General features: G+C 63.7%; 53 protein-coding genes and 1 pseudogene (1 of these 54 cut by a window edge). 35 read left to right on the forward strand and 19 right to left on the reverse strand.

Going from position 1 to position 56,431, the window contains the following annotated elements; translation table 11 throughout:
- Positions 1–116, reverse strand: a pseudogene (locus tag EOA19_RS35835) (IS5/IS1182 family transposase); the annotation flags it as partial.
- Positions 117–251: 135 nt separating this feature from the next.
- Here EOA19_RS35835 and EOA19_RS09440 point away from each other — a divergent pair.
- Both EOA19_RS09440 and EOA19_RS09445 read left to right on the forward strand, forming a co-directional pair.
- Positions 252–1,502, forward strand: a complete 1,251-nt coding sequence (locus EOA19_RS09440; protein ID WP_128303397.1) for an aconitase X — start codon at positions 252–254, stop codon at positions 1,500–1,502.
- Positions 1,499–1,957 (forward strand): DUF126 domain-containing protein, encoded by a 459-nt coding sequence (locus tag EOA19_RS09445; RefSeq protein WP_128303398.1) that lies wholly within the window; start codon positions 1,499–1,501, stop codon positions 1,955–1,957. Before EOA19_RS09440 ends, EOA19_RS09445 begins: the two co-directional genes overlap by 4 nt.
- On the opposite strand, the gene EOA19_RS09450 is transcribed toward EOA19_RS09445, so the two are convergent.
- Together EOA19_RS09450 and EOA19_RS09455 are read right to left on the reverse strand one after the other, a co-directional pair.
- Positions 1,918–3,003 (reverse strand): siderophore-interacting protein, encoded by a 1,086-nt coding sequence (locus EOA19_RS09450; RefSeq protein ID WP_128303399.1) that lies wholly within the window; start codon positions 3,001–3,003, stop codon positions 1,918–1,920. The two genes, EOA19_RS09445 and EOA19_RS09450, sit on opposite strands and share 40 nt — an antisense overlap.
- A 2-nt stretch (positions 3,004–3,005) precedes the next feature.
- A complete protein-coding gene (locus tag EOA19_RS09455) occupies positions 3,006–5,132 on the reverse strand; it encodes a TonB-dependent hemoglobin/transferrin/lactoferrin family receptor (protein ID WP_128303400.1) in 2,127 nt (708 codons plus the stop codon).
- A gap of 186 nt (positions 5,133–5,318) precedes the next feature.
- On the opposite strand from EOA19_RS09455, the gene EOA19_RS09460 reads away from it, so the two are divergent.
- The 7 genes from EOA19_RS09460 to EOA19_RS09490 all read left to right on the forward strand — a co-directional run bounded on the left by EOA19_RS09460 (position 5,319) and on the right by EOA19_RS09490 (position 11,951).
- Complete coding sequence (locus EOA19_RS09460) at positions 5,319–6,263, forward strand: ABC transporter substrate-binding protein (protein ID WP_128303401.1); 945 nt, start codon at positions 5,319–5,321, stop codon at positions 6,261–6,263.
- 278 nt (positions 6,264–6,541) lie between these two features.
- Positions 6,542–7,138 (forward strand): thioredoxin family protein, encoded by a 597-nt coding sequence (locus EOA19_RS09465; protein WP_023814046.1) that lies wholly within the window; start codon positions 6,542–6,544, stop codon positions 7,136–7,138.
- A 30-nt stretch (positions 7,139–7,168) separates the two neighbouring features.
- Complete coding sequence (locus EOA19_RS09470) at positions 7,169–8,794, forward strand: FAD-binding protein (protein WP_128303402.1); 1,626 nt, start codon at positions 7,169–7,171, stop codon at positions 8,792–8,794.
- Positions 8,791–9,117, forward strand: coding sequence for a ferredoxin family protein (locus tag EOA19_RS09475; protein ID WP_023814043.1), 327 nt, complete (start codon positions 8,791–8,793; stop codon positions 9,115–9,117). The genes EOA19_RS09470 and EOA19_RS09475 overlap by 4 nt, the downstream gene beginning before the upstream one ends.
- 32 nt (positions 9,118–9,149) lie before the next feature.
- The gene (locus EOA19_RS09480; RefSeq protein WP_128303534.1) at positions 9,150–9,986 is read left to right on the forward strand and encodes an ABC transporter ATP-binding protein; all 837 of its coding nucleotides are present in this window, start codon (positions 9,150–9,152) and stop codon (positions 9,984–9,986) included.
- A gap of 12 nt (positions 9,987–9,998) precedes the next feature.
- Positions 9,999–10,895: an ABC transporter permease gene (locus EOA19_RS09485; RefSeq protein ID WP_128303403.1), complete on the forward strand. Its 897-nt coding sequence runs from the start codon at positions 9,999–10,001 to the stop codon at positions 10,893–10,895.
- A 36-nt stretch (positions 10,896–10,931) separates the two neighbouring features.
- Complete coding sequence (locus EOA19_RS09490; protein WP_128303404.1) at positions 10,932–11,951, forward strand: aliphatic sulfonate ABC transporter substrate-binding protein; 1,020 nt, start codon at positions 10,932–10,934, stop codon at positions 11,949–11,951.
- Between the two features lie 49 nt (positions 11,952–12,000).
- Here the strand turns inward: EOA19_RS09490 and EOA19_RS09495 are convergent, their stop codons facing one another.
- Positions 12,001–13,029: a LacI family DNA-binding transcriptional regulator gene (locus EOA19_RS09495; RefSeq protein ID WP_128303405.1), complete on the reverse strand. Its 1,029-nt coding sequence runs from the start codon at positions 13,027–13,029 to the stop codon at positions 12,001–12,003.
- Between the two features lie 336 nt (positions 13,030–13,365).
- Here EOA19_RS09495 and EOA19_RS09500 point away from each other — a divergent pair, with 336 nt between their 5' ends.
- The 15 genes from EOA19_RS09500 to purU all read left to right on the forward strand — a co-directional run bounded on the left by EOA19_RS09500 (position 13,366) and on the right by purU (position 28,342).
- A complete protein-coding gene (locus EOA19_RS09500) occupies positions 13,366–14,979 on the forward strand; it encodes an extracellular solute-binding protein (protein ID WP_128303406.1) in 1,614 nt (537 codons plus the stop codon).
- Positions 14,980–15,060: 81 nt separating this feature from the next.
- Positions 15,061–15,921, forward strand: coding sequence for a carbohydrate ABC transporter permease (locus EOA19_RS09505; RefSeq protein WP_128303407.1), 861 nt, complete (start codon positions 15,061–15,063; stop codon positions 15,919–15,921).
- Positions 15,918–16,877 carry a sugar ABC transporter permease gene (locus EOA19_RS09510; protein WP_128303408.1) on the forward strand — a complete coding sequence of 320 codons (960 nt, stop codon included), beginning with the start codon at positions 15,918–15,920 and terminating at the stop codon, positions 16,875–16,877. Before EOA19_RS09505 ends, EOA19_RS09510 begins: the two co-directional genes overlap by 4 nt.
- Positions 16,874–17,965 (forward strand): ABC transporter ATP-binding protein, encoded by a 1,092-nt coding sequence (locus tag EOA19_RS09515; protein WP_128303409.1) that lies wholly within the window; start codon positions 16,874–16,876, stop codon positions 17,963–17,965. Before EOA19_RS09510 ends, EOA19_RS09515 begins: the two co-directional genes overlap by 4 nt.
- Position 17,966: 1 nt before the next feature.
- Positions 17,967–19,028: an ABC transporter ATP-binding protein gene (locus EOA19_RS09520; RefSeq protein WP_128303410.1), complete on the forward strand. Its 1,062-nt coding sequence runs from the start codon at positions 17,967–17,969 to the stop codon at positions 19,026–19,028.
- A gap of 35 nt (positions 19,029–19,063) precedes the next feature.
- Positions 19,064–20,149: a Gfo/Idh/MocA family oxidoreductase gene (locus EOA19_RS09525; RefSeq protein ID WP_127382087.1), complete on the forward strand. Its 1,086-nt coding sequence runs from the start codon at positions 19,064–19,066 to the stop codon at positions 20,147–20,149.
- Positions 20,150–20,204: 55 nt separating this feature from the next.
- Positions 20,205–21,119: a sugar phosphate isomerase/epimerase gene (locus tag EOA19_RS09530; RefSeq protein ID WP_128303411.1), complete on the forward strand. Its 915-nt coding sequence runs from the start codon at positions 20,205–20,207 to the stop codon at positions 21,117–21,119.
- Between the two features lie 67 nt (positions 21,120–21,186).
- Positions 21,187–22,131, forward strand: coding sequence for a substrate-binding domain-containing protein (locus EOA19_RS09535; RefSeq protein ID WP_128303412.1), 945 nt, complete (start codon positions 21,187–21,189; stop codon positions 22,129–22,131).
- Positions 22,132–22,213: 82 nt separating this feature from the next.
- Entirely contained in the window at positions 22,214–23,194 is a 981-nt protein-coding gene (locus EOA19_RS09540; protein ID WP_245486118.1) for an ABC transporter permease, read from the forward strand.
- Positions 23,191–23,973 (forward strand): ATP-binding cassette domain-containing protein, encoded by a 783-nt coding sequence (locus EOA19_RS09545; protein ID WP_164892899.1) that lies wholly within the window; start codon positions 23,191–23,193, stop codon positions 23,971–23,973. Before EOA19_RS09540 ends, EOA19_RS09545 begins: the two co-directional genes overlap by 4 nt.
- A 16-nt stretch (positions 23,974–23,989) precedes the next feature.
- Positions 23,990–25,171, forward strand: coding sequence for an aldose 1-epimerase family protein (locus EOA19_RS09550; protein WP_128303414.1), 1,182 nt, complete (start codon positions 23,990–23,992; stop codon positions 25,169–25,171).
- A gap of 49 nt (positions 25,172–25,220) precedes the next feature.
- Entirely contained in the window at positions 25,221–26,303 is a 1,083-nt protein-coding gene (locus tag EOA19_RS09555) for a fatty acid desaturase family protein (RefSeq protein ID WP_164892896.1), read from the forward strand.
- Positions 26,304–26,314: 11 nt separating this feature from the next.
- The gene (locus EOA19_RS09560) at positions 26,315–26,629 is read left to right on the forward strand and encodes a MocE family 2Fe-2S type ferredoxin (protein WP_013530832.1); all 315 of its coding nucleotides are present in this window, start codon (positions 26,315–26,317) and stop codon (positions 26,627–26,629) included.
- 34 nt (positions 26,630–26,663) lie between these two features.
- Positions 26,664–27,464: a 3-methyl-2-oxobutanoate hydroxymethyltransferase gene (locus EOA19_RS09565; RefSeq protein ID WP_031213845.1), complete on the forward strand. Its 801-nt coding sequence runs from the start codon at positions 26,664–26,666 to the stop codon at positions 27,462–27,464.
- Positions 27,461–28,342 (forward strand): formyltetrahydrofolate deformylase, encoded by an 882-nt coding sequence (gene purU, locus EOA19_RS09570; protein ID WP_128303416.1) that lies wholly within the window; start codon positions 27,461–27,463, stop codon positions 28,340–28,342. Before EOA19_RS09565 ends, purU begins: the two co-directional genes overlap by 4 nt.
- Before the next feature lie 11 nt (positions 28,343–28,353).
- On the opposite strand, the gene hutH is transcribed toward purU, so the two are convergent.
- Both hutH and EOA19_RS09580 read right to left on the reverse strand, forming a co-directional pair.
- A complete protein-coding gene (hutH, locus tag EOA19_RS09575) occupies positions 28,354–29,841 on the reverse strand; it encodes a histidine ammonia-lyase (protein ID WP_128303417.1) in 1,488 nt (495 codons plus the stop codon).
- A complete protein-coding gene (locus EOA19_RS09580) occupies positions 29,838–30,839 on the reverse strand; it encodes an ornithine cyclodeaminase family protein (protein ID WP_023814023.1) in 1,002 nt (333 codons plus the stop codon). Before EOA19_RS09580 ends, hutH begins: the two co-directional genes overlap by 4 nt.
- A gap of 137 nt (positions 30,840–30,976) precedes the next feature.
- Here EOA19_RS09580 and EOA19_RS09585 point away from each other — a divergent pair, with 137 nt between their 5' ends.
- The 7 genes from EOA19_RS09585 to EOA19_RS09615 all read left to right on the forward strand — a co-directional run bounded on the left by EOA19_RS09585 (position 30,977) and on the right by EOA19_RS09615 (position 40,290).
- Entirely contained in the window at positions 30,977–32,410 is a 1,434-nt protein-coding gene (locus EOA19_RS09585) for a DHA2 family efflux MFS transporter permease subunit (RefSeq protein ID WP_128303418.1), read from the forward strand.
- A 270-nt stretch (positions 32,411–32,680) separates the two neighbouring features.
- On the forward strand, positions 32,681–33,667 hold the full coding sequence (locus tag EOA19_RS09590) for an ABC transporter permease (protein WP_128303419.1): 987 nt from the start codon (positions 32,681–32,683) through the stop codon (positions 33,665–33,667).
- A gap of 65 nt (positions 33,668–33,732) precedes the next feature.
- Complete coding sequence (locus EOA19_RS09595) at positions 33,733–34,758, forward strand: sugar ABC transporter substrate-binding protein (RefSeq protein ID WP_128303420.1); 1,026 nt, start codon at positions 33,733–33,735, stop codon at positions 34,756–34,758.
- 77 nt (positions 34,759–34,835) lie between these two features.
- The gene (locus tag EOA19_RS09600) at positions 34,836–36,959 is read left to right on the forward strand and encodes an SMP-30/gluconolactonase/LRE family protein (RefSeq protein ID WP_023814019.1); all 2,124 of its coding nucleotides are present in this window, start codon (positions 34,836–34,838) and stop codon (positions 36,957–36,959) included.
- On the forward strand, positions 36,956–38,002 hold the full coding sequence (locus EOA19_RS09605) for a hypothetical protein (protein WP_023814018.1): 1,047 nt from the start codon (positions 36,956–36,958) through the stop codon (positions 38,000–38,002). The genes EOA19_RS09600 and EOA19_RS09605 overlap by 4 nt, the downstream gene beginning before the upstream one ends.
- The gene (locus EOA19_RS09610; protein WP_128303421.1) at positions 38,002–39,498 is read left to right on the forward strand and encodes a sugar ABC transporter ATP-binding protein; all 1,497 of its coding nucleotides are present in this window, start codon (positions 38,002–38,004) and stop codon (positions 39,496–39,498) included. The genes EOA19_RS09605 and EOA19_RS09610 overlap by 1 nt, the downstream gene beginning before the upstream one ends.
- A 384-nt stretch (positions 39,499–39,882) precedes the next feature.
- Positions 39,883–40,290 carry a carboxymuconolactone decarboxylase family protein gene (locus EOA19_RS09615; protein ID WP_128303422.1) on the forward strand — a complete coding sequence of 136 codons (408 nt, stop codon included), beginning with the start codon at positions 39,883–39,885 and terminating at the stop codon, positions 40,288–40,290.
- A gap of 4 nt (positions 40,291–40,294) precedes the next feature.
- On the opposite strand, the gene EOA19_RS09620 is transcribed toward EOA19_RS09615, so the two are convergent.
- The 12 genes from EOA19_RS09620 to EOA19_RS09680 all read right to left on the reverse strand — a co-directional run bounded on the left by EOA19_RS09620 (position 40,295) and on the right by EOA19_RS09680 (position 51,338).
- On the reverse strand, positions 40,295–41,182 hold the full coding sequence (locus EOA19_RS09620; RefSeq protein WP_164892900.1) for an amidohydrolase: 888 nt from the start codon (positions 41,180–41,182) through the stop codon (positions 40,295–40,297).
- Positions 41,182–42,318 (reverse strand): VWA domain-containing protein, encoded by a 1,137-nt coding sequence (locus EOA19_RS09625; RefSeq protein ID WP_128303424.1) that lies wholly within the window; start codon positions 42,316–42,318, stop codon positions 41,182–41,184. Before EOA19_RS09625 ends, EOA19_RS09620 begins: the two co-directional genes overlap by 1 nt.
- A gap of 220 nt (positions 42,319–42,538) precedes the next feature.
- Entirely contained in the window at positions 42,539–43,420 is an 882-nt protein-coding gene (locus tag EOA19_RS09635) for a MoxR family ATPase (RefSeq protein ID WP_127295448.1), read from the reverse strand.
- A gap of 8 nt (positions 43,421–43,428) precedes the next feature.
- Entirely contained in the window at positions 43,429–44,433 is a 1,005-nt protein-coding gene (locus EOA19_RS36380) for a molybdopterin cofactor-binding domain-containing protein (RefSeq protein WP_127295450.1), read from the reverse strand.
- Between the two features lies 1 nt (position 44,434).
- A complete protein-coding gene (locus EOA19_RS36385) occupies positions 44,435–45,802 on the reverse strand; it encodes a xanthine dehydrogenase family protein molybdopterin-binding subunit (protein ID WP_128303425.1) in 1,368 nt (455 codons plus the stop codon).
- Positions 45,803–45,815: 13 nt separating this feature from the next.
- A complete protein-coding gene (locus EOA19_RS09650) occupies positions 45,816–46,298 on the reverse strand; it encodes a (2Fe-2S)-binding protein (protein WP_023813250.1) in 483 nt (160 codons plus the stop codon).
- Between the two features lie 58 nt (positions 46,299–46,356).
- A complete protein-coding gene (locus EOA19_RS09655; RefSeq protein WP_023813249.1) occupies positions 46,357–47,151 on the reverse strand; it encodes an FAD binding domain-containing protein in 795 nt (264 codons plus the stop codon).
- A gap of 13 nt (positions 47,152–47,164) precedes the next feature.
- Complete coding sequence (locus EOA19_RS09660; protein WP_128303426.1) at positions 47,165–47,608, reverse strand: SRPBCC family protein; 444 nt, start codon at positions 47,606–47,608, stop codon at positions 47,165–47,167.
- 112 nt (positions 47,609–47,720) lie between these two features.
- A complete protein-coding gene (locus tag EOA19_RS09665) occupies positions 47,721–48,548 on the reverse strand; it encodes an AraC family transcriptional regulator (protein ID WP_127266791.1) in 828 nt (275 codons plus the stop codon).
- Positions 48,549–48,723: 175 nt separating this feature from the next.
- Positions 48,724–49,491, reverse strand: coding sequence for an SDR family oxidoreductase (locus tag EOA19_RS09670; RefSeq protein ID WP_023813246.1), 768 nt, complete (start codon positions 49,489–49,491; stop codon positions 48,724–48,726).
- A 66-nt stretch (positions 49,492–49,557) separates the two neighbouring features.
- The gene (locus EOA19_RS09675) at positions 49,558–50,556 is read right to left on the reverse strand and encodes an ABC transporter permease (RefSeq protein WP_023813245.1); all 999 of its coding nucleotides are present in this window, start codon (positions 50,554–50,556) and stop codon (positions 49,558–49,560) included.
- Positions 50,557–50,597: 41 nt separating this feature from the next.
- Positions 50,598–51,338 (reverse strand): ATP-binding cassette domain-containing protein, encoded by a 741-nt coding sequence (locus EOA19_RS09680; protein WP_013530854.1) that lies wholly within the window; start codon positions 51,336–51,338, stop codon positions 50,598–50,600.
- A 466-nt stretch (positions 51,339–51,804) separates the two neighbouring features.
- On the opposite strand from EOA19_RS09680, the gene EOA19_RS09685 reads away from it, so the two are divergent.
- Positions 51,805–52,794, forward strand: a complete 990-nt coding sequence (locus EOA19_RS09685) for a sugar-binding protein (RefSeq protein ID WP_023813244.1) — start codon at positions 51,805–51,807, stop codon at positions 52,792–52,794.
- A 198-nt stretch (positions 52,795–52,992) separates the two neighbouring features.
- Entirely contained in the window at positions 52,993–53,775 is a 783-nt protein-coding gene (locus tag EOA19_RS09690) for a FadR/GntR family transcriptional regulator (RefSeq protein WP_023813243.1), read from the forward strand.
- Between the two features lie 24 nt (positions 53,776–53,799).
- Here EOA19_RS09690 and EOA19_RS09695 read toward each other — a convergent pair whose 3' ends face one another.
- The gene (locus tag EOA19_RS09695; RefSeq protein ID WP_128303427.1) at positions 53,800–54,738 is read right to left on the reverse strand and encodes an NAD(P)-dependent oxidoreductase; all 939 of its coding nucleotides are present in this window, start codon (positions 54,736–54,738) and stop codon (positions 53,800–53,802) included.
- Positions 54,739–54,857: 119 nt separating this feature from the next.
- Here EOA19_RS09695 and EOA19_RS09700 point away from each other — a divergent pair, with 119 nt between their 5' ends.
- Positions 54,858–55,754, forward strand: coding sequence for an NAD(P)-dependent oxidoreductase (locus EOA19_RS09700; RefSeq protein WP_128303428.1), 897 nt, complete (start codon positions 54,858–54,860; stop codon positions 55,752–55,754).
- 101 nt (positions 55,755–55,855) lie between these two features.
- Positions 55,856–56,431, forward strand: the 5' portion of a protein-coding gene (locus EOA19_RS09705) for a FadR/GntR family transcriptional regulator (RefSeq protein ID WP_023813240.1). The gene runs 201 nt beyond the window's last position; the window shows 576 of its 777 coding nt (coding positions 1–576); the start codon lies at positions 55,856–55,858; its stop codon lies beyond the right edge, outside the window.

The following is a 56,431-nucleotide window of genomic DNA, read 5'->3' on the forward strand; positions in this document are numbered from 1 at the left end:
TCGAAGCGATACCACTTCACCAGCAACGACAACCGGTCCAGGCGACCGCTCCGACCAAGACCCTGCGGCAGCAGAGCCTCCACAAAACTGAACTGACCGCTCGGCTTCGTCGTCATCGCAAGATCCCTGGTTCAAAAACAGGGAATCACATCCACACAATTTTGCAACAGGCCCCTTGCGGGGGAGATGCCCGGCAGGGCAGAGGGGGGTGCTGTCCCGCCACAAGATCAAGTAAGGTCCGGAGCACACCCATGACGTTGGAATTGACCGCGCGCGACCGATCCATGCTCGACGGCGAGCAGGGCCCGTCCGCCGCCGCTGCCATGAAAATCCTCGTCGCATTTTCCAATGCGGTTGGGGCGCGCGGTCTGCTCGACATCACTGGCGCCCATATCGATGGCTGTCTCTACCACGGCAAGGCAGGGCTCGATTTCGTCGAGCGGCTGGTCGAAGGCGGTGGCCGGGTCCAGGTGCCGACGACATTGAATGTCGGCTCATTCGACCTCATCCATCCCGGCATGGTGAAGATGCCGGCAGCGGAAGAGGTGCCGGCGCGGCGGCTGATGAAGGCGCATCTGGAGCTCGGCTGCCAGGCGACCTTCACTTGCGCACCTTACCAGACGCGGTTCAGGCCGGAGTTCGGCGAGCAGATCGCCTGGGGCGAATCCAACGCCATCGTCTTTGCCAATTCGGTGATCGGCGCGCGCACCAACCGCTATGGCGATTTCATCGATCTGTGCTGCGCCATGACCGGCCGCGCGCCGGCCTGGGGTCTGCATCTGAGCGAGAACCGGCGCGGCCGGATCCTATTTGAGCTGGATGTTCCGGACGGCGAGCCGAGCGACAGCCTTTTCGTCGGCGTCGGGCTATTCATCGGGCAAGCGAGCGGCGACCGCGTTCCGGTGATTGCCGGTCTGCCGCAGCCGCGCGATGAGGACCAGCTAAAGGCGCTGGGCGCGGCGGCTGCAACGACGGGTGCTGTGGCGCTGTTCCATGCGGTCGGCATCACGCCGGAAGCGATGACGCTCGATGAGGCGTTCCAGGGTCATGCGCCTGACGAAACGATCCGCATCACCCGCGCCGATATCGACCATGCGCTGGCCAGGCTATCGAGCGTACGGGATGGCGCGCCGGTGGCGGCCGTGTCGCTCGGCACGCCGCATTTTTCGTATGAGGAGTGGATGCGACTGTTGCCGTTGCTGCGCGAGGCAGCACCCGGAAGGCGCATCCCGATCTACGTCAACACGGGCCGTGCGACCTTGGCGCGACTGCAGGAGGAGGGCGCGCTGGCGGGGATGGAGGCGTTTGGTCTGGTCCCGGTCGCCGACACCTGCACCTATGTCACATCGATCCTGGAACGCCTCGACGGCGTCGTGATGACCAATTCCGGCAAATGGGCGCATTATGCACCGGGCAATATCGGCGTGTCCGTCGCCTTTGCCGAGATGGAGGATTGCATCCGCTCCGCTGCCGTCGGGCATGTCGTGCGGAGCGCCTCATGACGCGACCGGTGGCACGAACCGGCACCTTCCAGTTGGCCGGCGAAGCCAAGGGCCAGGCGCTGGTGTTCTCGCAACCCCTCAGCTTCTGGGGCGGTATCGATGCCGAGACCGGCGACATAACAGACCATTCGCATCCCGGCCTCGGCCAAAATGTCGCCGGCAGGATTTTGGTCATGCCGAGCGGGCGCGGCTCATCGTCTTCATCCTCGGTGCTGGCCGAGGCGATCCGCAGAGGCACGGCGCCGGCCGGTCTTCTTCTGGAGCGGCCGGACCCGATCCTGGCGGTGGGCGCCATCGTTGCCGAGTTTCTTTATGACATCCGCATGCCGCTGGTGGTGTGCGATATTTCGAACCTTGTCTCCGGTGATCAAATTGATATCCGCATCGGCAAAGACGGCGGGCCGATCATCAGAGTTCACCCCGCCATCAATCCGGCAGAGCCACGCCGCCAATAGGCAGCCGCCAGCGTCTGATCGCGACCAAGTCCCAGCGTGTCGCGCCAATATTCGCGCACGATCTTGGCGGCAGCGGCTTCCGCCGCGAACCAGCCGAAGGCCGAACCGTCCTGCGGCCACGCCACCGAGCGGACAGCCTCGGCCAGCCGTCTGTCCTCGCCCGCCGCCACGCCATCCCGTGTCAGCCAATGCACTTCGATGCGGGTGGGGTTGGCGATCTTCTGCCGTTCACCGTCATTGGCGATCTCGACGAAGGCAACGCCTTTTGTCTCGGCCGGCAGCGTCTCCAGCAGCCGCGCCAGCGCCGGCAGGCCGGTTTCATCGGCACCCAAGACATACCATTCTGCCTGCCGCACCGGACGGCCGACCGGTCCCATGATGCCGACCTTCATGCCGGGCGCTGCCTGCATGGCCCAGGTGGAGCCGACGCTCTCGCCGGTATGAATCAGGAAGTCGACATCGATGATGCCCTTTTCCACGTCGAGCGCGCGGATGGTGTAGACGCGCGCCACCGGGCGCCGGTCATCGGCGGGCCAGACCGGCAAGCCATTGCCGCCGAGCACCGGCCACAGCGGATCGGGCACCTCCCTGGTCGGAAACAGCATGCGGATATGCATGCCGCCGAATTTGGCGAAACGGCTGAGATCCTCGCCGGCCAGCCGGATGCGGCGCATATGCGGGGTGAGGTCGCGAATATCCGTCACCACCATCTCGCGGAACTGAGCGAGGCTGGTTTCGCCTGAGAGATCGCCGGTCCAGACGATCTCGGGATTTTCCTCCTTGGCGTAGACCTGTACGGCCGTGGCCAGCAGGTCCTTGATACGGGCCAGCCCGTCGCGGTCGGCGGCATTGGCCCGCATCACCAGCCGTTCCATGTCGAAAGAGGCGCCACCGAAGGCAAAGCGGAAATCGATGCGCTGTCCCTGATGCGAAGCATCGGCCTCGAAGCTCTGCAGTCTGTCGCTGATGCTGTCCATGTAATCGGGCAGATGTCGCAGGTTGAGCTGTGCCTCACAGGCCAGTTCACGCACCGATGCTTGGCTCATTGTCAGCCTCCGATCCTGCCGGTGAGCGCCACCTTGAAGGTGCGGCCCTTGCCCTGTTCGGTTGCCGCCGAGGTCGACCATGCGCTTTGCGGGTCGGTGTAGGCGGTGTTGAAGATGTTATCGACGCCGAAGTCGAGCTTGAGGTTGTCATTGACGCGCCAGTTGGCGAAGACGTTGACCAGATCGAAACCGTCATCGACGACCGGCACGGCGTTGGGATTGGTGCGGCTGGTGCGGGTGATCTTGCCGACGCTGAGATATTGCGCGCCGACGGTGAGCTGGTCCTCCAGCATGCGGAAGCCGATGGTGGCCGAGAAGCGGTCGAGCGGCGTGTTGTTCAGCGCCTGGCCGGAATAGACGCCGCTGACGACCTTGGCGTCGATCAACGCGCCGGCAAGGTTCACAAAACCCCAGTTGTAGTCATAAACCATCTCGGCCTCGATGCCCTTCAGCCGGGCGTCGCCGATGTTGATCGCGGTGCGCGGCAGGACGGTCAGGTCGACGTCGATGTAATCCTCGACGGCAGTGTGGAAGACGTTGAGCTTGGCGCGCAACCGGTCGCCCGCTGTCAGAACATCGTCATACTTGACGTTGATGCCGGCCTCCCAGTTCTTCGCCGTCTCGGGCTGCAGCAGAAGATTGGGCCGGTATGTATCGCCGCCGCCATGCGCGCCGCCGCCGCGGAAGACATCCTGCAGGCCCGGCGCCCGATAGCCTTCGGAATAGGTGCCATAGAGCTGGAAGCCATCGAATGGCGTGACGCCGACGGTGAGGCGCGGCGACCAACGATCGCCGGAGATCGAGGCTTCCTGCGGCGACGGGATGCGCGTTTCGCCATCGAGCTGGTAGCCGTCATACCGCATCGCAGTGATGACCTGCAGCCAGTCCTCGTAATCGCCCTGCCACTGCAGGAAGCCGCCATAGCCCTGCTGTTCGCCAGCGCCGAAATGCGCCGCTTCCGAGGAGGCCTCGAGATAGTAGTAATCGAGTCCGTAGGTCAGCGTATGTGCTAGTCCCCAGGCGTCGAAACGTGAGGAGTTCTTCACGTTGAAGCCGGATGTGGCGACATCGTAAAAACGGAAATTGCTGATCCCTGAGGCAGGCGCGACCTGCGTCTGCTCGGTGCGGGTGCGGTTGTGGTAGGCATTGGCGCTGAAGTCGATCAGCTCGTTGTCGTCTGGCTTCCAGGTGTAGGCGGCGGTGTAGGTCTGGTTGGTGGTGTTGGTGTCGTAGCGGCTCAGCGTCGGCGAGGTCGAGCCGCTGGATCCGGTGATCTGGTCGTTGTAGCGCTGCAGGATGGCGCCGAGCTTCAGCTCATGGTCATCGGCCGGCCGCAGCGTCGTCTTCAGATAGCCGCTGGTCACCCGCTCGCCGGTCCATGGCACGGTCTCGCCATTGCCGTCGGTGTAGCTGTCGCGGTCGCGGTAGATGAGGTTGCCGATGATGTCGGCATCGTCGCTGAAGCGGTAGGCACCGGTGGTGCTGGTGGTGAAGCCGTCGCCATTGTCCTCGTAGCCGAGCTTCTCGCTCAGCGCCCAGCGCTCGTCCTTCTTGAGGAAATCGCCGGCGTCCTTGGTCTCGAAGGAGACGACGCCGCCGATGCCGCCTGACCCATAGGCATTCGACACCGGGCCACGAATGACGGTGGCTTCCTTGATCAGGTCCGGTTCGACATAGAACGAGCCAGAGCCATGACCGACGCGCCAATAGTCCTGACGGGCGCCGTCGAGCGTCACGACGACGCGGCCATATTGCTCCAGGCCGCGAATGTTGATGGCGGTTGCGGGATCGTCGCCATTCATCGAGGCAGCGACGCCGGGCGTGGTGCGGAAGATGTCGGCCGCTGTGTCGGGCTGAATGCGGTCGAGTTCGTCCTGATCGACGGCGCTGATGGCGGCCATCGATTCGATCACCGCCGTTTTGATCATCGTCGCCGAGATGGTGATCACGTCGAGCATCGTCGCCGGCTGATTCTGCGCGGCACTGGCCGGCGCCAGGCGGCCGGCCTTGGCGGCGGCCTTTTTCTCCTGGTCCTGTTCCTGCGCGCTGGCAAGAGGCACGGCGCAGAGGCCGAGCACGAAGGCGAGCGCGGTGCTCGCCATCAAGGTCGTGTTTGTTGTCGTTGTCATCGTCATGCAGCCCCCAAGCAAAAGCAAAACTGCTGGCGGTGGCTGAAGGGCCTTGGCTGGCATGATCGAGAATCCCTCGACCAGGCGGGCCGGGGCAGGGGTCACATATTAAAACATGATGACACAAGTCAACTTTAAATTTATAGCCGACCATCATCGAGAAGCATCTGGCACGGGAACAGCGGCATGGTCGGCAGTTTAGGCGAAGGCAAGACGACCCACTGGTCGCAACCTGGCAGGATCGCGGCGGTGCTGCTTCTGGCGCTGTCGGTGCTGGCGCCTTCCTGTGGTTTCCAGGCGCTGGCCGCCGAGGGCGTTGTCGACGCGCTGGGGCGAACCGTCGTGCCGGGCGCGGCGACCCGAATCGTGACGCTCGGCTCCGACGTCACCGAGATCGTCCACGCGCTGGGCGCCGGCGAGCGGATCATCTCCGTCGATCGCGGCAGCAAATATCCGCCTGAAGTCGCGCAAAAACCCAATGTCGGCTACCGCCGCCAGCTTTCGGTCGAGGGGCTGGCCAGCCTGCGTCCCGACCTGATCCTGGCGGCCGAGGACAGCGGACCGCCGGAGGCGGTCGAGGTGCTGAAGTCGCTGGCGATCCCGATCGTCTTCGTCCCGCAGGACAACAGCCCGCAAGGCATCGAGCGCAAGATCACCCTGATCGCCGCCAGCCTTGGGCTCGAGGACAAGGGCAAGGTGGTTTCCGCCGAGGTGCTCACCGCCTTTCAGACGGCAGCCGATCTGGCGTCGCAAATCCCGCCGGAGCGGCGCAAGAAGGTGGTGTTCTTCCATGGCCTCGTGAAGCTGAGCGCTGCCGGCGCCGGCACCTCTGCCGACGCCATCATCCGCTATGCCGGCGGCCTCAACCCGATGGAAATCGTGCAGGGCTACAGGGCGGCATCGGAGGAAAAGCTGATCGAGATGGCGCCTGACGTCATCCTGATGATGAGCGACGGCAAGAGCGGGCCGACGCCCGAGCAGGTGTTCGGCAACCGCGCGCTGGCGGCAACGCCGGCGGCGGCCAACAAGGCGCTGGTCGTGCTTGACGGCGCCTACATGATCGGCTTCGGGCCGCGCACATCAGATGCGATCCGCGATCTGGCGAAGGCGCTTTATCCGGAAGGGGAATGACGCCGTAAAATCGCAAGGCGGTTCGGCTGGGCAGTACCAATTCGTCGGCGAACCAGTTGAGCTTGATAAATCCTGTCCGTCCGGATTTCTCCGGATCGGCTTCCGCCCGAACAAACTTGGCGGCTCGGCCTGAAACATTGGCACGATATTCTAAGCCGCGCGGTTGACCGCGAATGCGCTATCCAGCCTATAATTATACTAAATTCATAGCCTAACTGCGGACGTTCAGGGCGCTCGCACCTTGGCCTGTGAAAATGGTTGCACAAGGGAGCGCATCGATGCCGAAGACAGAGTCCAATCCGATCGACCTCGGCACCAGGGCGGCCGATTTCCTGTTGCCCGACGCGCAAGGCGTGCTGCACCGCCTCGCCGATTTCGACGCCAAGCCGGCCCTGCTCGTCGCCTTCATTTCCAACCGTTGCCCGTTCGTCGTGCTGATCCGCGAGCAGCTTGCCGCTTTCGCCAGGGATTATGCGGGCAAGGGGCTGCAAGTGGTGGCGATCAACGCCAACGACCACGAAGCGCATCCGGAAGAAACGCTTGCCCGTATCGGCGAAGAGGCCGAAAAATTTGGCTATTCCTTCCCCTATCTCAAGGATGCGTCGCAGCAGACGGCGAAAGCCTATGGCGCGGCCTGCACGCCCGACTTCTTCCTGTTTGATACCGACCGGCGGCTCGCCTATCACGGCCAGTTCGACGAGGCGCGGCCGGGCAACGGCAAGCCGGTGACGGGTGCCGATCTGCGAGCGGCGGTCGACACGGTGTTGGAGGGCGGCAGGCCCATTGCCAGCCAAGTGCCGTCGATCGGCTGCAACATCAAATGGAGTGCCGGCAACGAGCCGGTCTGGTCTTCCAGCGCGGCGCGCGCGGCCTAGCGCCGGCCTCGACGCATTCGCCAGGTGTCCATGCACAAGCCGCAAAAATCCGCTTCCGACAGCTTGCTGCTCCAGGCAGACGTGCTGGTGCTGGGCGGCGGCCCGTCGGCCGCCTGGGCGGCAGTCTCTGCGGCCGAGGGCGGCGCCAAGGTGGTGCTGGCCGACAAGGGCTATCTCGGCACCAGCGGCGCCACCGCGCCGTCCAACACCGGCACCTGGTGCGTGCCGCCGGGTGACAACAGGCACGCCGTGGTCGAACGACGCTGGCAGCGCACCGGCGAACTCGCCGACCCGCGCTGGATGCTGCGCTGCGTCGACACCGCCTACCGCAACCTGCTCAGGCTGTCCGAATGGGGCTATCCCTTTCCGAGCGAGGATGACGGACGGCTCTACATCGCCAATCTGCGCGGCCCGGACTACATGCGCTTCATGCGCCGCCGGGTGCTTTTGGCCGGCGTCACCGTGCTCGACCATCATCCGGCGCTCGAACTTCTGTCCGACGGCGATGCCATTGTCGGCGCCGCCGGTGTTGCGAGACAGATCGGCCAGGACTGGCGCGTCGACGCCAACGCCGTGGTGCTGGCGACCGGCGGCTGCGCCTTTCGCGAACGCATTCTCGGCGCCACCGGGCTGACTGGCGACGGCTATCTGATGGCGGCCGAAGCCGGCGCCAGCCTGTCGGGCATGGAGTTCACCGGCAAATACACGCTGGCGCCCTATGGCTCATCGCTGAACAAGGGCCTGCCGTTCCGCTGGGCCTCGTTCCATCGCGAAGATGGCTCGCCGATCGTCGGACCGACCGGCGAGCCGTTGCTTAACGGCATCGGCGACCGCGAGGAGGAAGTGGCGCGCGCGCTGATCGACGGCCCGGTCTATGCGCGGCTCGATCAGGCCGAGCCGGCGCTGCAAGGCTGGCTGCGCCAGGGCCAGCCGAATTGCTTCGTGCCCTACGACCGCGCCGGCATCGATCCGTTCAGCGAGCTGTTCCGCATCACCTTGCGCGCCGAAGGCACGGTGCGCGGCACCGGCGGCATCGACATCGTCTCCGACGATTGCGCCACCGGCGTGCCCGGCCTCTACGTCGCCGGCGATGCCGCCAGCCGCGAGATCATGACCGGGGCCGTGTCGGGCGGCGGCGCCGTCAATTCGTCCTGGGCGCTGGCCAGCGGCTGGTGGGCCGGCAAGGGCGCCTCGACCCATGCCAAGCGCCGCACCGGCAAGGCGTTCCGCAGTGCGGTGCAGTCGCTCGGCCAAGCCGGGTTGCGTCCGGCATCGTCGGCGAGTGCCGACATCTCGGCGAGCGAAGTTATCGAGGCGGTGCGTAGCGAAGTGACGCCGCTCGGCAAGAATTTCTTCCGCACTGGCGAGGGCCTGGAGAAAAGCGGCGAGCGGCTGGAGAGTGTCTGGCGCGACGTGCGCGACCATCTGCAAGGCGAGGGGCTGGATCGGGTCCGCACGCGCGAGGCGGCATCGATCGCCGCTGCCGGGCGCTGGTCCGTGGCCGCAGCGCTGCACCGCACCGAGAGCCGCGGCATGCATCGCCGCACCGACCTACCGGGCAAGAGCCCGGCCTTCGCGCACCGGCTGGTCATCACCGGTGTGGATGAGTTCCGCATCGCAGGTGCGCCTGAGCGGCTGGCGGAGCTGGCGTCATGATCGAGATCGTCTCGGCCACGCGCTGCGTCGAATGCGACATCTGCGTCAAGGTGTGCCCGGCCAACGTCTTCGACGCGACCGACAATGGCGTGCCGGTGATCGCTCGCCAGGAGGACTGCCAGACCTGCTTTCTCTGCGAGATCTATTGCCCGACCGACGCGCTTTATGTGGCTGAGTTCGCCGAAGGGCCGACCGGCATCACGGAAGCTCAGGCCGACGCCCGACGGCTGTTCGGCTCCTATGCCCGCGCGCTTGGCTGGAAGCGCGGCAAGGCGGGCGGCTCGGAATTCGACCCGACGCACCGCATCCGCGTGGCGCAGTGAACCGATCGGAGACAGATATGGACCGCCCGAACATGGACCGGATCGTCGTCAGCGACATCAGCAAGACGTTCCAGCTCAAGCCGGGGCAGTTCGTCACCGTGGATGGCGAGGCGACCGACCGCGTCACCGTGCTCGACGGCGTTGATCTCTCGATCCGCAAAGGCGAGTTCATCACGCTGGTTGGCCCGAGCGGCTCGGGCAAGTCGGTGCTGCTCGACATTATCGGCGGGCTGACGCAGGCGACCGGTGGCGACGTCCAGCTCGACGGCAGGCGCATCACCAGGCCAGATCCCAAGACCGGCTATGTCTTCCAGCAATATGCGCTGTTTCCCTGGCGTACGGCGCTCGCCAACATCGAATATGCGCTGGAGGTGCGCGGCGTGGCCAAGGGCGAGCGCACGGCGACGGCCCGCCATCTGTTGGCACTGTTCGGCCTTGCTGGTTTCGAGGACCGTTTTCCCAACCAGCTGTCCGGCGGCATGCAGCAGCGTGTGGCAATCGCGCGTGCGCTGGCCAGCAACCCGGAAGTGCTGCTGATGGATGAGCCGTTCGCGGCGCTCGACCAGCAGACGCGTGAACTGCTGCAAGGCGAGCTGCTGCGGATCTGGGGCAAGATCAACACGACTGTCATTTTCGTCACCCACTCGATCGACGAGGCGATCTTCCTCGCCGATCGCGTGGTGGTGATGACGGCGCGGCCGGGCGCGGTGAAGGAGATCATCGATATCGACCTGCCACGGCCGCGCGACGGCGACATCCGCGCCAGCGCCGAATTCAACGCCTATCGCGCCCGCGTCTGGGACGTGCTGCGCGACGAGGTCAACAAGGCGCAGAAGGACTGGACCCTGTCGCCAGCCTTCAGTCACTGAGGAGCTGGACCAATGGCCTATCTGACCGAGAAGTTTGGCTCCGCTGGAGCGCTCCACCTGTTTGCCGGCGCTGGCGAAACTGTCGCCGCCGCCAGGATCCCCGCGATCAAGGCCAGCGCCAAGAACCGGAGCAAGAAAGCGAGCCACGGCACGTTCCTCTATGGCTTGCCGCTGCTCGGCCTGTTCTTCCTGCTGTGGGAGATCGCGCCGCGGCTCGGCTGGCTGAACCGGATCTTCTTTCCGCCGCTGAGCGAGGTGCTGGTCGCCTGGTGGGCGCTGCTCGCCTCGGGCGTGCTGATCGAGCATATCGGCATCAGCCTGCAGCGCGCGGCGATCGGCTTTGCGCTAGGCGTCGTGGTGGCGATCCCGCTCGGTCTGCTGATGGGGCGCTATTCGCTGTTCGAGAAGGTCAGTGACCTCCTGGTGCAGACGCTGCGCAACACCTCGCAATTCGCACTGCTGCCAGTGTTCATCCTGTTGCTCGGCATCGGCGAGGAATCGAAGGTGGCGATCACCTTCTACTCCTCGGTTTTCTTTCTCCTCGTCAACACAATCAGCGGCGTCAAGTCGGTCGATCCGCTGCTGATCAAGGCGGCGCGCTCGATGGGCACGTCCGACTTCGATCTGTTCCGGAAAGTCATCCTGCCGGCCAGCATTCCCTCGATCGTCGCCGGCGCGCGCCTGGCGGTGAAATCCTCGCTGTTCGCGGTCATCGGCGCCGAGATGCTGGCGGCCAAATCCGGCCTCGGTTTTCTCATCCAGAACTCGCAGCTGATGATGGAAACGGCCGACATGTATGCCGGCATCCTGACCCTCACCGTCATCGGCCTGACCGTCAACTATCTGCTCGTCTGGTTCGAACGCTGGGCAACGGCCTGGAAAGGCCAGTCCGAGACCTCGCTCATCTGAGCCGCCCGTTCATTCCAATCAGGAAGGATTTTTCTCATGCCCAGCATTCCATTCGATGCACTTCGCCGACTGCTCCTGAAGGGCGCCATTGCCGTCGTCATCGGCCTTGGCGGCATGCCTGCCTTCGCCCAGGACAAGCCGGAAATCATCCGCATCGGCAGTACCGCGCCGGGGCATCTCAAATTCATCCTCGCCCACAAGGACGGCTGGTGGGAGAAGGAGTTCGCCAAGGACGGCATCAAGGTCGAACTGGTGACTTTCAATGGCGGTTCGGAGGCGACGACAGCGTTGGCCACCGGCGCGATCGAATTCACCTATACCGGCAACAATCCAGCGCTGCGCGTTGCGGCGTCCGGCGCCGACGTCAGGCTGATCGGCCTGTCGAGCTATGTGAAGGCCGGCGGTTCCTACATCGTCGTCAAGACCGACTCGCCGCTGAAGACGCTGCAGGATCTCAAGGGTAAGAAGGTCGCCTATTTGACCGGCACGGTGCGGCATTCGAATTTCAGCAAGGCGCTGAACAGCGTCGGCCTGACCACCAATGATGTCGAAGGTCTGAACCTGCCTTTCGAGGCATCCGGCCCGGCGCTGCTGCGCGGCGATATCGACGCCATTGTCGAGACCGATTCGACGGCGGCCAAGCTGGTCGACACCGGCGAGGCGCGCGTCCTGTTCGACACCAGCACCCATCCGGAATGGAACGTGCCCAACGTCATCTCGGTCAACGGCGCCTTCGCGGCGAAATATCCCGATCTGGTCAAGCGGCTGCTGAAGGTCGATATCGAGATTTCGCGCTGGGCCGACGCCCATCCGGACCAGACGATCAAGACCTTTGTCGAGGCGACCAAGTCGTCGGAAAAATCCGTCCGCAAGACCTATGCCGACGGGGTGTTCCATCAGGATCCGAAACTCACGGACGACGCGATCGCCGCCTTGCAGGGCGAGGAGAAATTCATGGCCAGCGCCGGGCTCCTGAAGGGCTCGATCGACTATGGCAAATGGGTCGACAAGAGCTTTGTCGATGGCGCCGCGGCTGAAGTCGCTGCCGTCCAATAGGCCCGGAAAGATCGAGCTGGCGGCGCTTTGCGGCGCCGCCTCGTACAGGTCAAATCTCCGGAATGTTCTCCTTGAAGATCACCTGCAGCCTTGGCTGGTGCAATTCGTAGGGCAGCCCCCGGACCGCATGGATCAGGGTGTTGAGCGCTTCGCGGGCCTCGACGCGCGGGTTCTGGTCGATGACCGCGTCGAGCGTGCCGTCGAGCAGAAGGTCCTTGGTGCCGTCCGTCACTTCGTGGCCGAGGAAGACCATGGATTGGGCGCGGCCGCGCTCCTTGAGCGCGCGGGCGATGCCGGTGTTGCCGGCGCCGACATTGTAGATCGCGGCAAGGTCGGGGTGCCGCTCCAGCAGGGCCGATGCCTCCGAATAGGCCTTCTCGCGGTCGTCGAGCATTTCGCGCATCTCGACGATCTGCAGATTGGGTGATTCCTCGGTCAATACGTGGCGGAACCCCATCTCGCGTTCTTCGTGGCCGCGATAAGACAGCGAGCCGGCGAACAGCGCCACCTTGCCCGGACGCCCCGATCCCATGAAGCGGTTGAGCAGATAACCGGCCAGCCGCCCGGCGGCGCGGTTGTCGATGCCGATATAGGCGACCCTGGGCACATGCAGGATATCGGACGCGATGGTCACCACCTTGATGTCGTTGGCCGACAGGGAGCGGATCGCTTCGCGCACCGTCGGATGGTCAAGCGCGATGACGCCGACGCCTTGCGTCTGTCCGCGCAGATCCTGCAACAGGCGAGCGAGCCGGTCAGGATTGAAGCCCTCTATGGTGGCGATACGAACATCGAGGTCGGGCCGCGCCAGAGCCTGTGCCTCGATCTGGCGGTGCAGCATCTTGATGAAGGAATTGGTGCCGGCCGGCAGGGCGAAGTCGAGCCGGATGACCTCGCCGGGCGAGGGCCGTGGCGGCGCGCCGTTCGGGCCTTCGGCGATGTAGCCGAGGCGCTGCGCCATTTCGAGCACGATTTCCCGCGTGCGCGCCCGCACGCCGGGTCGGTTGTTGAGCACTCGGTCGACGGTGGCGGCCGAGACGCCGGCTTCCCGGGCTATGTCAGTCAGGGTGGAACGCACCGTCTTTCATCTCCTGCATGCGTCGGATCGGCTGGTGACGGCTTCCCCGCCATCCGCGATTCTGATGGGAAATGATGTATCCGCCCTTGGCCGATGTGCAAGCCGCCGCGCTAAATCAAATGGTCCGGCAGGGCTGCGCGGGGCAGGGAAGGGCCGGGCGCCCTCAAATTGAGGCATCCTGCGTGACGTATGGGTCCCGTTTTTGTGCATTTCCTTGCCCTGTTGCAATATTATGAGGTGTTTTGATTATTTATGATGTTGACAGCCTTGCCGGGCTGCAGTCAATATCCCTCATAAGGGTCGTGGAGGAAACGTGGCCCTGAGGGAGGAGTTTCAATGTCTGACTTGATCCGCATCTCGCGGCGCCGGCTGCTAGCATCCGGAGGAAAGGCGGCCGTGATCATGACCGCCGCTGGTATCGCACCCCAATTCATTCGTCCCGGTCGCGCCTATGCGGCCGACGCGCTGGCGCCCGGCATGATCGGCGGCCCGACGGGCTTCGAAGGGGCCGAGCGCTACCAGTATGGCGCCGACACGCCGGAAGGCCGTGCCATCGAGGCAGCCAAGGCGCTGAAGGGCGCCGGCAAGGCGCCGGCCAAGATCGTGCTCGGCCTGTCCGACGGCTCGATCGGCCAGCTCACGCAGCCTTTCCCGGCCGGTGCGCCGTCGATCAAGGAGCTGTGGGAAAAGGAGACCGGCATCGCGATCGAAATCGTCGGTTTGCCGAACGGCCAGGAATTCACCAAGACGATGCAGGACATCTCCACCAAGGGTGGGGCCTACGACATCTACTCGACCGAATGGAACCGTCTTGGCGACCTCGCCGAAACCGGCGGCATCGCCAAGCTCGACGACTTTGTCGCGCAGCATAAGCCTGAATGGGACGATCCGGTCAGCGGCTATGTCAACGGCGCCAAGGGCGTGTCGCTGCTCAACAAATACCGCGGCTCGAACTATGGCGTGTCGCTGGACGGCGACTTCCAGACTTGGGTCTACCGCACCGACCTGTTCGGCGACGAAGCCGAGAAGAAGGCCTTCAAGGACAAATACGGCTACGATCTGGCGCCGCCGAAGACCTGGAAGCAGCATGGCGACATAGCCGCCTTCTTCCAGCGACCGGACAAGGGCCTGTTCGGCTCGACCGACCTGCGTAACCAGGGCTGGGGCTACACGAACTGGTACCAGCGTTATGTCTCGATGGCTTCGCCCAACCAGTTCCTGTTTGGCGATGACGGCAAGCCGATGATCAATTCCGAGCAAGGCATTGCCGCCACCAATGAATATGTCGCTTCGCTCGCGCATCATTCGCCGGATGCGATCTCCTGGGGTTGGCCGGAGCAATACGGCAACTTCGCCAAGGGTGGTGCGGCGATGACCTGCGCCTTCTCCAACTTGCCGAAATTCCTCGACAATGCCGGCAACAAGGATTCAGCCGTCACCGGCAAGATCGGCTCGATGCTGCCGCCCGGCCGCGAGATCGGCGGCAAGCTGATCAGCCGTTCCGTGCTGTGGTTCTCGCTGACCGGCATGGTCTCGTCGCAGTCGAAAAACCAGGAGGTCGCCTATCTCCTGCTGCAATGGCTGGGCTCGGCCCGTATCTACGCATGGATGAGCGCCAACCCCGGCGGTTATCTGGACCCGTTCCGGCTTTCGGACTTCTCCGATCCGCTGGTGCGCCAGACCTATCATGCCTACCACATGGACGTCGTGCGCGAGACGGTCGCCCGCACCGTGCCAACCATCAACTATCCCGGCGCGACAGCCTTCCACAATGCGCTCGACGAGAACCTGATGGCGGCGCTGACCAAGGCCAAGACATCGGAGCAGGCGATGGCCGATACCGAGGCAGAGTGGAAAAAGATCGCCCGGCGCACCGGCGAGGACAAACTGCTCGAAGCCATCAAGACCAACAAGGAGGCCTGGCCGACAGTCCTCGATCCAATCGTCTGATCCTTCTCCCTGGATCATATCGAAGGAGGGGAGGAGCTTGCTTCTCCCCTCCGCCCACAACGCCACCAGCAAAGCCGCCAGATGAAGCGTTCCGTTCCTTTCCTGATATTCCGCTATGTCGCGATCTTCGCGGCCATAGCGGTGACGCTGGTGCCGATCCTGTGGATGGTATCGATGGCGTTCAAGCCGATCGCCGAATGGTCGGCGACCGGCGCCGAACTGACCTGGTGGCCGAAGAACCCGACGCTCAGCAATTTCCGTTTCGTCTTCGGCGAGTCGACCAACAATTTGATCGTCGCGCTCGACCGTAACGCGCTAAAGCCGATCCTCGCATCGCTGCTGTCGGCGGTTTTCGGCACGGTGATCGCCATGTCGGCGGGCACTACCGCGGCCTACGGGCTGTCGCGTTTCGGCTCCGGCCAGAACCTGCCGCTGGCGCTGATCCAGCTCAGGATCTTTCCGCCGATGGCGGTCATGATCCCGGTGATGATCATGTGGGCTTTCCTCAACTTCACCGACAGCTGGTGGGGCCTGGCGCTGATCTACGGCATCGTCACCTTGCCGTTCGCCTTCTGGCTGATGAAGACCTTCTTCGACGACATGCCGCGCGAGATCGAGGAGGCGGCGCTTGTCGAGGGCTGTTCGCGGCTGCGCGTCTTCACCCGCATCACGTTGCCGATGATGCGCGCGCCGCTGGCCAGTGCCGCGCTCTTCGTCTTCATCCTCAATTGGTCGGACTATCTGATCGCGCTGCTTCTGACGACGCGCGAATGGGTGACCATCCCGGTCTACATGGCCTCTTTGTCCTCCTCGATGACCGGGCAGCTCTATGGCGCCAAGGCGGCGCTTGGGCTGATCGCGGCCGTGCCGCCGGTCATCATGGGCATCGCCATCCAACGCCACCTGGTGCGCGGGTTGACGTTCGGGGCGCTCAAGCAATGAGCGCGGTGACTGTCATGACTTCCAAGGATGAGATGAAAGCGGTCGGAGCAAAGCCGGTTTCGCGCGATGAGGGCGCAAGGCTGGGTTTCCGGCTCACGCTGCCTGCGCAGATCCTGGTGCTGTTCATCTCGGCCTTCCCGCTGTTGATGCAGCTCTACATCAGCGTCACCGACTGGTCGCCCCTGTCGGGCACCGGCTGGTGGAACGCCTGGTCGATGTGGAACAGCTTTGCCAACTACACCGATCTCGCCGTCGACACGCGCTTCTGGAGTGCGCTGAAGCGTACGGCCATCGTCATGATCGTCTGCGTGCCGGTTGAGTTCCTGCTCGGGCTGGCGCTGGCGACGCTGTTTGCCGACGATTTCCCGGGCAAGCGCGTCTTCTATTCGATCCTACTGATGCCGATGATGGTGGTGCCGGCGGTGGCCGGCTACATGTTCTTCATGCTGTTCCAGTCGGGGGGGCCGGTGAACGACATCTTGTCGGCGCTCACCGGATCTCCCGTCACCATCGCCTGGCTGTCGGATCCGACTCTGGCGCTGATCGCGGTGATGGTCGCCGACATCTGGCAATGGACGCCGCTGATGTTCCTTATCCTGCTTGCCGGCCTGGTCGGCGTGCCGGAGGACCAGATCAAGGCGGCGACGCTGCTCGGCGCCAATCCGTGGCAGCGCTTCGTCACCATCGTGCTGCCGAAGATGAAGACGATCATCATCATCGCGCTGGCGATCCGGGTGATCGAGAACTTCAAGATCTTCGATACGCTCTACATCATGACCGGCGGTGGCCCCGGCGTCGCTACCGAGACCATCTCGGTCTACATCTACAAGCTCACCACGCAGGACCTGATCTGGGGCTATGTGGCGGCGATCGCGCTGGCCATATTGGTCGTGCTGTCGATCGTCGCGGTGTTTGCCATGAAGCGCATGGCGCGGGCACGCGAGGTACCGACATGAGCGCCATTCACCTGCAAAACCTGGTCAAGAAATTCGGCGACTTCACCGCGCTGAAGACCATGGATTTGGCAATATCAGACGGCGAGTTCATGGCGCTGCTCGGCCCGTCGGGCTGCGGCAAGTCGACGACGATGAACATGATCGCCGGCATGGAAGAGCCGACCGGCGGCAAGATCCTGTTTGGCGAGCGCGACATGGCCGGCGTGCCGATGGGCCGGCGCGGCGTCGGCTTCGTCTTCCAGAACTACGCCATCTTCACGCATATGACGGTGCGCCAGAACCTTGCCTATGGACCAAAAATGCGAGGGGCTGCCAAAGCCGAGATCGATCGCCGTGTCGGCGCCATCGCTGAGATGCTGCAGCTGACGCCGCTGCTCGACCGCAAGGCCGACAGGCTGTCGGTCAACATATTGCAGCGGGTGGCGATCGGCCGCTCGGCGATCATGGAGCCGGCGATCTTCCTGCTCGACGAGCCGCTCTCCAATGTCGACGCCGCTTTCCGGGCCGTCATGCGCACCGAACTGAAGCAGCTGCAGCGGCAGTTCCGCCAGACCATGGTCTATGTCACCCACGACCAGCTCGAGGCGATGACCATGGCCGACCGCATCGCGGTCATGGACCATGGCGTGCTGCAGCAGGTCGGCACGCCGCTCGAGGTCTACAACGATCCGGCCAATGTCTTCGTCGCCCGCTTCATCGGCGCGCCAGGCATGAACCTGCTCAGGGGCAGGCCGGTGGAGAGCGACCGCGGGCTGGTCGTCGACCTCGGACCGTTGGGCATCACGCCGCCGCTGCCCGGAGAACTCGCGGCGGCCATGCGCAGCGCACGCGGCGAGGTACTTTACGGATTTAGGCCGGAGCAAGTGACGCTGGTGCAAGATGGGCAAGGCCTTGCCATGCAGGTTACCTTCGTCGAACGGATCGGCGCGCGCACCATCGTTCATCTCGGCCACGGCGAGGCTGCTGTGAAAACGGTGTTCGACAATGATGTCGGGCTGGCGATCGGCGACACCGCCATCGTCGCCCCCGCCGCGTCGTCGGTGCGTGTCTTCGACGCCGCTAGCGGTCTTGCGATGAAGGCAGGTTGAGATGGCTGATATCGTCTTTCGCAATGTGACCAAGCGCTACGGCAGCACGCTCGCCGTCGACGACGCCTCGTTCACGGTCAACGACAACGAGTTCTTCTGTTTCTTCGGGCCGCCGCTGTCGGGCAAGTCGACGATCCTGCGCCTGGTGTTGGGGTTGGAGACGCCTGATACCGGAGAGATTTTGATCGGCGGCAGGCCGGTCAATACGGTGTCGCCAGCCGAGCGCAACGTGGCGATGGTGTTCCAGAATCTGGCGCTGTTTCCGCATATGAGCGCGCTCGACAATGTCCGCTTTCCTCTGGTCGAACGCCGGGTCGCCGAGGTCGAGATCAAAAGGCGGGTCGCCGACGTCGCGGCGAAGCTGCATATCGGCCATATCCTGCACAAGCCGCCTGGACAGCTTTCGGGCGGGGAGCGGCAGCGCGTGGCGATCGCGCGGGCTCTGGTGCGCGATCCCAATGCCTATCTGATGGACGATCCGATCTCGGCGCTAGACGCCAGGCTGCGCGAGGAAACGCGCGTCGAGCTGAAGCGCATCCAGCGCGAGCTCGGCAAGACGCTGATCTACGTCACGCATGACCAGGAAGAGGCGATGTCGGTCGCTGACCGCATTGCCATCCTGGAGGACGGCAAGATCAGGCAGATCGGTACGCCGGCGGAGATTTACGACCGCCCGTCCAGCACCTATGTGGCAAGGCTGCTTGGCTCGCCGATGATGAACATCCTCAGATCGGCGCGCGGCGAGGGCGGTGTCGAAGCGGCTGAAGGCACGATCCGCATCGAAGACAAGACAGCGCCCGCCGACGCCGTGGAGATCGGCCTGAGGCCGGAAGACATCAAGGTCAGACCGTGGGCGGACGGGGGCCCGGGCCGCCCGGCGCGAGTGTTCGAGGTCGAGCCGCTTGGCGGCTACACCGTGGTGACGCTCGCTGCCGGGCAGGCGCGCCTGAAGGCATTGCTGCGCGGTCAGCCCGACATCCGGCCGGATGCCATGGTGGCGATATCCTGCGAGCCGGCCAGAGTGCATTATTTCGAACAGAGCGGCGGGGCGTTGGCACGATGACGGCCGCCGCAAGGAAAGACTTTCGGGAGGAAGAGATGGCAAACAAGGGCTTCGAGCCGGACGTGAAGGTCCGCACGAAGGAATACAGGATCGGCTGCGTCGGCGCCGGCATGATCATGGCCGAGTGCCATCTCGCCGCCTACAAGGAAGCTGGATTCCCGGTGGTGGCGATCGCCTCGCGCACCAGGGCCAGCGCCGAGAAGGTGGCGACGCGCTGGAGCATCCCCACGGTCCACGACACGCCTGAAAAACTGATCGAGGACGAGAATGTCGAGATCATCGATCTTGCTTTCCCGCCCGACCTGCAGCCGGCGCTGATTCGTCACGCGCTGAAGCAGAAGCACATCAAGGCGATCCTGGCGCAGAAGCCGTTGGCCTTGTCGGTCGAGGAAGCGGTCAAGCTGCGCGACGAGGCGGCCAAGGCCGGCAAGATCCTCTCGGTCAATCAGAACATGCGCTACGACCAGTCGATGCGCGTCTTGAAGCAGATCATCGACAGCGGCGCGCTGGGCGACATCGTCTTCGCGCAGATCGACATGCATGCCATCCCGCACTGGCAGAGCTTCCTTGAGGACTACGACCGCCTGACGCTTGCCAATATGAGTGTGCATCATCTCGACGTGCTGCGCTTCCTGTTCGGCGACCCCGACGAAATCACCACGCTGACACGCAAGGATCCGCGCACGACATTCGACCACTCGGACGGCATCACGGTGTCGACGCTGCGCTTCCCGTCCGGTGTGCTCGCCGTGTCGCTGGAGGATGTCTGGTCGGGTCCGCGCCAGGATGGCTACAAGGACGACCAGCACATCAACTGGCGCGTCGACGGCAGCAAGGGGGTCGCGAAGGGCACCATTGGCTGGCCGACGGGCGCTGCCTCGACGCTGACTTACGCTTCGACCGAGACGACCGGCGGCGAATGGGTCAGCCCGAGCTGGGACACGATGTGGTTCCCGCATGCCTTTATCGGCGTGATGGAGCAGCTCCAGCATGCGGTGAGGACCGGCACGCCGCCGGCGCTGTCGGTCGCCGACAACGTCAAGACCATGGCGCTGGTCGAGGCGGGTTATCGCTCGATCGACGAGGGCCGCACGGTCAAGCTTTCCGAAATCGCTACCTGATCACCGCAACTGAAACACCAGACAACTGAATCGCTTACAGGGAGGAATTCACACCATGATGCAGGCAGGTATTTTCACGGGGTATTTCCCCTACGGCCTCGAAGAGACAGCGAAGAAAATTCGCGGCCACGGTTTCAACACCGTGCAGCTCGACCTTCATTTCAAGGATATCGATCTGTCGGCCGGCCAGATCACCAAGGATAAGGCCAAGAAGGTTCGCGACACGTTCCGTGCCCACGACCTGCCGATCTGCTGCATCTCGGGCTACACCAATGTCATTCATCCCGACCTCGCGCACCGCAAGGCGAATGTCGATCGGCTGAAGGAAATCATCCGTAACGCCCGCCAGCTCGGCAGTCCTTACGTGATCTCGGAGACCGGTACCTACAACACCGAGAGCGAGTGGATGAGCGATCCCAAGAACAAGTCCGAAGAGGGTTTTGAGATGTGCCGCAAGGTGATCTCCGAACTGGCGCAGGAAGCCTATGACCACGGCGCAATGTTCCTGCTCGAAACCTACGTCAACAATGTCGTCGGCTCGGTCGAGGAAACGGTGAGGATGTTCGCGCAGGTCGACCATCCGGGCCTCGGCCTGCTGATGGATCCGACCAACTACTTCGAAAGCCACAACATCGACCAGATGGACAAGGTGCTGAACCAGGTGTTCGACACGCTGGCCGACAAGGTCAAAATCGCGCATGCCAAGGATGTCGCACGAGCCGGCGACGACAAGAGCGAGAAGCATGCGGACATCGGCGATGACGACGCGCTGGCCTCGCACACCTTCCGCGGCGTTGGCGAGATGGTCCTCAACGCGCCGGGCACCGGCTCGCTGAACTACGACCTCTATCTGCAGCGCCTGTCGCAGAAGAACCCGAACATCCCGGTGATCATCGAACACCTTTCGGAAGACGACGTGCCGAGGGCCAAGAAATTTCTCGACGACAAGTTCCGCGCCAACGGTCTCTGACCGGCTGTGCGCCGCCCTTTGCCGGCGGTGCATCCGGCTTGGAAGCAACAACAAGGGAGGAATTGCAGTGTTGAAATTCGGATTGAAACTGGCGGCGTCCGCGACTGTGTTCGCGGGCATCGCATTCGCCTCGCCGGCAATGGCGCAGGATGGCCAGAAGACTTTCTACCTGCTGTCGCATGGCGGTCCCTCAGATGCATTCTGGCTCGACTGGAATGCCGGCGCGACCAAAGCCTGCGACCAGCTCAAGGTGACCTGCAAGATCTCCTTCAGCGGCGGCGACATGGCGGCGCAGAAGGAGGCCTTCAATTCCGCGCTTGCGGCCAAGCCCGACGGCATCGCCACCACCTCGGCCCAGCCGGGCTTGTGGACCGAGGAAGTGAAGGCTGCCAAGGCGGCCGGGATCCCGATCGTGTTCTTCAACACAGACGATCCGGCGACCGGACGGCAGGCCTATGTCGGCGCCGATCTCAAGGAGGCGGGCGTCATCTGGGCCAAGTATCTCGTCGACCGCAAGATGGTGAAGCAGGGCGACAAGGTGTTCCTGCCGGTGGAAGTGCCCGGCGCCAGCTATCAGCAGCTGGAGACCGAAGGCATCGCCAGCGTCTTCGATCCGTTGGGGATCAAATATGATGTGGTCGATTGCGGCACCGACCCGGCCGGCATCATTGCCAAGATGACCGACTATATGGTGGCCAACAATCCGCCGGCGATCATCGCGCTCGGCGATTCCGTGGCGGCCAGCGTCAAACGGGTGTTCGACGGCGCAGGTGTGCCGGCCGGCAAGATCCCGGTCGTCGGCTGGGGCAATTCGAAGGAAACCGCCGAGGCCGTCAAATCCGGCTTCGTCAACGCGGCCGCCTGGCAGTTTCCGTCTGCGCAGGGCTTCATGCCGGTGGCGCTGCTCGGGCTCGCCGCGTCGGGCGAACCGATCGGCTACGACATCCATACTTTCAGCCTCTACGACGCCTCGAGCGTCGAACCGATCCTGAAACTCTACGACACGAAGTGAAAACCGGTGCCCGCGGCGCAGGCCGCGGGCACCATTTCAAAGCATGGTTCAAGCAGTCATGATGATCGCCGCAGAAGACGAAATGCCTGTCGGGAAACGCAGATCGAGCCTTATGCGCTCGCCGCAATTCTCCTCGCTCATCATCCTCATTGTCCTGCTCGCGGTGTTCGCCATCGCCGATGCCAATTTCCTGTCGCCGCTCAACATCTCCAACATGATGGCGTTCCTGCCTGAGCTCGGCATCATCGCGCTCGGCATGACGCTGCTTCTGACGGCGGGCGAATTCGACCTGTCGGTTGGTGCCGTGTTCGGGCTGGCGCCGGTCGTCGTCATGCTTCTGGTGCAGAACGGAGGCGTCGATATCGGCATCGCGCTTCTGGCCGGGCTTCTGCTGTGCGTCGCCATCGGCGCGATCAACGGGTTGATCGTCACCAAGAACGGCATCTCCTCCTTCCTGGTCACGCTGTCGATGCTGCTCGTGGTGCGCGGGGCGGCGCTCTACATCACGCAGGGCTTTCCGCTGAAATCCTGGGACCAGCCAGGCTTTTTCGTCACGCTGCTGGCCGGCAGCTTCAATGTCGGGTCGTTCCGGTTCTACACCTCGCTGTGGTGGTTCATCGGTCTCTCGCTGCTGGCGATCTACGTGCTGCGCTATGCCAAGCTCGGCAACTGGATCAGCGCCATCGGCTCCAACCGGAACGCGGCGGTGGCGCGCGGCGTGCCGGCGGACGCCGTCAAGGTGTGGCTGTTCATCCTGACTTCGGTCCTTGCGGGACTGGCCGGCATGATCAGCGCCTTCCGCATCTCGGCCGCCTCACCGGTGGCCGGCACCGGCTACGAGCTCGAAGTGATCGCCATGGTGGTGGTCGGCGGCACGGCGCTGACCGGCGGACGCGGCACGATCCTCGGCACCATCGTCGGTGCGCTGATGCTGCGCGCGATCCGCAACGGCATCGTGCTGATCGGCGTGCCGGGCCTCGCCTACAACATCTTCGTGGGCCTCATCATCCTCGCCATGCTCATCCTGCACGCTTTGCTGCAGAAGAACGCCGCAAGGGGCTGACGATGGAAGTGCTTCGGCTGCAGAATCTGCAAAAATCCTTCGGCAGCGTTCGGGCGCTGAAGAATGCGTCCTTTGCCCTCAACGAAGGCGAGGTGGTGGCCTTGCTCGGAGACAATGGCGCCGGCAAATCGACGCTGATCAAGGCGATCTCGGGCGTGTTTCCAGCCGATCGGGGCGACATCTATGTGCGCGGCGAAAAGGTCTCGATCCGCTCGACGCGCGATGCGATGGACCTCGGCATCGAGACCATCCACCAGGATACGTCTCTGGCGCCGGATCTCAGCATTGCGCGCAATCTTTTCCTTGGGCGCGAACCGGTCAAGCTGAAATGGCTGGGCGTGTTCGCGCCGCTCGATTTCGCCAAATTGCGCGACGCGGCGTCGGCGCTGTTGAGGCGCGTCGGCATCTCGAAGAAACTCGACGCCGATGCGCTGGTCTTAACGCTGTCGGGCGGCGAGCGGCAGTCGATTGCGATTTCTCGCGCTATGCAGTTCGCCGCCAAGGTCATCATCCTCGACGAACCGACCAACAATCTCGGCGTCGAGGAAACCCACGGCGTGCTGCGCTTCGTCAAGGAGGTGCGTGACGCCGGCCATTCGGTGCTCTTGATCACCCACAACATCCATCACGTGTTCCAGGTAGCCGACCGCATCATCGTCATGCGCCGCGGCGAGATCGTTGCCGAGCAGACGGTTGCCGATACCGATCTCCTGACCGTGGAAAGCATTATCACCGGCGCCGACATGTCGGCCCTGCTGAAAGAGACGAGAGCGAAGTGAAGAAGTTGGCCGTCACATGGTAGAACTCTATGGCAAGACGCTTTCGCGCCGGCAGGTGTCGGAACGTTCGGGCATGCTGTCGCAATTTGCCGGCGTGCGGCTGATGACGCTTGGCGACGGTGTGGAACGCGGCATTCGCATGCTGGAGTTCCGCACCGGCTCAGGCCTGCGCTTCACCGCGCTGGTCGACCGGGCGCTCGACATCGCCGACTGCGACTATAGGGGACAGGCGATCGGCTGGCATTCGCCAAGCGGCTTTCGTCATCCCGGCCTGCACGATTACGAGGGGGAGGGCGGGCTCGCCTGGGCGCGCTCGTTTTCAGGCCTGCTTGTCACCTGCGGCCTCGACCACATATTGGGCCGCGAAGAGGTGCCTGCCGATAGCTACAACTACCCGGGCAAGAAGACCGTGATCCATTCGCTGCATGGCCGCGTGGGCACCATTCCAGCGCGGCTGACCGGTTATGGCGAGGCCTGGGATGGCGACCGCTGCGTGCTTTGGGCCGAAGGCATCGTTCAGCAATCGGCGGTGTTCGGCGAGGATTTGCATCTGATCCGGCGTATCGAGGCCGATGTCGGCGGCAACGAGATCCGGCTGTCGGACCGCGTCGTCAACCATGGCTTCAATCGCACGCCGCATATGTATTTTTACCACGTCAATGTCAGCCACCCCTTGCTCGACGAGGGTTCGCGCTATCTGGCGCCGATCCGCGACGTCGTCTGGGCTGGCCATGCAGGCGAACGCTACGAGGCGCAGAAGGTCGGTTACCGCACCGTGCCGGCGCCGCGACTGGGCTTCAGCGAGCAGGTCTGGCAGCACGAGATGGCGGCGGACGCCAATGGCGAGGTGCCGGTGGCGGTGGTCAATGACGGCATAGGGCTTGGCCTGGAAGTGATCACGCGCAAGGACCAGCTGCCTTGCGCCTATCAATGGCAGAATTTCCAGGCGGGGCAGTATGCGTTGGGCATCGAGCCCTCGACGCACCATGTGCTCGGCAATCTCGCCGCACGTGAGCGCGGCGAAATGATCTGGCTGGAGCATGGCGAAAGCCGTTCCTACGACGCGATGTTCCGAGTGCTCGACGGTGCCGGCGAGATCGCCGCGACGGAAGAGAGGATCGCTTCGATCGCCAGGCAACCGCAACAGGATTATCCTGCGCCGTCGGGCAATTTTCCGGGATTGGCGGACAGGGCATGATGCGAAACGAATGCTCCGGCTGGCGGGCCGGAAATCGGAGGTCGATGTGATGGCGAAAAAGCGCGACTACAGCCTGGTCGGGGAAAGCACGCGCACCGCGATCGAGACCGGGCTGGCCTCGGCCGAGTGGTATCACACCGATGTGCCGCGCAAGGCGATGAAAGAGCTGATGCAACGCTCGGACGGGCCGGCGATCCGCGACACGATCATCTGGATCGTTGCCATATTGGGCTCTGCCGCCGGGATCGCCTGGTTCTGGGGCACGTGGTGGGTGGTGCCGTTCCTGCTCGTCTATGGCGTGCTCTACGGCTCGTCCAGCGACTCGCGCTGGCACGAGTGCGGCCACGGCACCGCTTTCCGCACGCGCTGGATGAACGATGCCGTCTACCAGATCGCCAGCTTTATGCTGATGCGCAACCCGGTGACCTGGCGCTGGAGCCATGCGCGCCATCACACCGACACGATCATCGTCGGCCGCGACGCCGAGATCGCGGTGATGCGTCCGCCGGACCTGCTGCGCGCCGCACTCGCCTTCACCGGCATTCTCGATTTCCGCTATTCGCTGCCGACGCTGGTGCGCAATGCGTTCGGCAGCATCTCGCCCGACGAGAAAAGCTTTATCCCCGAGATGGAGCTTCACAAGGTGGTCACCGCCGCGCGTTGGCATGTCGCCATCTATGTCGCGGCGATCGTGCTGGCGCTCTATCTGTGGTCGTTCCTGCCGCTGGTGCTGATCGGCCTGCCGCGCCTCTACGGCAGCTGGCACATGGTGCTGACCGGCCTGCTGCAGCATATCGGCCTCGCCGATAATGTCACCGACCACCGGCTGAACACGCGCACCGTCTACATGAACCCGATCAGCCGCTTCATCTACTGGAACATGAACTACCATGTCGAACATCACATGTTCCCGATGGTGCCGTATCACGCGCTGCCGAGGCTGCATGAATTGATCAAGCATGATCTGCCCGCGCCGAACCCTTCGATGTGGCATGCCTACCGCGAGGTCTGGCCGGTGCTGCTGAAGCAGCTTCAGTACGAGGACTATTTCCTCAAGCGTGAATTGCCGCCGACGGCCAGGCCGTACCGGGACGAGTTCCATGCGCTGACCGTTCCGGCGGCGGCGGAATAGGGGAGAAGCAGATGGCCGACTGGGTTGAAGCGTGTGGCGTCGACGATGTCGAGGAAGAGGATGTCATCCGCTTCGATCATGGCGGCCGTACCTTCGCCATCTATCGCAGTCCCGATGACGAGTACTTCGCAACCGACGGATACTGCACGCATGAGAAGGCGCATCTGGCCGATGGGCTGGTGATGGACGACATCATCGAATGCCCCAAGCACAATGGCCGCTTCAACTACAAGACGGGTGTGGCCCGAGGCGCACCGGTATGCGTCAATCTCGCCACCTATCCGGTGAAGGTCGAGGCTGGCAAAGTGATGATCCAGATCGGCTGACCTGCCGCCGAATGCAACTGAGGGAACCCATTTGATGAGCCGAAAAAGACCAACGGTGGCGGATTTGCGCGCCATGAAGGGCAAGCGACAGCTGACCATGCTGCGCGTGCTGACGATGGACGAGGCCGAGGCCGCCGAGCGCGCGGGGGTCGACATCGTCTCGGTGCCGCCCGAACTGGTGCTCAACCCGCAATACCGGGACGCCGCACCCAGCCTGTTCACCATGCCGGGCGACAATTTCTACGAGATCGGCACGGCGGACGATTTCGTGCGCTGGGCTTTCCTGCTCTACAAGGCCGGCGCCGACGCGGTCTATTGCAGCGCCGGCTACGCCACGATCAAGCGGATGGCCGATGACAATATCCCGGTGATCGGCCATGTCGGGCTGATCCCGTCACGGGCCACCTGGACCGGCGGCTTCAAGGCGGTCGGCAAGACCGCCGACACCGCCATGGAGGTCTTCGCGGCGGTGAAGCAGCTGGAAACTGTCGGCGCCATCGGCGCCGAGATCGAGGTCGTACCGGTCGAGGTGGCCAAGGCGATCTCTGAACGGACATCGTTGATCATGCTGTCGATGGGAGCGGGCACCGGTTGCGATGCGCAATATCTGTTCGCCGACGACATCCTCGGCCAGAACCGGGGCCACATGCCTCGCCATTCCAAGGTCTATCGCAATTTCGCCGCCGAATATGATCGTTTGCAGGCCGAGCGCATCGCCGCGTTCTCGGAGTACGTTGCCGACGTCAACAGTCTCGCCTATCCCGAAGACAAGCATGTGGTGCATATGGATCCGGCTGAGCTCAGCCTGTTCATGAAAAGGGTCGACAGGGCGTGAAATCTCAAGGCAATGATGCGACGGGCGAAGTCGCGCCGGTTCATATTCTTACGCTTTCTTGCGAGGACCGGCCGGGGATCGTCGCCGCCGTCACGGCGGAGCTTGCCGCGAACGGCGCCAACATCGCCGAAAGCAGCCAGTTCTGGGACCGGCAGACCAATCGCTTTTTCATGCGCATCGCCTTCATCAGCCCGCCAGGCTCGACCAAGGACAGCCTGGAACGGGCGTTGAAATCAAGCGTCGATCGCTTTGGCATGAAGACCGCGCTGGTCGATCAGGGACGCCGGCCGAAGATCATCGTCATGGTCTCCAGGTTCGACCACGCGCTTCTGCACCTGCTGTACCAGATCAGGGTCGGCTGGCTGAACGCGGAGGTTGCCGCCGTCGTCTCCAACCACGAGGATGCCCGCCGCTTCGCCGAGCTGGAGGGTGTTCCCTACCACCATTGGCCGACCACGAGGGAAAACAAGGCCGAACAGGAACAGAAGCTGCTGGACCTGGTGCAGCGGACAGGGGCCGAACTGGTCATCCTGGCGCGCTACATGCAGGTCTTCTCGAAAGGCCTGTCGGACCGGCTGTTCGGACGGGCGATCAACATCCACCATTCGTTCCTGCCGAGCTTCAAGGGCGCCAAGCCGTATCACCAGGCCTTCGACCGCGGCGTCAAGCTGATCGGTGCGACGGCGCATTACGTCACCTCCGACCTCGACGAGGGCCCGATCATCGATCAGGAGACCGAACGCGTCACCCATGCGATGAGCGCCGAGGATTTCGTTGCCGTCGGGCGCGACATCGAAAGCCGGGTGCTGGCGCGCGCGGTCAAGCTGCATCTCGAAGCCCGCGTCATGCTCAACGGCCACAAGACCGTCGTTTTCTGAGCGAAGCCGCGTCAGGCCGGCCAGCTTCCGCCGGCGAGCGCAGCGTAAAGTGCCTCGGCGTCGATACCGAGCGGCCGGTCCTCTTTCAGCATGGGGACGAGAGCGCGTATCGCCGCGTGAAGTGCGGCGGTGCGTGGCGCCAATGTGAAGCCGTCGCGCAGGTCTATGGCCTGTGCGGCGGCCATCAGTTCGAAGGCGATCAGCCGCCGCCACAGCTCGATCATCCCGGCGCATTTCGCAACCGCCAGAGGCGTCTGCGTGGCGTGATCCTCGACGCCTTCCGACACGGCCAGGAAGTCGAGCATCACCGGATTAGCCTTGTGGCGGATGGCGGCCAGGATCGAGGTCACTGTCTTCTGCAGCGGCACGAAGCCGGCCGAGGCGCCGCCGACCGGCGACAGATATTTCGGCAGGCCATTGCGGCCCGAGCCAGTGAGCTGGATAAAGCGGGCGGCACTGGCCGCGGCACATTGGGCGATCGCCAGGCCGAGCGTCTCGAAGGCGAGCGCCAGTGCGGCGGTGTGGAAATTGCCGGTCGACAGCACCAACTCATCATCGCCCAGCACCAGCGGATTGTCGGCGGCGGCGTTGAGTTCGATCTCGACAGCCTGTCTCGCCTGACCGATCGCCTCGATCAGCGCGCCATGGATCGACGGCATGCAGCGGATCGACAGCGGGTCCTGCAAGGTGGTCGGCACCAGCGCCTCGTCGCGGACGAGCAGATCGTGCAGCACCTTGGCTGCTTCCTGCTGGCCGGCCGCCGGGCGCGCCATGTGCAAGCGCGGATCGAGGATGGTGCGGTTGGCACCAAAACCTTCCATGGTCAGCGCCCCGGTCTGCTGTTGCTGGGCAAGAGCCGACAGCGCATCCGTCACCGCAAGCGCGCCGCTGCCGGCGGACACCGCCGAGGCATTGATCAGCGACAGCCCATCCTTGGGCGCCAGGCTGATGGGGGCGAGGCGCGCCATCATCAGTGCCTTGGCCGCCGGCATGCGACGGCCCTGATAGTCTGCTTCGCCTTCGCCGGTGAGCATGCGGGCGAGTGCCGTCATCAGCACCAGATCGCCGGCGCCGATCGAGCCGAGTGACGGCATGACGGGATGGACGCCGGCGTTGAGCGCGTCGACCAAAGCGACGAAGACGGAGGGCGAAAGGCCGGAGCCGCCAACCGACAGCATCGCGGCGCGGGCAAGCATAGTAGCGCGCACGGCTTCAACCGGCAGCACCTCGCCGACGGCGCCGCTGCGTCCTTCAAGCAATTGGCGCTGGAAGGCGCCGGCGTCGCCGTCGACAGCAGTGCCGAGATTGGCGCCGAGTCCGGTGTTCAGGCCATAGATCTGCTGGCCGGATGCGGCGGCCTGGTCGAGCACTTTTCGCGCCTTCTGCAGCCTGCCGATGACATCGGGTCCGATCTCCACCTTGCGACCATCGCGGGCCACGGCGGCGACATCGCCAATGCCAATGCCGACGCCGGCTCCGGAGAGGACGAGCACGGTCATGCGAAGCGCAGCCGCTGGCCAATGCCTTGCACTTGCGCCTTGGCCAGCATCGCCTTGCCCAGCGCAATGTCGGACAGCGACAGGCCACGATGCCAGAATAGGATCGTTTCGTCGTCGCTTTCGCGCCCGACTTTCAGACCGGCGGCGATCTGGCCAAGCTCGGCGTGCAGCGTCTTCTCGCTCAGCCGCCCGGTCTCGACATGGGCGCGCAGCGAGCCGAACTTGCCGCCCTTGCACTGGCCCCAATCGTCGACGACCATTTTCTGCATGATCTCGGTCAGCGACAGTTCGACCGCGCTCATCGTGCCATAGGGCACGACCAGCGCGCCGGGCTTGATCCATTCGGTCTTCAGCAATGGCTGCGGCTCCGGCAGCCGCGAGGCTTCGACGACGATGTCGGCGCCCTCGATGCAGCTCTTCCAGTCGGCCACCGCAGTGACCGTCTTGCCGAGATCGGCGGAGAGTTTGGCGGCAAAACCGTCGCGGCTTTCCGGCCGGCGCGAATGGACGCGGATCTCGTCGAAGTCGAAGAGATGGTCGAGCAGGCGCACGTTCCAGTAGGCGGTGCCGCGCGCGCCGATATGGGCCAGTACCTTGGAATTCTTGCGCGCCAGATGTTTGGCGCCGATGGCGGTGACAGCGCCTGTGCGCATGTCGGTGATGACGGTGGCGTCGAGGATGGCGCGCGGCGTGCCGGTTCGCGGATCGAACAGATTGAGGATGCCGAATTCGGAAGGCAGGCCATGCAGGTAATTGTCGACATAGTCGCCGACGATTTTCACGCCCGCCGTGTCGAGCGGCGCGACGTAGCCACGCAAGACATTGAAATGACCGTGGAAGGACGGGTCCGGTTCGAGATGGACGCGCGGCTCGATCACCGTCTGGCCGTTGCCTTGCGCCACCAGGCCAGCCTCGACGGCGGCAATGATTTCACCATCGGTCATGGCAAGGGCATCGATGTCGAGGGCATTGAGGTAGTCGATATAGATGGGCTTCATTTTACGCAGACACTTTCCTCGGCCACCCCGTCCATCCCATAGCAGGCCATGGCGCGACCCGAAAGTTTCGCGACACGAAAGTTTGTTGCGCTATCTCTGGACGCGGCCGGCCAAATGCTGTTCAAACCGGTTCCGTCATGACTGCCATTCCCGATACCGAAATCTTACCCGAAACGGCCACCAATGCGCGGCGCGTGGCGCTGATCGTCGCCATCGCCTTCTTCATGCAGTTGCTGGATTCGACGATCATCTCGACCTCGCTGCCGCAGATGGGCGCGTCCTTCGGCGTGTCGCCGGTGGCAATGAGCATCGGCATCACCGTCTACATGCTGACCATGGCGGTGTTCGTGCCGCTGTCGGGCTGGCTCGCCGACCGGTTCGGGGCGCGCAACATCTTCCTGCTGGCGATCGTCCTGTTCACCCTGGCCTCGCTCGCCTGCGGCCTCTCGCAAACCCTGACCCAGTTCGTCGCCGCCCGTGTCGTGCAAGGGCTCGGCAGCGCGCTGATGACGCCGGTCGGGCGGATTCTCGTCCTGCGCAATGCGTCGAAATCCGAATTGCTCAACGCCACGGCGCTGATCACCTGGCCAGCACTGTTTGCGCCGGTGGTCGGGCCGGTGCTCGGCGGCTTCATCACCACCTATCTGTCCTGGCACTGGAATTTCTTCATCAACATCCCGCTCGGCGTGATCGGGCTGTCGCTGGTCGCCCGCTTCATTCCGGGCGACCGTGAGGCTGACCCCAAGCCGCTCGACTGGCCGGGTTTTTTCCTGACATCGGCCGGACTTGCCCTGCTGCTCTATGGCCTTGAACGCATTGCCCATCCGGAGGACGGCGTGCTGCCGACAGCGCTGCTGATCGTTGCCGGCATTGTCATAGGCTGGCTGGCGGTACGGCATCTCCGGCGGGCGCCGCATCCGCTGCTCGATCTCTCCTCGTTCAAGGTGCTGACCTTCGCCATCTCGACATTGGCCGCCGGCACCATTTTCCGGGTGGCGATCAACGCCACGCCGTTCCTGCTGCCACTGCTGTTCCAGGTCGGCTTTGGCCTCTCGCCCGTCGATGCCGGCTTGATGATCCTGGCCTATTTCCTCGGCAATCTTGGCATGAAGACGGTGACGACGCCAACGCTGCGGCGTTTCGGTTTCCGCTCGGTGATGGTCGTCAACGGCATCATCGCCTCGGTCTCGATCATGGCTTGCGGGGCGGTCTCGCCGCAGACGCCACAGGCGCTGGTGGTGGCGCTGATGCTGATTGCCGGCCTGACGCGCTCGATGCAGTTCACCGCGCTCAACACACTGGCCTTCGCCGACATCGATGCGGCGCAACGAAGCTCGGCGGCGACCCTGTCCTCGATGCTGCAGCAGGTGGCGATGCTGTTCGGCGTCGCGGTGGCGGCGGCGATCCTCAATTTGTCGCAGATCGTCAGGGATCGCCCCGCTCTCGACCTTCTGGATTTTCGAATCGCCTTCCTGGCGATCGGCGCCATCGGGCTGGTGGCGGCGTTGCGTTTTCTCGTGCTGCCGCCAAGTGCGGGCGCGGAGGTTTCCGGCCACTCGCCGGGAAATTGAGATCGATTTTTCCGCCTGATGCGGAGATAAATTCCGTCTCGTCCTTTCGCCGTAGTGCAGCGCTTTCGCGAGCGGCCGCAATGGCGCAACCAATTGCCAAAAGTGCAGGCCTTTCCATGCATTGCGCCAGCTTCGGCAATCGACGCGTCCACTCGGTGAATATCGCTGCCGGCCTGGGTTCCGAGCGCGGATTCATTTGACGAACCGGCGTTGGGCCGATTAGCGTTCTTTCCCAGGGATGGCAGCGCTGCCATCGGGGCAAACGCAGACATGAACACGATCGGCTGGCCGAATTTCAGGAGCCTGAATCAGGAAGGCATTGTCTTTGCCATCGCGGTGGTGCTGTTCGTTGCAGCGGCCATCGGCCTGCCGGGCTTCATCGACCCCAACAACCTTGTCGCCATTGTCCGCTCGGTGTCGGTGCTCGGCATTCTGGCCCTTGGCATGGCTGTCGTCATCATCGGCCGCGGCATCGACCTCTCCGCCGTCGCGATCATGGCGATGTCTGTCGCCTGGTATCTGCAACTTCTGAATTCGGGGACGCCGGACGGGCTGGCCTTCGCCTATGTGCTGGCCGGTGTGCTGGCCATCGGCCTGCTCAATGGCTTTCTCGTCGCCTATGCCGACGTGCCGGCGATCTTCGTGACGCTGGCGACAGGCTCCTTCGTCTTCGGCTATGTGCGCTCGCAACTGATCACGCAGGATGCCGTGCCGGTGCCGCAGGGCCATTGGGTCGAGCTGCTCGGCGGCCTGCGCTTCCTCGATGTTCCCATCGAGGTGTTCGTCTTCGCCGGCCTGGCATTCCTGTTCTTCCTGTTCCTGCGCTACACCAAATGGGGACGCTACATCTATTTCGCCGGCGACAATCCGGTCGCCGCCCGCAACATCGGCATTCCGGTGCGGCCGATGCTGGTGCTGCGCTATGTGCTCTCCGCCCTGGTCGCACTGGTCGCCGGCCTGCTGACGGCGGCGAGCCTGCATTCGATCAACACCCGGGTCGTCAACTCAACGCTGCTCTACGATATCGTGCTGGTGGCGGTGATCGGCGGCATCGGCCTGTCCGGCGGGCGCGGCGGGGTGCGCAACGTGCTGGTCGGTGCGGCACTGATCGGCATCCTGCTCAACGCCATGACCATCATCGACATTCCGCTGCTCTACCAGAACCTGATCAAGGCAGCGATCCTGCTCGGCGCCATCATCGTCGACGGCATCATCAATCCACGTGACGAGCAGACCGCCCAGCAGGGTGACATTTAGTACCTGAACTGCAGCGGACGGTTGGGGCCGGCCGCTGATAACAAAACCAAACCAGAGGATGTGACATGAAACTGATCAGAACACTCATGGCAGCTGCCACGGCGCTTGCCGTCACCGCATTCGTGGCGCCCACCTTCGCCGCCGACGATCCCGGCCCGGCGGCTTACGCACAGGCGCTCAAAGGCAAGCGCGTCATGCTGGTGCCGCTGGCGATGGGCTTCGACCTGGCGCAGGGCTGGGCGCATTATCTGAAGACCGAAGTCGAGGCGTGGGGCGGCGTGTTCGAGACGCGCGATCCGAACTGGGTCGTCGACGCCGGCGCGCAGGCGATCACCGACGCCATCTCGTCGGACACCAGGCCGGATGTGCTGATCATCCATGCGCCGGACCTCAACTCCTATTCCAAGCTGATGAAGAAGGCGCAGGCCGCCGGCACCTACGTCATCCTGGTCGACAATCCCGCCAACTTCCCGGCCGACGCCTTTATCGGCAGTGACTGGGACCGGCTTGGCCAGCTCGAGGCCGAAGCGGCGATCAAGGGCTGCGGCCCGAACTCCTCGAAGAAGATCGGCCTTGTGCAGGGTGACCAGGCCAACTCCTCCAGCCTTTACCAGTATGCCGGCATCATGAAGGTGCTGGAAAAGAACCCCGACTTCAAGGTGGTGGCCAAGCCCGACTCCAACTGGGACGCGACGACCTCGCGCAACGTGACGACGACGATGCTGCAGCAGAACCCGGACATCTGCGCCATCATCGATTTCTGGGATGGTGACGCCACCGGCGCGGCCGCCGCGATCCGCGACGCCAAGCTCGACGGCAAGGTGTTCCTGGTCACCACGGGCGGTGGCGAGAAGGCGGCCGATTGCGACAAGCTGCAGGACGGCACCTATGGCGCCGTGGTGATGACCGATCTTGCTCGCCAGTCGGGCGACATGAACGCGATCATCAAGTTCCTGCTGCAGAGCGGCCAGCCGGCCGGCACCTCGCACACCTACATCTACACGCTGGAAAAGGCGACGACCAAGGCCGACCTGAAGCCCGACAGCTGCTGGGACCTGAAGGCGCTGCAGGCGCAAGCGGCTGCGAAATAAGCCGATCCTTGCCAACACCGATCAACGAGGTGGCCGGATTGCCCGGCCACCTCTTTCTCATGGAATAGCAGCTGCCGATGTCCTTTCGCGAACGCCTCCAGTCCTGGCGCTACAATCTCGTGCCCGACCATGTCGTCGGCGAGATCCTGACCAAACGCTGGACCGACAACGCCATTCCGTTCCTGGCGCTGGTGGCGACGCTGGCAACCTTCGGTTCGATCATTCCCGGCTTCTTCAAGCTGACGGCGCTGCAGGAATCGACCCGCCAGCTTGGCGAGTTCTCGATGGTCGTCACCGGCATGACGGTGGTGATGCTGGGTGGCGGCATCGACCTGTCGGTCGGCTCGATCTTCGCGCTGTCCTGCTTTTCCGCCGTCTATGTTTTCTTCATCCTCGAACAGTCGATCTGGCTGGCGCTGGCTGCGTCGCTGGCCACCGGTCTCATCTTCGGCGCCATCAACGGCTACCTCGTCGGCTATCTCAGGCTGCGCGCCTTTCTGACCACGCTGGTCACCTTCATCTTCGGCCGGGCGCTGTTCGACATCCTGGTCACCACCTATGCCGCCGACGTACAGCTCTCGACCGCCACATCGGATGTGCTCGACTTCATCGGCGACAGCACCTTCTGGGGGCTGTCCGTCTCGGTGTGGCTGGCAATCATCCTGGCGATCGTCACCCACATCGCGCTGACCCGTTCGCGGCCGGGCTGGCATGTGCTGGCGGTCGGCGGTTCCAGGCGCTCGGCGCACAATGCCGGCATCCGCGTGCGCCGCACCGTGTTCATGACCTACGTCTTCTCCGGCTTCTGCGCCTCGATCGGCGGCTTCCTCATCGCCTGCCGGCTGAGCGGGGCAGGGCCGGGCACGGGCCTCAACCTCGAGATCATGGCGCTGACGGCGGCGGTGGTCGGCGGCGTCAGCCTCGGCGGCGGGCGCGGCTCGGTGATCAAGGGCCTGATGGGCGCCATCATCGTGCTGACCATGACCAACGGCCTGATCCGGCTGGGCTACGGCACCGGCACCAACCAGATGGTGCTGGGCATCATGCTGGCGGTGGCGGTGACCATTGACATTCGCTGGCTGAAGAACCGCCACAAGGTGCTCAACGAGGTCTATGTCGCGCCTGTCTATCTCAGAATGGGCGAAACGCAGTCGGCCGCACCCGGCTCGGGCACGCCCTACGAGCTTGATAACAGGCTGTCGGCAGCCGACCATATCGGGCTTGGCGAACTGGAGGGGCCAGAAGACGTCATCCTCGACCGCGACGACAATCTCTATTGCGGCACGCGCCATGGCGAGATCGTCCGCTTCTTCGCGCCGGACTATGTCAAATCGGAAGTGTTTGCCCATATCGGCGGCTTTCCGCTCGGCCTCGCCTTCGACAAATCGGGCAATCTGATCAGCTGCGTCGGCGCCATGGGGCTTTACTCCGTCTCGCCGGATCGGGAGGTCAAACGCCTGTCGGCCGAAACGTCGCGCTCCTGGACCTCGATCGTCGACGATGCGCGGCTGCGTGACCCCAACGACTGCGACATCGCACCCGACGGCCGCATCTATTTCACCGACTCGACCAAGCGCTACGACGCCCATGACTGGGCGCTGGACTCGATCGAGAACCGCGCCACCGGCCGGCTGCTGGTCTATGAGCCGAAGGACGGTTCGACGAAGACGCTGCTCGACGGCTATCGCTACACCAATGGTGTGTGCATGGCGCACGACGGCAAGTCGCTGTTCTTCGCCGAAAGCTGGGCCTGCCGCGTGCACCGCTACTGGCTGGAGGGGCCGAAGGCCGGTACCGCCGAGTGTGTCATCCGCGACATGCCGGGCTACCCCGACAACATCAACCGCGCCTCCGACGGCAATTACTGGATGGCGTGGCTTGGCATGCGCACGCCGAGCTTCGACCTGTCGCTGCGCCACCCCGATATGCGCAAGCGCATGACGCGCCGCTTGCCGCAGGACGAATGGCTGTTCCCCAACATCAACACCGGCGGCGTGGTGAAATTCAACGAAAAGGGCGGCATCGTCGAGGCGATGGGCGATCTCACGGGTGGCGCGCACCCGATGGTCACCTCGATGCGCGAGCACAAGGGATATCTGTTCGTCGGCGGCATCCTCAACAACCGCATCGGCCGCTACAAGATTTCAGGCGCAGACCCGAACTGGACCAGCCCCGCTTCCTATTGGGGAGCAAAGCCATGATCCTCGATCCTGTGCTGGACCTGTTTCGCGGCAAGGCGGTGACCATCCCGCCGCTCGATGGCGCTTTCCGACCCAACACATTGCTGGATGACGCGCTGGCTTTTACTGAGCTGACCGAGCCGGACAATCTGCTGGTTGCCGATGGCAGGCTGCTGGCCTCCAGCGGCAACGCAATCTATTCGATTGCTGCCGGAACCGAGCCCAGGGTTGTCGAAACCTTTCCGTCTCCGGTCACGGCGCTGGCGCTGTCGCGATCCGGCGAACTGACGGTCGGGCTGGAGAGCGGCAAGCTGCTGGTATCAGGCGAGGAGGTTTCGCTGCCGGCTGACCTCAGCTGCATCACCGCACTTGCCTATGCGGATGACGGCACGCTGTGGCTGGCCAACGGCTCGGCCGAGCATGCGCCGTCGCAATGGGCCGCCGATCTGATGAGGAAGGGCGCGTCCGGTTCGCTTTGGAAGCGAGACGCCGCGGGCGGTGATTTCCGCAAACTCGCCGGCGACATTGCCTTTCCCTATGGCCTGCACCCCGTCGGCAGGGATGTGCTGGTCAGCGAGAGCTGGCGCCATCAGTTGGTGCGCTTCAGCGCAGACGGCAATCGCGCCACGGCGCTGACGCATCTGCCCGGCTATCCCGCGCGGCTATCGCCGTCCGCCGATGGTGGCGCCTGGCTGACCTTGTTTGCGCCGCGCAACCGGCTGATCGAATTCGTGCTGCAGGAAACGCATTACCGTCAGGACATGCTGAGCCAGGTGCCGCCCGCCTACTGGATCGCGCCGGCGCTGGCCTCCAGCCGCAGCTTCCTCGAGCCGCTGCAATGCGGCGGCATCCGCACCATGGGCATCCACAAGCCATGGTCGCCGAGCCGCTCCTACGGGCTGGTGGTCAGGCTCGACCAGAAGATGCAGCCGCAATTCAGCCTGCACAGCCGCGCCAACGGCACGCGCCACGGCATCTGCAGTGTTGCGGAAAAAGACGGCCTTCTGTTCGTCGCCTCCAAAGGGGGCGACTGCATCCTTTCCGTCGCCACGGGAGGTTTCTGATGGAACCGATCGTCCGTCTGGAGAATGTCACCAAGAACTACCGCGGCGTGCCCGCGGTGAAGAATGTCAGCTTCGACCTGCGCAAGGGTGAGATCCATGCGCTGCTCGGCGAAAATGGCGCGGGAAAATCGACGCTGACCAAGATCATCGCTGGGGTGGTCGACGCCACTTCAGGCAAGATGTTCCACAAGGGACAAGAGATCGCCTACGCCTCGCCGCACGCAGCGCTTGAAGCCGGCATCGCGATGGTGTTCCAGGAGACGAGCCTGGTGCCGTCGATGACGGTGGCGCAGAACCTTTATCTCGGCACCGAAAAGTTCCTCAACCGGCTGCGCGGCACCTACATTTCGGCGCAGCAATTCCTGCAATCGCTGAACTTTCCCGTCGACCCGAACGCGATGGTGGCGACGCTGGGTGCTGCCAAGCGGCAGATGGTGGAGATCGCGCGCGCGGTGCACCACAATGCCGAGATCATCATCTTCGACGAGCCGACGGCGACGCTGACGCCGGAAGAAAAGCGGCACTTCTTCGCGTTGATCCGCCGGCTGAAGGCGAGCGGCGTGTCGATCGTCTTCATCAGCCATGCATTGGAAGAAGCGCTTGATATTGCCGACCGCATCACCATTCTGCGCGACGGCGAGCTTGTCATCACCGACGACACGTCAGCCTTCGACCGCGACCGGATCGTCGCCGCTATGGTCGGGCGCACTTTGTCGGGGCAGATCTACCGCCAGCGTGACGAGGCAAAGCTGCGCAAGGCGGGCCGGAAGGTGCTGTCGGTGCAGGACATCTCGATGAGCAATGTCGTGCGCAACACATCCTTTTCGATCTTCGAGGGCCAGATCACTGGCGTGTTCGGGCTGATCGGCTCCGGCCGCACCGAGACATTCAAGATCGTTTCCGGCATTTACAAGCGCGATTTCCTGCGCGGCGGCGCCATCGAGCTGGACGACAAGCCCGTGCGCTATCTCGTACCAAGCGAAGCGGTGGCGGACGGCATCGTCTACGTCACCGAGGACCGCAAGAGCGAAGGCATCTTCGAGACGATGGGCATTGCCGAAAACCTGTTCGGCGGACTGCTGGCGGCGGGCCGGGAAAAGGCCTGGGTGATCAATGCGCAGGAAATGCGCGCACTGTCAGCCGAATGGACGAAGACGCTGAACATCAAGGCGATCAACGACAATGCGCGGGTGGTCGAACTGTCCGGCGGCAACCAGCAGAAGGTGGTGATCGGCAAGGGGTTGGTGCAGCAGCCGCGCATCGTCATCTTCGACGAGCCGACGCGCGGCGTCGATGTCGGCGCGATCGCCGAGATCCACCAGATCATCAACCGGCTGGCCGACGAGGGCCTGGCCGTCGTCGTCATCTCGTCCTACCTGCCGGAGATCATGAATTTGTCGGACCGGATTTTGGTTTGCCGGCAAGGGCGTATCGTCGAGGAGTTTTCGCCGGCGGAGGCTACGGAGGAGAAGATCATGTATGCGGCCGTGCATTAGGGTTCTGGCCGGTGCGTACGTCGATAATTGGCGCGCACGTCCATCCCTTCGTCATCCACGGGCGAAGCAAGGAGCGTAGCGACGCGGCGCAGACCCCTGGAGCTGCTCCGCAGCCCAAGGGATCCATGCCGGGACTCCATGGCGCTGCTGCGGTGCAGAATTCTGCTCCGCTGCACTCTTCGGCTAAGGTCACGGAATGGATCCCAGGGTCTCCGCGACGGCGCTTCGCGCCTGCTTCGCCCGTGGATGACGAAGTTTAGGTGCCTCGGCTAATCTTCAACGCTATTGCGGGCAAAAACTGAGTCAAAGAAGCTGGTTAGCCGCCTTTGCTCGAAACTTGATTCAACGAACCAGTTCATCGATCGAAGCGAAAGGACCACCACCATGGCCACCACAAGACTCCTGACCGATGCCGAGGTCGAAAAGATCCCCGCCGTAAAAGCCGTGTTCGACGACATCCGTGCGACGCGCAAATCCGATTTCGTCAACAATTTCTGGCGCGGTCTGGCCAATGATCCTCCTTCGCTGAAGCGGATCTGGGAACAGTTGAAGGTGGTGATGGTGGCCGACAGCGCCATCGATCCGCTGACAAAGGAGATGATCTACATCGCTGTCTCGACCGCCAATGGCTGCTCTTACTGCGTCCACTCGCACACGGCGGCGGCCCGCGCCAAAGGCATGACCGATGCGCAGCATGGCGAGCTGGTGTCGATCATCGGATTGGCTGGGCAGACCAACCATCTGGTGACGGCGATGCAGATCCCGGTCGATCCACAGTTTGAGGTGAAGTGAAGCGTCACACCGGCCGGTAAACCTTCTCCGCCGTGTTCCAGAAAATATCCGCCTCCGCCGCCGCACCATGCCTGGCCACCGCATCGCGGTGCGCCCTGATCAGCTCGGCGTGGCTGGTCCACAGCTTCTCGATCGGGAAGTTCGAGCCGAACATCAGATGGTCGGCGCCGAGGATGTCGATCGCGTTGTCGACGATATAGGCGATCAGCGCCGGGTCGTTGCGGTGGACGAAGGTGCCGAGGCCGGACAGCTTGGCGTAGAAATTGGGCGCCGCCGACAGCGTGCGCAGGCCTTCTTTCCAGGCTTCGGTGGTGTCCGGTTCCATGCCGGTCAGCATGCCGGCATGGGTGAGGATGAAATTCGTTTCGGGGTTCTCGCCGACCAGCGTCAGCCCGTCCTTCATCTGGGCGGGGAAAAGCTGCAGGTCGAAGGACAGGCCATAGTCCTTGAGCCGCGCCACATTGGCGCGCACCTTCGGGTCGATCACCTGGTCGGCCGAGGCGGCGAAACGGAAGGCCGGTGTCTCGTGCCAATGCAGCTGCATGCGCACGCCGCGCAGCAGCGGATATTTCTTCAAGCGATCGATCTGGGGCCTGATATCGTCGACGGTCATGTCGGTGTAGCCGACGATGGCATGCGGCCAGCCGGTTTCGTCGGATGTCTTCTGCAGGAAGGCGACTTCCTTCTCGAAATCCTCCTTGGCCCAGTTGGTCTGGACATAGACGGCCTTCTCGACGCCCGACCCCTTCTGGTCTTCGAGAAACTCCTCGATCGGATAGTCGCGGCGGATCGGCTCGTAGGGACCAAAAATACGCGGCACCATCGGCCCGACCAGCCAGGGCTGGTCCTTTTGGCGCCAGATGTGGAAATGCGCGTCGATGGTTTTCTGCATCATGAAACCCTCCTCCAGATTGTCGCCGCCGCCGGAGCAGGGCGGGCGAGCGACAGGATGAAATCGGTGAGGCCTTTCACCGACGAGCCGTCGACGAGGTCGTCCAGCACCGGCAGGATGGCGCGCAGTGCCGCCGTTGCCGGCCGGAAGCGCGGATCGCCGGCCAAGGGTGTGGCCAGCGACAGTCGGAAAGCGCGGGCGCTCAGCCGTCGCATGGCTGTCTCCAACTCGCCATGATCGCCGCGCTCCAGCGCGTCGGACAGGATCACGACCGTGGCACCGCGTGCAAACGACGAGAAGCGCGGCACCGAGAGGAAGGCGAGCAGCGTCGGCCCCATGCGGGTGCCGCCGTCCCAATCGTCAACCTGCGCGGCCGCGCGCGCCAATGCCTGATCGCGGTCGCGGATGCGCAATGCCGTGGTGATGCGGGTCAGCCGCGTGCCGAAGGTGAAGATCTCGGCGCGGTCCGCGCCTTGCACGGCGGCATGCGCCAGCTTGAGGTAATCCGACGTGTGCAGCTTCATCGAGCCGGACACGTCGATCAGCAGCAGCAGCTTTCGGGGGACGGTCTGGCGGCGGCGCAGCAGCGGCGAGGGCACGTCGCCATCGGCGCTGACGATTTCCCGCAGCGACCGGCGCAGATCGAGCTTGCCGCGCGAATGCGTGCGTACGGTGCGGAAGGAGCGGCGGGCGGGCAAGGCTGAAGCGAGTTTGCGGCGGAAAGCGGCAAGGCGGTCATCGTCACGCTGGAAGTCGCGGCTGCTCAACTGCTCCAGTGCCGAGGACAGCTCGCCGCCCTCTTGGGTTTGTTCGGCTTCGATCCGTTCGTCGTCGGCGCCGCCATCATCCTTGATGCGGGTTTCCTCGTCGGCGTCGCCTTCCACCACGGCGGATGTGTTGCCATAAAAGTGGCTCTGGAAATGCGCTTCGAATTCGTCGTGGCGGTCGGGCGGCGGCGCCAGCGTCGCGAGCGCCGCCTCGCGGATGTCTGCCATCGAGCGCGGCCCGAGCAATGTCACGGCCTGCATGAAGCTGGAGACCTGCTCGGGCGCTATGGCGAAGCCGTAGCGGCGCAGCAACCGGGCGAAGCTGAGCAAGGGCGCTGCCGCGCGGGGTAAGCTTGTTTCCCGCATCATTGCGTGGCGCCCCCCTCTGTCCTGCCGGACATCTCCCCCGCAAGGGGGGAGATCAGCAGCTTCGATGCTTCGCTCCGTTCTGCGACGCTGGAGATTGTCGAAAGCCGGAATGACAGCCAATCTCCCCCCTTGAGGGGGAGATGTCCGGCAGGACAGAGGGGGGTGCTGTCCCGCCAGCGTTGCGGAATGAACGGGGAGAACGTGCCGTTGAGGTCTCGGCTCACGCCAGCGCCTCCTCGACAATCCGGCCAAGCTCGGGCTCGATGTAGGAGAGATCCTCCTCGTCCTTGATCAGCACGCCGATGGCGCGGCGGAAGGCTTCCGGCCACGGGCTGCCGCCTTTTTCCAGGATGGTCGCGGCGTTGGCCCATTCGACCGCCTCGGCAATGCCGGGCGGCTTGGCGAGCGGGCGGGCGCGAATGGTCTGCACGGCCGCCGCCACCGCGCGTGCGGTGGCTTGCGCTACATCGCCGGCGCGCAGCATGATGATGGCGGCCTCGCGCTCGGCGTCGGGATAGCCGATCCAGTGGTATACGCAGCGGCGGCGCAGTGCTTCGGCCAGTTCCCGGGTGCGGTTCGAGGTCAGGATGACGATCGGCTGTGCCGTGGCGCGGATGGTGCCGCGCTCGGGAATGCTGATCTGGAAGTCGGAGAGGAATTCCAAAAGCAGCGCTTCGAATTCGTGGTCCGAGCGGTCGATCTCGTCGACCAGCAGCACGCGCTGCTCGGGCGCCTTCAGCACCTGCAGCAGCGGCCGGGCGATCAGGAAACGGTCGTCGTAGATGTCGATCTCATGCTCGCCGGCATGGCGGATGGCGAGCAGTTGGCGCTGGTAGTTCCATTCGTAGAGCGCATGCGCGGCATCGATGCCTTCATAGCATTGCAGCCGCACCAGATCACGGCCGAGCAGCGCGGCGATCGCCTTCGCCGCCTCCGTCTTGCCTACGCCCGGCGCGCCTTCGAGCAGCAGCGGCTTGCCCAGCCGGATTGCCAGGAAGATCGCGGTCGAAAGGCTCTCGTCGGCAAGGTAGCGCGAGGCGGCCAGGTGCTGCGCCACCGCCTCCGGCGAGGTCGCGACAGTCTCGGCGCTTGTCCCTGTCATTCCAGCCCTCAATTCGCCGTTTGCGCCTTCAGCGCGCGCAGGATGCGCTCCGGCGTGATCGGCAGAGTGTCGATGCGCACGCCGACGGCGTCGAAGACGGCATTGGCGACGGCCGGGATCTGCGGGTTGGCGCACATTTCGCCCGGCCCCTTGGCGCCGTATGGTCCGTCCGCCGAAGGCCGCTCCAGAACGATGATCTCGGTCTCGGCGAGATCGCCGGGGCCGGGCATCAGATACTGGTTGAAGTCGGTGCCGCCATGGTCGCGGTTGGGATAATAGGGCTCGGTTGTCTCATAGAGCGCATGGCTGATGCCCATCCAGGAGCCGCCAACCAGCTGCTGTTCGACCATCTTTGGGTTCAGCGCGCGGCCGATCTCGAAGACGTTCTTCACCGTCAGCACGGTAACCTCGCCGGTCTCGTCGTCGACCTCGACCTCGGCCACCGTGCAGGCATGGGCATAACAGGTCGACGGCTTCATCGCGCCGGTTTCCTTCTCGGGATAGGAGCGCGGGATCAGGAACATGCCGCGGCCGGAGATCGAGCGGCCACGCTTGAAATGCGCCGACAGCGCGACATCGAAGATCGAGATCGACTTTTGCGGTGCGCCTTTGACCAGGATGTTGCCCTGTCCATCGGTCTCGAGGTCGGAGGCGTTGACCTCCAACTCCTCGGCGGCCACTTCCAGCATCACCTGGCGCGCTTCCCTTGCCGCCTGGATGACGGCGTTGCCGGCGCGGTGGGTGCCGCGCGAGGCGAATGTGCCCATGCAGTGCGGGCCGGTGTCGGTGTCGGCGGTGTCGACGACGACACGGTCGGTCGGCACGCCGATCGTCTCGGCGCAGATCTGCGCCATGATCTGCTTCATGCCCTGACCGAGATCGACGCTGGAAAGCGTCACCATGAAATTGCCGGTCGGCGTCGAATGCACCAGCGCCTGCGTCGGGTCGCCGCCGAGGTTCATGCCGGTGGGATAGTTGATCGCGGCAACGCCGCGTCCACGCCTGATCGCCATCTCAAGCTCCCTTCACGTAAGACGACATGGCCATGTATTTCTCCGCCACCGGCCAGTTGGCTGCGCGCGAGGCTTCCTGCATGCATTCGATCAGCGCCGCGCCCTCGGTCGGCTGGCGATGCGCTTTCATGTCGCCGTCGCGATAGGCGTTGATGAAGCGGAATTCGAGCGGATCCATGCCGATCAGCCGCGCCAGTTTGTCCATCTGCACCTCCAGCGCGAAGTCGCCGATGGTGACGCCGAAGCCGCGCATGGCGGAGGAGGGCGTGCGGTTGGTGTAGACGCAGTAGGTGTCGATCCAGACGTTCGGGATGGTGTAGGGGCCGGGATAGTGCCCCGCACCCTTCTGCGCGCCATAGGGCGAGTGGCGCGAATAGGCGCCGGCATCCGTGTAGCCGGTGACCTTGCGCGCGACGATGCGGCCATCTTTCATGACGCCGTCCTTGATGACGACCTTTTCAGCGGCGCGTGGCGACGAGATCTGCATCTCCTCCTCGCGGCTGTAGATAAAACAGACTGGTCGTCCTGTTAATTTTGCGCCGAGGATGGCGATCGGCTCGACGATGACGTCGACCTTGCCGCCAAAACCGCCGCCGACGGTGCCGCCGACGAAATGCAGTTTGCTGCCCGGCATCTGCAGGATGATCGAGGTGTTGTCGAGCGTGAAGAACATCGCCTGCGTGTTGGTGTAGCAGGTGAAGCGGTCATTGCCCTCGGGTGCCACCACGCAGCCGGTGGTCTCGGTCGGCGCGTGCTCGATCGGCGAGGACTGGTAGCTCTCCTCCAGGATGTGGTCGGCGCCGGCGAAGCCCGCCTCGACATCGCCGAAGCGCACCTTGCGGCACTCGCCGCTGTCATAGAGGTAATAATTCTGGCCGTGATATTCGTTGACCAGGGGTGCGCCGGGCTTCAGCGCCTCTTCCATGTCGAAGACGGCCGGCAGCACCTCATAGTCGACCTTGACCTTGGCTGCGGCCTCCTGCGCGGCACGCTCGGTTTCGGCCAGCACGGCCACCACGGCCTCGCCCTTCCAGCGCACCTTGCCGTCGGCAAGCACCGTCTCGTCCTCCGGCCCGACCTGGATCAGGATCAGGATGGTGTAGACATTGTGCGGCACGTCCTTGGCGGTCAGAATCTTCACCACGCCCGGATGCTTTTCCGCTTCCGAGGTGTCGATCGAGCGGATGCGGGCATGGTGATGCGGGCTGCGCACCATCTTCAGGTGCAGCATGCCAGGGAAATTGCGGTCGGCGAAAAAGGCGGTCTTGCCGGTGACATGGCCGGGTGAATCCGAGCGCGGCCGGGGCTGGCCGATCTCGTTCAGATCGTCCTTGCGGATATCAGCGAAGTAGTTCTTGCGCAGTTCCATTGCTTTGGACCCCTCAGGCCGCGTTCTGCGAATTGGCGCGGGCGGCGGTCAGCACCGCCTGGATGATCGGCTCGTAGCCGGTGCAGCGGCAGATGTTGCCCGACAGCGCCTCGACCACCTCGTCGCGGCTGGGGTTGGGCGTATGGTCGAGCAACACCTTGGCCGCCATGATCATGCCCGGGGTGCAGAAGCCGCATTGCGTGGCGAACGTGTCGAGGAAGGCGCGCTGCAGCGGGTGCAGCACGCCGCTTTCCGAAAGCCCTGAAGTCGTGCTGATGACGGCGCCATCGCAGGTCTCGGCAAGCGTCAGGCAGGAGAGCCTGAGTTCGCCGTCGATGATGACCGAACAGGCGCCGCAGGTGCCTTGATGGCAGCCGCCTTTCGGTGAGGTGTCGCCGATCTTGTCGCGCAGGGCCTGAAGCAGCGTCGTGCCGCTGTCGATGAATTCGGCCTTTTCCGAGCCGTTGAGCGTGAATTGAACCGGAACCTTTGCCATGTTTTCCTCCCAGCGCGCCTGCCCGAACCGGCGGACAGACGCGCGCCCCCGAACGAAATTATGCGAGCAGCAACCGGCCGAGATGAACCGGCAAGACTTCGGCGCGATACCAGGCGCTGGCGATCGGGTCGGTGATGGGCGAGGTGCCATCACCGGCCGCGGCCAAGGCCGGCGCGATGCCGTCAGCGGTCAGCTTTCGGCCGATCAGCGCTTTTTCCGCCGCCCTGGCGCGCATTGGCCGATCCGCCATGCAGCCGAGCGCGATCCGCGCCGAGGTCACGGTGCCATCCGACGACAGTTCCAGAGCACCGGCTATGCTGAGCACCGAGACGCCCTTGGGCTTGACCCTCGACACTTTCAGGAAGCGGAAACTGTCGGCCTTCGGAAGCGTGAAGCTCACGGAAGTGACGACGGCACGGCTGCCGTCCCGATTGGCCAGAAAAGTCTCGATCGGCGTTTCGCCGCCATCGGTGCCGACCGTGGCATCGAGTGCCAGCAGGGCAACAGCGAAATCGCCATAGGGGGCCGGGGCAAAAAGATTGCCGCCGACGGTCGCCATGTTGCGGATGGCCGGGCCACCGACGGCGCGGGCGGCCTTGGCGAGCGTGCCGAGCTCCGGATGGCCGGCGATCGCCGCCATCGTCACCGAAGCGCCGACACGGGCTTTTCCACCGGCAACGGCGATGGTGGACAAAGACGGCTCGGTCGACCTGATAAGGCCGGAAACCGAGACATCGCCCTCATTGGCCGCGCGGACGACCAGCGTGCCGCCGCCGAGATAGCGTGTGCCCTGGGCTTTCAGTGCCGCGTTCGCGTCTTTCACCGTTGCAAAGGTCTGCAGTGCCAGCGCCATGGTTTGGCTCCTGTCAGCTCTGGCCGGCGAAATGGCTTTTCAGGGCGTTGAAGCCGCCCTGAAAGACATTGGCGCCCATGCCGTCGGCCAGCTTGTCTGCCTCCTCGGGCGCGGCGTCGAAGCTGGCGGTCCATTCGGCGTAGGTGCGGTCGCCATCGGTCACGCGCCGCAATTGAAGCGTCGCCTTGTGATTGGTCAGCGGCTGCGGCGTCTCCAGGATGGAGTAGCTGACCAGGAAATTCTGATCGGAAAAGTCGAGCAGCTTTTCGCGCAGGCGGGCGCCGCTGGCGAGCTGGAAATTGCGCACGCAGCCAATCGTGGTGGCGTCCTGGCCGTCTTCAATGTGGCTTTCCACCATGCGCGGATGCCAGTCCGGCAGTCCGTTGAAGTCGCGTATGCGCGCCCAGACCTTTTCGACCGGTGCGTCGATGACGCTGGATATGGTGACTTTGGCCATTCAAATGTTCCCTTGCAAGAGCGATCCGATGCAAGGGTAGGGCGGCCATTTCAGCGGCGCTTATCAATGCGTCTTGAGCGCCTATCAAGGAGTCTGAAAAAGGGCGGTTGGTTCAGGCAATCGCCCGCGCGGCCTCGCGGTAGAGCGTCGGCGGCACGCCGACATGGTCGCGGAAAAAGCGTGAGAAATTGCCCTGCGTGGTGAAGCCGAGATTGCAGGCGACCGAGATCAGCGGCTCCCGCGACCATTGCAGCTGCCGCACCGCTTCCTCCATGCGCAGCGTGTTCCAGTAGACATTGGGCGTCAGATTGGTCTGTTCCTTGAACAAAGCGAAGAAATGCGGCCGCGACAGGCCGACGCTGCGCGCCACGTCGTCGAAGCAGATGCGCTCGCAGACATTGGCCTTCATCAGCTGGATTGCCTTGCGGACACGGAAATCCTGCATGGTGTTGATGCGGACACGGGCCTCCTGCGGCGCCGAGGCGTCGGCGGCGTCGAGCACGCTATCGATGAAACGCTCGATCTCGTAATTGGCGATATCGTCGACGCTCTCATTGTCGCTGAGGTGGTCGAGCAGATTGGCGGCGGCCTGATGCAGCCACGGTTCCAGCGTGATCGCGGCTTGTGAGAACAGCGGCGCAGACGAAGGCAGGTCGCGGCGGCGCCGCGCCCAGTCGGGATCGATGTAGAAGGCGAGAAACAGACCGGGCGTCCCGTTTTGCGACAGAACATGGCTGTGCGGCTGGAAGGAGTTGATGCCGGCGGCCGTTCCAGGTCCAAGCCGGACGGTCTCGCGGCCGATGGTCATTTCGCCGGCCGTACCTTCCAGCCAGATGATCAGATGGGCCTCGACATGGGCATGAGTGACGAAGTCGCTTGCGACATTCAGGATAGAAACATGTCCGAACCGGCCCCAGTAGAGCCTGATCGCTTCCGTCATGGGTATATCCTCCCGCAGACGACTGGCCTCCCTTCGCCTGCAACAGGGATTGTGCGGCGGAGTTCGGGGCCGCGTCAAGACGCGCGGGGGCGGCGAGGGCCAATGACGGCCGATGCGGCCGGATTTTCAGACTGAGCGATAGGTTTCCTCTTCTCCCACAAGGGAAGAACGCCCTTCAAACCGAAGCCGTCATGCCGCCATCGACATACAGCGTATGGCCGTTGACGAAAGACGATGCGTCGGAGGCAAGGAACACGGCGGCGCCGATCAACTCGTCGACATTGCCCCAGCGCCCGGCGGGCGTGCGCTTTTCCAGCCAGGCGGAAAATTCCGGATTGTCGACCAGCGCCTGGTTCATCTCGGTGCGGAAATAGCCGGGTGCGATCGCATTGATCTGCAGGCCGTATCTCGCCCAGTCGGCGCACATACCCCTTGTCAGGTTGCGGATCGCGCCTTTGGTCGCGGTGTATGGTGCGATGTTCGGCCTTGCCAGCTCGCTCTGCACCGAGCCGATGTTGATGATCTTGCCCTTGCCGCGCGGGATCATGTGGCGGGCGACCGCCTTGCCGACATGGAAGGCGCCCGACACATTGGTCTTGAACAGGCGCTCCCACTGCTCCTCGGGAAAGTCCTCGAGCGGAGCGCGGAACTGCACGCCGGCATTGTTGATGAGGATGTCGATGGCGCCGATCTCGGCCTCGATGCGGGCAATGTCCGCGTTGACCGCCTGAAAATCGGTGACGTCGAATACCGAGGCGTGCGCCTTGAAGCCGACATCGCGCAGCTTTTCGACGGCGCTGTCGATCCTGGCGGTGTCGCGACCGTTCAGCACTATGCTTGCACCGTGTCCGGCGAGGCCCCGAGCCAGCGCAAAGCCGATGCCTTGACCGGAGCCAGTCACCAGCGCCACCCGCCCCTCGAGGCTGAACAGGGAGTTGGCCATCAAACCGTCTTTTGTTTGACCATGATCTTGCCCGAAAACCGGTTTCCACTTTTCGGGATCATGGTTCTAGTCGCTGCGGCGGAAATTGCGGATGCGGTCGAACAGCACCGCCAGCAGGATGGCGCCGCCGATGAACACACCTTGCCAGAAGGCATTGATGCCGAGCAGACCGAGACTGTTGCGGATCACCTCGATCAGGGCCGCACCGACGATGGCGCCAAAGGCGGTGCCGACGCCGCCAGCCAGATTGGCGCCGCCAATGACGGTTGCGGCGATCACCTGCAGCTCCATGCCGGTGCCGAGATTGGTGGTGACGGCACCCAGCCAGCCGGTCTGGATGATGCCGGCAATGCCGGCCGACAGCGCCGAGATCATGTAGACGGCAACCTTGATCTGGCGCACCGGAACGCCGGTCAGCGTTGCCGCGTGCTCGTTGCCGCCAATGGCGAAGATGTGGCGGCCGAACTTCGTCCAACGCAGGATAAAGCCGGTGATCAGCGCCAGAAGGATCATGTAAAGCACCGGATTGGCGATGCCGAACACCCAGGCGCCGCCGCCCAATGACAGAAGCTTGGCGTGGTCCGGCCCGAACTGGAAGACGACCGTGTTGTTGGAGGCGACCATGGCTAGGCTGCGGGCGATCGACAGCATGCCGAGCGTCACCACAAAGGGTGGAAAGCCGAGATAGGCGATCAGCACGCCGTTGAAGGCGCCAATGGCGAGCGCGGTGGCGATCGAGGCCAGGATGCCGACCTCGATCGAGTAGCCGGCATGCATCGTGACGGCCAAAATCATCGACGACAGGCACAGCACCGAGCCGACCGAGAGGTCGATGCCGCCGGTGATGATGACGAAGGTCATGCCGAGCGCGATAATGGCGACGAAGGTGATGTTGCGGGTGATGTTGTAGAGGTTCTTCGACGTGGCAAACGCGTCGGTGGCAAACGACAGGAACACGCAGGCGAGGATAACGGCGATCACCACCCAGAAGGTCTGGCTGGCAAACACTCTTGCCGGCAGGGATTGCTGCTTGTGTTCGATCGGCTGGTCAATTGTCAGTGCCATCGTCGACCTTCATCTGCTGTGCGTGGTGAAATTCGCTGAAATCAAACCTGTTCGATGGCGCCGGTGATCAGCCCGGTGACTTCCTCGGGCGAGCTCGACGCAATCGTCTTGTCGGCGACCTTGCGGCCGCGCCGCATGACTATGACGCGGTCGGCGACGGTGAAGACGTCAGGCATTCGGTGACTGATCAGCACGACGGCAATGCCTTGATCGCGCAAATGGCGGATCAGGTTCAGCACTTCGGCGACCTGGCGCACCGAGATAGCGGCCGTCGGTTCGTCCATCAGCACGATCTTGGCCTGCGACAGCATGGTGCGGGCGATCGCCACCGCTTGGCGCTGGCCACCCGACATCTGCTTGACGAGATCGCGCGGACGGGTCTCGGACTTCAATTCGGCGAAGAGCTGGCCGGCACGCTTGTACATCGAGGCATAGTCGAGGATGCGGAACGGCCCGACGCCGCGCCGCAACTCGCGGCCGAGATAGACGTTGGCGGCGGCGGTCAGATTGTTGCAGAGCGCAAGGTCCTGGTGGACGATCTCGATGCCGTGCTGGCGGGCTTCCGCCGGCTTGTGCAGGATCAATTCCTTGCCGTCCATGTGCATGGTGCCATGGCTCGGGCGGAAATTGCCGGCGATCATCTTGACCAGCGTCGACTTGCCGGCGCCGTTGTCGCCCATGAGGCCGACCACCTGTCCGGGCTCGATCGACAGCGACACGTCGTTGACGGCCTGGATGGCGCCGAAATGCCTTGAGATGTTGGTGAGTTCGAGAACCGCCACCAGCCTTTGCCTCCCCGTGATTTGCGACCTGCTGCTGTTCCCGGCGTGGATGCCGACGCTGCTTTGGCCTCGCTCTCCCCGGCTCCTCCCGAAGACGGCGTTAGCGTTCTTTTACGCAAAAGCCGGCGCACGTCAATCAATTGTCGGACGAATTGGGCCAGGACTATTTTAAAAATCCGTTTTGTAGGACAAATAGCATTGACGTTGGCGCCAAGCCGATATTAGCTAAGCGTCGGAGGAGATTATGCCGATCTCCGCTGGCGGTTCGCCGGCCGGAATCGGCGGAGGTTTGACGGCCCAAGATCAAGCGGCACCTGTGTGTGAGTTGATCTGAAGCCGAATCTGGAAATGCTTATCGATCTGTCCTGGCGACACGAGCGCTCGCGAAACGACCCTCGGTCATCACGCATCCGGTCGATCTGTATGGCGGGCACGCCGTGTCCGTTTGTTTCAAGGGAGGACTGACATGAGGAAAACACTTTTGCTCGCCGCCGTCGCCGCAATGGCGTTGGGTGCCGGGCCGGCTTTGGCCAAGAAACAGCTCGTCATTGTCGTGAAAGGTCTCGACAATCCGTTCTTCGAGGCCATCCACCAGGGCTGCGAGAAATGGAACAAGGAAAACGCCAGCTCGGAGTATGAATGCTTCTACACCGGTCCGGCGTCGACTTCGGACGAGGCCGGCGAGGCGCAGATCGTCCAGGACATGCTGAGCAAGGCCGACACGGTCGCGATGGCGATCTCGCCGTCCAACGCGCCGCTGATCGCGCAGACGATCAAGAGCGCCAATCCGACGATCCCGATCATGACGGTCGATGCCGATCTCAGCAAGGAAGACGCAGGTCTTCGCAAGACCTATCTCGGTACCGACAATTACCTGATGGGCAAGAAGATCGGCGAGTACATCAAGAAGGGCAAGCCGAATGGTGGCACGATCTGCACCATCGAAGGCAACCCGGCAGCCGACAACATCCTGCGCCGTGCGCAAGGCATGCGTGACGCACTGTCGGGCAAGGAAGGCCTTGCCGCACTTGCGGGTGAAGGTGGTTGGACCGAAGTTCCCGGCTGCCCGGTGTTCACCAATGACGATGGCGCCAAGGGCGTGCAGGCGATGACCGACATCCTCGCCGCCAACCCCAAGCTGGACGCCTTCGGCATCATGGGCGGCTGGCCGCTGTTCGGCGCGCCGCAGCCCTACCGCGATCTGTTCGGGCCGCTCAAAGACCGGATCGCCAGCAACGACTTCGTCATCGGCGCCGCCGACACGATCGGCGACGAAGTGGCGATCGCTCGTGACGGCCTTGTAACGGCTCTGGTCGGCCAGCGGCCGTTCGAAATGGGCTACAAGGCACCGTCGGTGATGATCGACCTGATCGAAGGCAAGGCGGTCGCCGATCCGGTGTTCACCGGCCTCGACGAGTGCACCAAGGATACGGTCGACACCTGCATCCAGAAGTAGGTTCTCGATTTCGGGGCGCCCGGTTGCGGGCGCCCCGTCATTCCTGAACGGAAGCGGTAATTCCCGAACGGACGCAATAGTTGGGGCAATCGGCTCCGGCTTTGCCGCGCCCGTGATCTGGATTTTTCGGCAACGAGATCGGCGCCCGTACGGTTCGGACCAGTCCGGACGACAGACGGTCGACGCATTGGAACGTGGATGCCGGACGAGAAGTCAAGCAAGCGAACCGACCTAACCAAGGCACAAGCGAGCCACGGTCCGGCTGTCATGCGGAAGGCTGGTGCCGCGCATTTTGCGGGGGCGAGCGTCCATGTCTCGTTGGCCGGCGAGATTGGCCTGCGGATCGTGCGTGGCGACTATCCGCCCGGCACCATCCTGCCCAACGAGTCCAAATGGGCCGAGATCTTCAATGTCAGCCGTTCGGCGGTGCGCGAAGCCATCAAGATGCTGATGGCGAAAAGCCTGTTGGCCTCACGCCCCAAGATCGGCAGTTGGGTCGAGCCGAAGGAGCGCTGGAACCTGCTCGACCGCGACGTTCTGGCCTGGTACGCGACGGCGCCCGACCGCGAGGCGTTCCTGCGAACCGTGCAGGAGTTTCGTCATATCATCGAGCCGGAAGCGTCGGCCTTTGCCGCCATGCGGCGCAGCGACGAGCAAATGGCGGAAATCAGCCAGGCCTGCCGCGACATGGGCGAGGCCTTGAGCCTGCAGGAGCGTATCCGCGCCGATACGCGCTTTCATCTGGCCATCCTGCGCGCTTCCGGCAACGACCTTCTGGTGCCGCTCGGCGTGCTGATCGAATCGGCGCTCGACCATCTCTTCGCATTCACGACACAGCAGGTCGCCGATCAGCGCCAGGCGCAGAAGCTGCATGAGGCGATCGAAAAGAACATCCGCCTGCAGCGCCCAGCCGCTGCGCGCAACGCCGTGCACAAGCTGCTTGCAGATACCGACGATGGGATAGGGCGGTGGCGGCGGTGATCGGCGCCGGCGTTGGGCAATCGGTTAAATGGTCTGTTTCTTGCCATCCTTCATCGGCATCAGGTCGACACCGTTCACCCCAGCGATATGCGTCGCCAGCATCGGTACGAATTGCTCGGCCGGGCCGGTTGCATGGGCACCGGCGAAGGAGTTCTTGGTGGCGTTGCCGAGCGGGTTGGCAATGCCGGCCGCACCCGCCATCGATTCCAGATAGGTCAGGTCCTTGAAGGCATTGGCGATGGTGAATTTGTGCGCATCGCGGTCACCTTCCAGCGTCCAGCGCATGAAGGTCTGGTAGAAGCCGCAATCCATGCGGCCATTGCGAATGACGCTGTCGAAGCGCGGCGGCGAGATGCCGACCTTCTCAGCCAGTGCCAGTGCCTCGGAATAGATCGCTGCGTAGCCGAGCGAGATGAAATTGTTGAGCAGCTTCATGCGATGGCCGTCGCCGGTGTCGCCGATATGGACGATGCGGCCGGCCCAGGTTTCGATCACCGGCTTCACCCTGGCAAAGAGGGCGTCCGGCGCGCCGACCATGGCGTCGAGCGTGCCTTCCCAGGCTTCCTTCGGCGTGCGGCTGAGCGGTGCGTCGACAAAATCGATGCCGAGCGCCTTGAGCTCAGCGGCAAGCGCAATGGTCGAGACCGGATCGGAGGTCGAGCAGTCGACGACGACCGAACCTTTCTTCAAACCCTCCTTGAGGCCGCCCGGGCCGCGAATGATGGCTTCGACCTCGCGCGAACCGGTGACGCAGATGAAGACGATATCAGACGCCGCCGCCACATCGCGCGAGGTCGATGCTTCCGTGGCGCCGCGGCCAAGCAGGTCTTCCGCCGGCTTGCGGTTCTTGCGGCCGAGGAAGGTCAGGCTGTAGCCCTTGTCGACGATGTTCTTGGCGATGCCGTGGCCCATCAGGCCAAGGCCGATGAAGCCGATCTTTTCGCTCGCGGCAGTCGTGTTCATGTCTTCAAGTCCTGTTGCAATGATTGATGTCAGGCGCTGCCGTTTTGCAGGCGAGGATGGTTGCGGATGGCGGTATTGTCTGACAATACACATAAATCCCAGAGGATGTGGAGAGCAAAATGACGAAGCGGATCATGTTCACTGGCGGCAGCGGCAAGGCCGGACGCCATGTCGTGCAGTATCTGGTCGAGCAAGGCTGCCAGGTGCTCAACATCGACACCAGGCCGCTCGACAACCCAAAGGTGCGCACGCTGATCACCGACATCACCGACAGCGGGCAGGTGTTCAACGCACTGTCGAGCTATATGGGCCTGCACGAATTCGACCCTTCGCTGCGCCCGCAGCCGGTCGATGCGGTGGTGCATTTCGCCGCCATCCCGCGCATCATGATCACCACCGACAACGAGGTGTTCCGCATCAATGCGCTCGGCACCTACAATGTCATCGAGGCGGCGGTGAAGCTCGGCATCCCCAAGGTTATCATCGCCTCCAGCGAGACGACCTATGGGCTCGTCTTCGCCAACGAGCCGCGCGATCCCAAATATTTCCCGCTCGACGAGGAGTATGACGTCGATCCGATGGACAGCTATGCTTTGTCCAAGGTCGTCAACGAGAAGACGGCGCGGGCCTTCACCCAGCGCAACGGCACCGACATTTATGCCCTGCGCATCGGCAACGTCATCGAGCCGCACGAATATTCACTGTTTCCGAAATGGTTCGCCGATCCGGGTTTCCGCAAGCGCATCGCCTGGAGCTATGTCGACGCGCGCGACCTTGGCCAGATCACGCTGCGCGCCATCGAGAAGGACGGCCTCGGCTATCAGGTGTTCAACGCCGCCAATGACGACACCTCGTCCGACCTGCCGACTGCCGAACTCCTGAAGCGGTTCTACCCCCGCGTGCCGGTGAAGGCCGAGCTCGGCGAATACGAGACGCTGCTGTCGAACCGCAAGGCGCGCGACGTGCTGGGCTTCCGCCCGGAGCATAGCTGGCGCAAATACGTCAAGCAGGACTGATCCGCGAAGCAATCGAGCTGATCTGTGCACAGCGGGCGGCTTTGCGGTGCAAGCCGCTTGCCGCGCTTGACAGCCTGCTTAATACGGACTTTCTGGAACCCATGCGGGACGCGAAGCCGAACAAGGAAAAATCGTTGGGGAAAGCGGCCTCCGGGGACCGTCCGGGCGGCGTTCGCCGGGCGGACGCCGCGCGTATTCCAGGCTCTAGCGTCCACGCCTCGCTGGCCAGCGAAATCGGCCTCAGGATCGTGCGGGGCGACTATCCGCCCGGCACCATCCTGCCCAATGAAGCGAAATGGTCGGAGACCTTCAGCGTCAGCCGCTCGGCGGTGCGCGAAGCGATCAAGATGCTGATGGCCAAGAGCCTGCTCGCCTCACGTCCCAAGATCGGCAGTTGGGTCGAGCCGAAGGAGCGCTGGAACCTGCTCGATCGCGATGTGCTTGCCTGGTACGCGACGTCGCCGGATCGCGAGGTGTTCCTCAAGACCGTGCAGGAATTCCGCCACATCATCGAGCCGGAGGCGACCGCGTTTGCCGCCATGCGAAGAACCGACGAGCAGATGGCCGAGATCAGCCTGGCCTGCCGTGAGATGGGAGAGGCGACGAGCCTGCAGGAGCGGACCCGCGCCGACACGCGCTTCCATCTTGCCATCCTGCGGGCTTCGGGCAACGACCTG

Origin of the sequence: Mesorhizobium sp. M7A.F.Ca.US.010.02.1.1 (assembly GCF_004023085.1) — a bacterium.
Lineage (GTDB): Bacteria > Pseudomonadota > Alphaproteobacteria > Rhizobiales > Rhizobiaceae > Mesorhizobium.

What these genes read in the sequence shown, in the direction of transcription:
- EOA19_RS09440 (WP_128303397.1), top strand. Translation starts at nt 252, where the DNA reads ATGACGTTGGAATTGACCGCGCGCGACCGATCCATGCTCGACGGCGAG.
- EOA19_RS09445 (WP_128303398.1), top strand. Translation starts at nt 1,499, where the DNA reads ATGACGCGACCGGTGGCACGAACCGGCACCTTCCAGTTGGCCGGCGAA.
- EOA19_RS09450 (WP_128303399.1), bottom strand. Translation starts at nt 3,003, where the DNA reads ATGAGCCAAGCATCGGTGCGTGAACTGGCCTGTGAGGCACAGCTCAAC.
- EOA19_RS09455 (WP_128303400.1), bottom strand. Translation starts at nt 5,132, where the DNA reads ATGACAACGACAACAAACACGACCTTGATGGCGAGCACCGCGCTCGCC.
- EOA19_RS09460 (WP_128303401.1), top strand. Translation starts at nt 5,319, where the DNA reads ATGGTCGGCAGTTTAGGCGAAGGCAAGACGACCCACTGGTCGCAACCT.
- EOA19_RS09465 (WP_023814046.1), top strand. Translation starts at nt 6,542, where the DNA reads ATGCCGAAGACAGAGTCCAATCCGATCGACCTCGGCACCAGGGCGGCC.
- EOA19_RS09470 (WP_128303402.1), top strand. Translation starts at nt 7,169, where the DNA reads ATGCACAAGCCGCAAAAATCCGCTTCCGACAGCTTGCTGCTCCAGGCA.
- EOA19_RS09475 (WP_023814043.1), top strand. Translation starts at nt 8,791, where the DNA reads ATGATCGAGATCGTCTCGGCCACGCGCTGCGTCGAATGCGACATCTGC.
- EOA19_RS09480 (WP_128303534.1), top strand. Translation starts at nt 9,150, where the DNA reads ATGGACCGGATCGTCGTCAGCGACATCAGCAAGACGTTCCAGCTCAAG.
- EOA19_RS09485 (WP_128303403.1), top strand. Translation starts at nt 9,999, where the DNA reads ATGGCCTATCTGACCGAGAAGTTTGGCTCCGCTGGAGCGCTCCACCTG.
- EOA19_RS09490 (WP_128303404.1), top strand. Translation starts at nt 10,932, where the DNA reads ATGCCCAGCATTCCATTCGATGCACTTCGCCGACTGCTCCTGAAGGGC.
- EOA19_RS09500 (WP_128303406.1), top strand. Translation starts at nt 13,366, where the DNA reads ATGTCTGACTTGATCCGCATCTCGCGGCGCCGGCTGCTAGCATCCGGA.
- EOA19_RS09505 (WP_128303407.1), top strand. Translation starts at nt 15,061, where the DNA reads ATGAAGCGTTCCGTTCCTTTCCTGATATTCCGCTATGTCGCGATCTTC.
- EOA19_RS09510 (WP_128303408.1), top strand. Translation starts at nt 15,918, where the DNA reads ATGAGCGCGGTGACTGTCATGACTTCCAAGGATGAGATGAAAGCGGTC.
- EOA19_RS09515 (WP_128303409.1), top strand. Translation starts at nt 16,874, where the DNA reads ATGAGCGCCATTCACCTGCAAAACCTGGTCAAGAAATTCGGCGACTTC.
- EOA19_RS09520 (WP_128303410.1), top strand. Translation starts at nt 17,967, where the DNA reads ATGGCTGATATCGTCTTTCGCAATGTGACCAAGCGCTACGGCAGCACG.
- EOA19_RS09525 (WP_127382087.1), top strand. Translation starts at nt 19,064, where the DNA reads ATGGCAAACAAGGGCTTCGAGCCGGACGTGAAGGTCCGCACGAAGGAA.
- EOA19_RS09530 (WP_128303411.1), top strand. Translation starts at nt 20,205, where the DNA reads ATGATGCAGGCAGGTATTTTCACGGGGTATTTCCCCTACGGCCTCGAA.
- EOA19_RS09540 (WP_245486118.1), top strand. Translation starts at nt 22,214, where the DNA reads ATGCCTGTCGGGAAACGCAGATCGAGCCTTATGCGCTCGCCGCAATTC.
- EOA19_RS09550 (WP_128303414.1), top strand. Translation starts at nt 23,990, where the DNA reads ATGGTAGAACTCTATGGCAAGACGCTTTCGCGCCGGCAGGTGTCGGAA.
- EOA19_RS09555 (WP_164892896.1), top strand. Translation starts at nt 25,221, where the DNA reads ATGGCGAAAAAGCGCGACTACAGCCTGGTCGGGGAAAGCACGCGCACC.
- EOA19_RS09560 (WP_013530832.1), top strand. Translation starts at nt 26,315, where the DNA reads ATGGCCGACTGGGTTGAAGCGTGTGGCGTCGACGATGTCGAGGAAGAG.
- EOA19_RS09565 (WP_031213845.1), top strand. Translation starts at nt 26,664, where the DNA reads ATGAGCCGAAAAAGACCAACGGTGGCGGATTTGCGCGCCATGAAGGGC.
- hutH (WP_128303417.1), bottom strand. Translation starts at nt 29,841, where the DNA reads ATGACCGTGCTCGTCCTCTCCGGAGCCGGCGTCGGCATTGGCATTGGC.
- EOA19_RS09580 (WP_023814023.1), bottom strand. Translation starts at nt 30,839, where the DNA reads ATGAAGCCCATCTATATCGACTACCTCAATGCCCTCGACATCGATGCC.
- EOA19_RS09585 (WP_128303418.1), top strand. Translation starts at nt 30,977, where the DNA reads ATGACTGCCATTCCCGATACCGAAATCTTACCCGAAACGGCCACCAAT.
- EOA19_RS09590 (WP_128303419.1), top strand. Translation starts at nt 32,681, where the DNA reads ATGAACACGATCGGCTGGCCGAATTTCAGGAGCCTGAATCAGGAAGGC.
- EOA19_RS09595 (WP_128303420.1), top strand. Translation starts at nt 33,733, where the DNA reads ATGAAACTGATCAGAACACTCATGGCAGCTGCCACGGCGCTTGCCGTC.
- EOA19_RS09600 (WP_023814019.1), top strand. Translation starts at nt 34,836, where the DNA reads ATGTCCTTTCGCGAACGCCTCCAGTCCTGGCGCTACAATCTCGTGCCC.
- EOA19_RS09605 (WP_023814018.1), top strand. Translation starts at nt 36,956, where the DNA reads ATGATCCTCGATCCTGTGCTGGACCTGTTTCGCGGCAAGGCGGTGACC.
- EOA19_RS09610 (WP_128303421.1), top strand. Translation starts at nt 38,002, where the DNA reads ATGGAACCGATCGTCCGTCTGGAGAATGTCACCAAGAACTACCGCGGC.
- EOA19_RS09615 (WP_128303422.1), top strand. Translation starts at nt 39,883, where the DNA reads ATGGCCACCACAAGACTCCTGACCGATGCCGAGGTCGAAAAGATCCCC.
- EOA19_RS09620 (WP_164892900.1), bottom strand. Translation starts at nt 41,182, where the DNA reads ATGCAGAAAACCATCGACGCGCATTTCCACATCTGGCGCCAAAAGGAC.
- EOA19_RS09625 (WP_128303424.1), bottom strand. Translation starts at nt 42,318, where the DNA reads ATGATGCGGGAAACAAGCTTACCCCGCGCGGCAGCGCCCTTGCTCAGC.
- EOA19_RS09635 (WP_127295448.1), bottom strand. Translation starts at nt 43,420, where the DNA reads ATGACAGGGACAAGCGCCGAGACTGTCGCGACCTCGCCGGAGGCGGTG.
- EOA19_RS36380 (WP_127295450.1), bottom strand. Translation starts at nt 44,433, where the DNA reads ATGGCGATCAGGCGTGGACGCGGCGTTGCCGCGATCAACTATCCCACC.
- EOA19_RS36385 (WP_128303425.1), bottom strand. Translation starts at nt 45,802, where the DNA reads ATGGAACTGCGCAAGAACTACTTCGCTGATATCCGCAAGGACGATCTG.
- EOA19_RS09650 (WP_023813250.1), bottom strand. Translation starts at nt 46,298, where the DNA reads ATGGCAAAGGTTCCGGTTCAATTCACGCTCAACGGCTCGGAAAAGGCC.
- EOA19_RS09655 (WP_023813249.1), bottom strand. Translation starts at nt 47,151, where the DNA reads ATGGCGCTGGCACTGCAGACCTTTGCAACGGTGAAAGACGCGAACGCG.
- EOA19_RS09660 (WP_128303426.1), bottom strand. Translation starts at nt 47,608, where the DNA reads ATGGCCAAAGTCACCATATCCAGCGTCATCGACGCACCGGTCGAAAAG.
- EOA19_RS09665 (WP_127266791.1), bottom strand. Translation starts at nt 48,548, where the DNA reads ATGACGGAAGCGATCAGGCTCTACTGGGGCCGGTTCGGACATGTTTCT.
- EOA19_RS09670 (WP_023813246.1), bottom strand. Translation starts at nt 49,491, where the DNA reads ATGGCCAACTCCCTGTTCAGCCTCGAGGGGCGGGTGGCGCTGGTGACT.
- EOA19_RS09675 (WP_023813245.1), bottom strand. Translation starts at nt 50,556, where the DNA reads ATGGCACTGACAATTGACCAGCCGATCGAACACAAGCAGCAATCCCTG.
- EOA19_RS09685 (WP_023813244.1), top strand. Translation starts at nt 51,805, where the DNA reads ATGAGGAAAACACTTTTGCTCGCCGCCGTCGCCGCAATGGCGTTGGGT.
- EOA19_RS09690 (WP_023813243.1), top strand. Translation starts at nt 52,993, where the DNA reads ATGCCGGACGAGAAGTCAAGCAAGCGAACCGACCTAACCAAGGCACAA.
- EOA19_RS09695 (WP_128303427.1), bottom strand. Translation starts at nt 54,738, where the DNA reads ATGAACACGACTGCCGCGAGCGAAAAGATCGGCTTCATCGGCCTTGGC.
- EOA19_RS09700 (WP_128303428.1), top strand. Translation starts at nt 54,858, where the DNA reads ATGACGAAGCGGATCATGTTCACTGGCGGCAGCGGCAAGGCCGGACGC.